Here is a 57671-nt window from a genome sequence, read left to right as displayed (position 1 = left end):
GAAGCACCTTTTTATACGTTAGGACCTTTAACAACAGATATTGCTCCAGGATACGACCATATTACATCAGGAATTGGGGCTGCAATGATCGGTTGGTATGGGACAGCGATGTTATGTTACGTAACTCCAAAAGAACATTTAGGCTTACCCAATAAAGAAGATGTACGTATTGGAGTAATAACCTACAAATTAGCTGCTCATGCTGCTGATTTGGCAAAAGGACATCCGGGAGCACAACATAGGGATGACGCATTGAGTAAAGCTCGATTTGAATTCCGTTGGGAAGATCAATTCAATTTAGCGTTGGACCCTGAAAGAGCAAGAGAATATCATGATGAAACATTACCGGCAGAAGGAGCAAAAATTGCACATTTCTGTAGTATGTGTGGTCCAAAATTTTGTTCGATGAAAATATCACAAGAAGTTCGTGACTATGCTGCTCAAAAAGAAATTGATGATCAAAAAGCTCTAGAAGAAGGAATGCAGGAGAAAGCAGAGGAGTTTAAAGAAAAGGGAAGCGAAGTATATCTATAAGTATAAGTTGTCGGGCATTGAGTTTCTGTAATTATAATACTCAATGCTTGATATCCAATTACCTGACACCAAAAAGATGATTATAGTATTAACATCAGAAAAACCAATTCCTAACGAAGCCAATCAGATTAATCAATTATTTAAAGCTGGTTTAGAAATATTACATCTTCGTAAACCGACTTTTACGATCGATGGATATCGATCTTTGTTAGATTTAATAGAGGTTAAATATCATAATAGAATAATGACGCATCAGTTTCCTGAGCTTACTCAAGAATATAAACTAAGAGGGATTCATTTACAAGAACAAGCACGTATTGATCTAGAAGATGCATTAGAAGTTACTGTTAAGATTTATAATAATAAAGGGTTTTCTGTTACAAGTTCTTTCCATTCAAAAGAGGATATTGAATCGTGTAAAGCAGATTTCGAATATGTGTTGTTAAGTCCGGTTTTTGGATCAATTTCTAAAGCAGGTTATCAAGGGAAAGGTTTTGATGTAAATGACTTGAATCATACCATTATCGGAATGGGAGGAATAAATGAAACTACCTTACAAAAAACCTATGATTTAGGATTTAAAGGAGTTGGTGTTTTAGGTGGTATTTGGAATACTGAAGATCCAATAAATAGTTTTTCTAAAATACAGGAAGCAAATAATATAGTGTTAATAAACAGGATTTAGATTCTATATGCAAAATCGCCCCAACGTACTCACGATAGCAGGTTTTGATCCATCCTCTGGAGCGGGATTAACGGCGGATATTAAAACTTTTGAAGCTTTAAAGTGTTATGGAATAGCGGTTTGTACGGCAAATACTATTCAGAATGACAAAGATTTTGAGGTATGTCATTGGATCGAAGAACAAATTATAAAGGATCAGATAGAAGTTTTATTGAAAAGATTTAAGGTTGATTATGTAAAAATCGGGATTATCCAAAATTGGAAAGTACTTCTTGTTATTATTGACTTTCTTTTAGAAAAGAATAGTAATATGAAAATTGTGTTAGATCCAGTTTTAAAATCCAGTTCTGCTTATGATTTTCATGAGCTTTCAATTGTAACCCCTGAATTCGAAGAGATATTAGATAAAATATATTTTTTGACTCCAAATTATAGTGAAATTAAGGCTTTTTATCCTGATAAAACTATTGAAGAAACGATACAACATATTTCTAATAAAACGAATGTATTACTGAAAGGAGGTCATCGAGAAGAAATGCTTGGAAAAGATGAATTGTTTATCAAACAAGGAGCGCGCTTTGTGTTAAACCCTAAAAACAAAAACATGACTGAAAAACACGGAAGTGGTTGTGTGTTATCATCGGCTATCACAGCGTATTTGTCTCAAGGTTTTTCGTTATTAAAATCCTGTTTTAGAGGAAAACGGTATACCGAAAAAGTATTGAGTTCTAATAGTAGCTTATTAGGCTTTCATAGAATATAGTAGTTAAGTAGTTAGAAAAATATAGAAGTTAATTAGAATGAATAAATCAACATCATTTGAAAATCTAATAGTTTGGCAAAAGGCTCACGAGTTTGTTTTAGAAACATATAAACTCACAAATGTTTTTCCTAAGTCTGAAACTTATGGTTTGACTAATCAATTCAGAAGGGCTTCTGTTTCAATTCCTGCAAATATTGCTGAAGGCTATAAGAAGAAGGGGAAAAAGGATAAGTTGAGGTTTTTTAATATCGCCCAAGGTTCTCTAGAAGAGTGTCGTTATTATCTAATTCTAACTAGAGATCTCCACTATAAAAATGAAATTTCTAAGGAAATGAATCTTTTAATTGGAGTAAGTAAATTATTGAACTCATATTGTAAAACTATTCTTAACTCCATCACTCCTTAATTCTTATGACTGGATTACAATACATATCACAAGGAACATCTCCACAAGAACATTTACAACATATTGGTGAAGCATGTAAGGCTGGTGTTCGATGGGTACAATTACGTATTAAAGATATGGATCTTGCTACGGTATTAAATACGGCTTTAAAATGTAGGGAAATCTGTGATCAATATGGAGCTATTATGATTGTTAATGATAGTGTAAGTATTGCAAAAGCTTCTCAAGCTGATGGTGTGCATTTGGGATTAGAAGATATGAATCCCCAAGAGGCAAGAACTATTTTAGGAGATAATTTTATTATAGGGGGTACAGCTAATACATTACAAGATTGTATAAAACATAAGGAAGATGGAGTGGATTATATAGGGCTGGGGCCTTTTAGACATACCAATACCAAAAAAAAGTTAAGTCCGATACTTGGATTAGAAGGATATCAAAAAATTATTTCAGAATTGAATGATGATAATATCCCAATAGTTGCAATTGGAGGTGTTGAGCAGAATGATATAAGTCAAATTTTGGCTACTGGTGTAAACGGGATTGCTGTCTCAGGAATGCTTACAAAACAAGTTGATTTAGAAGAAAGAATAAAAAACATAAAAAAGCTAATGGCTATAACCGATAGCTAAACATACAATGGATATATTAAAAATTGCAGACAAAGAGTTTTCATCTAGGTTGTTTACCGGTACAGGGAAATTTAGTTCATCTACTCAGATGAGAGAAGCATTAGTTGCATCTGAGAGTGAGTTAATAACAGTTGCGCTAAAACGTGTTGATATTACTAGCAACGATGATGATATGCTAACTCATCTGGATCATCCAAGAATTAATTTATTACCAAATACCTCTGGAGTTAGAGATGCTAAAGAAGCGGTTTTTGCTGCTCAATTGGCTAGAGAAGCTCTAGAAACTAATTGGATTAAATTAGAGATTCATCCGGATCCAAAGTATTTATTGCCTGATGCTATCGAGACTTTAAAAGCGGCAGAAGATCTCGTAAGACTTGGGTTTGTTGTGATGCCATATATACACGCAGACCCCGTTTTATGTAAACGATTAGAAGAAGTAGGTACGCAATGTGTAATGCCCCTAGGGGCACCAATAGGAAGTAATAAAGGATTAAAGACATTGGATTTTTTAGAAATAATTATAGATCAGAGTACCGTTCCGGTAATAGTGGACGCCGGCATAGGTAGTCCATCTCATGCAGCTCATGCAATGGAAATCGGTGCTGATGCAGTTTTAGTAAATACCGCTATTGCTGTTTCAGAAGACCCAATAATGATGGCTAGAGCTTTTAAAATGTCGGTTAAAGCTGGTAGGTTAGCATATACTGCTAAATTAGCTCCTATCAAAAAATATGCGGAAGCTAGTAGTCCTTTAACAAGTTTTTTGAATGACTAGTTTTAAACACATATTTGACCAATATGATTGGGATAATATATTGTCTGATATTCTAGGTAAAACATATCATGATGTACAAAGAGCATTGAACACTTCTAAAAGAGATATAGAAGATTTTAAGGCTTTAATTTCTCCAGCGGCTAAACCATATTTGGAGAAAATGGCACAATTGAGTTATCAGGTTACAAAGAAACGGTTCGGAAATACGATACAGATGTATGCACCCATGTATCTAAGTAACGAATGTCAAAATATTTGTACGTATTGTGGGTTTAGTATGACTAATAAAATTCCACGCAGAACTTTAACCAATGAAGAAATACTTAAAGAGGTAGCTTTTTTGAAATCCAAAGGCTATGACCACATTCTTTTAGTTACTGGAGAAGCCAATAAAACTGTTGGAGTAGATTATTTTAATAATGCGATAAAATTAATACACTCTAAATTTGCTAATGTTACCATAGAGGTGCAGCCCTTAGATCAAGAAGATTATGAGTTGTTGATTGATAGTGGATTATATGCGGTTTTAGTATATCAAGAAACGTATCATAAGGGTGAATATAAAAAGCACCATCCAAAAGGAAAGAAATCGAATTTTGATTATCGATTAGAAACTCCAGATAGATTAGGGCAAGCCGGTATACATAAAATAGGTCTGGGTGCTTTATTTGGTTTAGAAGATTGGAGAGCGGATAGTTTTTTTACCGCATTACATTTACAATATTTACAGAAGACCTATTGGAGAACGAAATATTCTATATCATTTCCCAGGTTGAGACCTCATAGTGGCGGATTAGAACCCAAAGTTGAAATGACAGATGCTGATTTAGTACAGTTAATCTGTGCATTCCGTTTATTGGATGAGGATGTAGAGTTATCTATGTCCACTAGAGAAAGTGAAGTTTTTCGAGAAAATATTGTGAATCTAGGGATTACTTCTATTAGCGCAGAATCTAAGACTAATCCAGGAGGTTATGCTGTTGAATCTCAATCACTAGAACAGTTTGAAATTTCTGATAAACGTTCTACAGAAGAAGTAGTAAGGATTTTAAAGTCTAAAGGTTTGGAAGTAGTTTGGAAAGATTGGGCTCATAATTGGAAATATAAAATATAATATCTTTATAACCTAGTTCTATAGTATGCTAAGCAAAGAAGAAAAAATACAGTATAATCGGCATCTAATTCTTAATAAAATAGGAGAAGAAGGTCAGTACAAGCTAAAATTTGCTAAGGTGTTGGTAGTTGGAGCGGGTGGTTTGGGATGTCCTGTTTTACAGTATCTTACCGCTGCCGGAGTTGGTATTATTGGGATTATAGATAATGATATTGTTGATCAAACAAATCTTCAAAGACAAGTTTTATATACGGTAGATGATATCGGAAAATCAAAGGCCAAGGTAGCTTCAGAAAAATTATCCAGATTAAATCCATTTGTGGTTTTTAAAGCATATGAAGAGAAGTTAGATAAGGATAATGCATTAGAACTTTTTTCTGAATATGATATTATCGTAGACGGAAGTGATAATTTTCCGACTCGGTATTTAGTAAACGACGCGTGTGTGATCACTGATAAACCATTAGTATTTGGCTCTATATTTAAATTTCAAGGGCAAGTCTCTGTGTTAAATTATAAAGACGGACCTACCTATCGTTGTTTGTTTCCTAATCCTCCGGCACCTAACGCCGTACCTAATTGTTCTGATATAGGAGTTCTAGGTGTTTTGCCCGGAATAATAGGGAGTCTACAGGCTAATGAAGTTATTAAAATAATTACTAAAATCGGTGAAGTGTTAAGAGGAAAACTACTCTATTTTGATGCGCTAACCTTACAGCAGCAAGTACTAAGTTTTGAAAAAAATGAAAATATTAAAATCCATCAATTAGAAGATAACTACGATTTTTTTTGTGGCATTCAGTCAAATACTATTGAGGAAATTTCAGCTTCAGAATTAAAACAAAATCTTGAGGATTATCAAATTCTAGATGTTAGATCTTTGGAAGAAATAGATCGTTTTAACATTGGTGGAATTCAAATACCGTTAGATAAACTACAGCAAAGGGTTTCAGAGTTAAATGATCAAAAACCAATAGTGGTTTGCTGTCAATCTGGTGTTAGAAGTAAAAACGCAATTGAAACTATATTAAGGCAAAGAGATGATCTGCATCTGATCAATCTGAAAGATGGCTTATCAACATTCTAATTAGAAATCACCAAAGTATTTCCTTCTCTTACGATACGGTACCTTAAAAGAGGGTATCCGCCTTCTCCTTCTAACTGTTGCCCGCTAACAATCTCATAAGCATTATCATTACCACAATTGGATTCTGCTCGTATACCTGTTACGCTAAGTGCAGAGCAACTACTAGGGGTTATATTGGGATCGCTTAATTCAAAAGCAGAATATAATGTATTGTCTACATTATAGATAATCACACCTTTTATACCGACACCTTCAATTCGGATAACCTCAGAATTTCCAGGAAATTTAAGACTATTAAATTCTGGTAAATCTAAATTTACCGTATGACTAAAACTTATAGATGGGAGATTGGGGTTGTTTGAGCGCGCGTCATCACTACTGCAAGAAAATATACATAGAGAAAGGCAAACTAATACAATTATTTTTTTCATCTTTTTATAATTATTAATAAGAAAGATATTCTTTCCTTTCCGAAGCTTATTTTTAAAACGACCAAATTAGGTAAAAATGTGATTCGGTATTATTTTTTATTATATTTGTTTATAGTTAAAGTCCCATATCCATGGGATTTTTTGTATTTATATAAACGATGAAGTTATGAGCAAAGTATCTTATTACACTGCAGAAGGGCTAAAAAAATTAAGAGACGAATTAAATAACCTGAAGGATATAGAAAGACCAAAGGCTTCACAAGCAATTGCAGAAGCCCGTGATAAAGGGGATTTAAGTGAAAATGCTGAATATGATGCAGCAAAAGAAGCCCAAGGTTTATTAGAAATGAGAATTTCTAAATTAGAAGAAACCTTATCAAGCGCTCGTCTTATAGACGAGTCTCAGTTGGACACATCAAAAGTCTTAATACATTCTACAGTAAAGATCAAAAATCAGACTAACGGTGCTGAGATGACCTATAAATTAGTTGCGCAGAGCGAAGCTGATCTTAAAACCGGCAAAATTTCAGTAGATTCGCCAATAGGAAAAGGACTTCTAGGAAAAAGTGTAGGTGAAACTGCAGAAATTCAGGTTCCTAATGGAATTATGAAGTTTGATGTTATAGAAATTACGCGTCAGTAAATAAAACTATCAGTTACGAAAACCTTTCTTAAAAAATAAGAAAGGTTTTTTTATGACCTCTATTTTGTTAGAAATATCCTATATTTCGTATTGATAAACCAACTAAAATTTTAACGAATGTCTACCCTGTTCACTAAAATTATTAATGGCGAAATACCTTCTTATAAGGTCGCTGAAAATGAGAGGTTTTATGCTTTTTTAGATATTAATCCTAATGCAAAAGGGCATACCTTATGCATCCCTAAAAAGGAGGAAGATAAAATATTTGACCTTGATGAGGATACTTATATAGAGCTGATGCGTTTTTCGCGCGAAGTGGCTATAGCTTTAGAGAAATCTGTATCCTGTAAGCGTGTTGGAGTGGCTGTAGTAGGTCTCGAGGTACCTCACGTGCACGTACACCTTATACCTCTTAACAACATGAGGGAAATGACATTTCAGCATAAAGTATCTATGTCAAAAGATGAGTTTGAGGCATTAGCAGCCACTATTCAATCAAATTTATAAAATGAATACGGTATCAGATTTTAAACTATCACTGCAGCTTAGGATAGATTGGAGTGAAATGGATACATATCAACATGTGAATAATGTAAATTTCATGAAATATATGCAAAGTGCCCGTGTTCAATTTTGGGAAGTCTCGGGATTGGCAAAATCCTATGAAAAAACTAAAAAAGGCCCGATGTTGGTATCCACCAAATGTGATTTTAAGCATCCTCTTTTTTTTCCTGGAAATGTATTTGTTAAGACAAAAGTGGAGTTTATTAAAAATTCAAGCTTTGGATTGTATCACGAATTGTACAATGATATCGGTAAGTTATGTGCAATAGGACACGACGTTGCGGTTTGCTTTGATTTTAATAAGGATCAAACCTTTCAAATTTCTGATGATTTACGAGCAATAATGGGTCAATATGCTTAAAATGTTAATGATTGCCGTATAAGTTCTGGTTGATACAGAAGTATACATAACGCTCCAACTGCCAATAGTATAAAAGCAATCAAAATATAAGACAAGTTGGTAAATCGAATACCGGATTTCTTAGGATCTATCGTTTTTTTGTGATAACTATAAACCCTTTCTATATCATCGGTCCATCGACCAGGAAAAATAGTAGTCTCACATTTTTGGCAATCCATACTTTCCAGAATCTCTCGTTTTGTTTTGATAAAAAGTTTGGAGAACTGTCTTTTTTGTTTGAATGAAAGCAATAAACTCTCGGTAGCGTAACATTCAGGGCAATTGTTATTCAGTACAGCTTCTTTTAAAACAATATACTCGGTTTTCACGTTGTTAAATTTATAGCATATAACGTATGGAAAAGAATTATGTTATATCAGACGATTCTGATTTGCTTAACGTGATCTGAAAAGTAGTACCCTTTCCTATATCTGACCTCAGTACTTTTATTTTACCAGAATGATATTCCTCTATGATTCTTTTGGCTAGAGAAAGTCCCAGACCCCAACCCCTTGTTTTAGAAGTGTAGCCAGGTTCAAAAATCTTAGTAAACTTACTTTTTGGAATACCTTTCCCAGTATCAGTTATCCTTACATAAACGCGTTTTGAATCCTGTGACATAGTAATATGTAGATTACCTTTACCCCTCATGGCGTCGATGGCGTTTTTTACAAGATTTTCTATAGTCCAGCTATATAGTTGCGAATTTAAGTGAACAGGAATGGATTCTTCCGGCAAACTAAGCGAAAAATTAATAAGTTTTGAACTTCTGGATTGTAAATATGTATAAGCTTCTCTTGTCTCTTTTACAATATCAACTTCTTCTAAATTTGGAATAGATCCGATTTTAGAAAAACGTTCGGTAATCATTTTTAATCTGGAAATATCTTTTTCTATTTCAACGATATATTCGGGATTTACATTTTCTGTTTTCAGAATTTCGTTCCACCCAACCAATGATGATAAGGGCGTTCCAATTTGATGTGCAGTTTCTTTAGCCATACCTGCCCATAATTTATTTTGTTCACTAGCTTTAGAGGTTGTGAAAAAGAAATAGATCACTCCGATCAGCAAAAAGATTATTAATGCGATGGCTATAGGATAGTATTTCAACTTTTGCAGGATAGATGAATTTCCATAATACACATATTGTACAGTTCCCTGAAGATCCAGAACAATGGGTTCGTTCTCAGATTTCATTTGTTCAAGATAATCTGATAATTCATCTTCTGTAAGATCTTCAGGTAAATTTAAGGTCGACAAAGCGTCAATGTTGCCCTCTGCGTCCTTGATAAAATCTTTATTGGAGTTGGTAATAATAGTTGGAATTGTATTGTTCGATGTATTTATCAGAGTGGATAATTCAAGGTATTCATCTAGATTTATATCTGTAGATCCATCCAGACCAGAGCTGCTTAATGCCTTGAATGATTGAGCCCAAACCTGCACTTTTATAGTCTCATCTTTTTTCAATCTTTGTAAAAAAAGAGAAGTGTTCCAAAGTACCAGACCGGTAATCACAAGAACTGCAAAGATTATAAAATAACTTGCCAGATTACGCTCATCAGAAAAATTCATAAAAAAGATATGTTACCAAATCTTAAATATAAACGTTTTTAAACTATTTTATTGTTTTTAAAAAGCTAAGTGAAACGATTTGTTCTGCTAACGAAGCGACAAACTTTAAGTATCTTTGTGCAATATCATTATTTATGTTAAGAATAGACCCTTTAGAAGTTTCCATAGGAAAACTACACGGATTGATGCTGGGTGCCATCGGACCAAGACCCATAGCATTTGCAAGCACCATCGATGAAAAAGGCAATCCAAACCTTTCTCCTTTTAGTTTTTTTAATGTGTTTAGTGCGAATCCACCAATTCTTATTTTTTCTCCTGCGCGTAGAGTTAGAGATAATACTACCAAACATACCTTAGAAAATACATTAGTAACCAAAGAAGTCGTAATTAATGTTGTGAACTACGATATAGTGCAACAGATGTCTCTGTCCAGTACAGAATATCCAAAGGATGTTAATGAGTTTGAGAAAGCCGGTCTTACAATGGTTGCTTCAGAAAAAGTAAAAGCTTTTAGGGTTGGTGAATCACCAGTACAATTTGAATGTAAGGTAAATCAGATAATTCCTATGGGAGAAGAAGGAGGTGCAGGAAACCTTGTTATTTGTGAGGTATTGTTGATGCATATAAGAGATGAGATCCTAAATCAAGATGGCAGTATTGATCAGTTTAAAATTGATCAGGTGGCTCGTATGGGGGGCAATTGGTATTCGAGAGCAAATATGGGAATGTTCGAAGTGCCAAAACCGCTTAGCACTATGGGTATTGGATTAGATGCTCTACCGGCTGAAATAAGAAACAGCATCATATTTACAGGTAATGATTTGGGGAAGTTGGCCAATGTAGAAGGAATTCCTGAAAATCGTGAGGCTAAAGATTTTGTTAATAACAATAGTGATATTAAGGATAAAATTCAGGGTGCTAACCTAATAGAAATTCATAAATTTGCAAAGCAGTATTTGGATAAGGATGATATGGATACTGCCTGGAATATTTTAGCAGCAATACAATAATTAAAAAGATGGAAGTACAAGGTAAAGTAAAGATGGTCGGAGAGACACAAACTTTTGGAAACAATGGTTTTAGAAAACGTGAGATAGTGGTGACTACTGAAGAGCAGTATCCGCAACACATTATGGTAGAGTTTGTTCAAGACAAATGTGACTTATTAAATAACTTTCAGGTAGGGCAAGATGTAAAAATTAGTATCAATTTACGTGGTCGTGAATGGGTAAATCCACAGGGAGAGACTAAATATTTTAATTCTATACAGGGATGGAGAATAGAAAATTTACAAGCATCAGCTCCTTCTGCTGCAGCGCCAATGCCTCCTGCAGATGCGTTTGAACCTGCAACCAATTTAAACGAAGAAGATCACGACGATTTACCATTTTAAGTAAATCAATATATAAGAAATATACACTGAGCTTGTCGAAGTGTAAAGCAAAAAGTCCGATACGTTAGTATCGGACTTTTCATATTGTGGTTTTAGGTTACCTTTTAATAAAACTCAAAAAAGCAATGATGAACAAAATTTATCTTAAAAGGCTTAACAAATATTGTGATTTTTTTGGTCAATTCAAACAACTAATTGATATTTAACGTTGTAGAAATCTTAGAGAATTTAAATTTGTATATACTTAATAATTCAGTAAACTTTCCGCCCGTTATTTTGGCAGATGAAGATGGGCTATTAGCTATTGGAGGAGATCTCTCTACAGACAGACTTTTAAAGGCTTATAATAGCGGAATATTCCCTTGGTATAACGAAGATCAACCCATATTGTGGTTTAGTCCAGATCCAAGAATGGTACTTTTTCCTGATGATGTTAAAATAAGCAAAAGTATGCAACAGGTGCTTCGTAAAAATCATTTTAGCGTGACTTTTAATAAAGATTTTGAGCAGATTATTGATAATTGTGCTACTATATATCGTCCTGATCAATTAGGAACTTGGATCACGCAAGATATGAAACGGGCTTACATAAAACTTCATAAAATGGGATATGTTATCTCTGCAGAGGTTTGGCAAAATAAAGAGCTGGTTGGTGGCTTGTATGGTATATGGTTAGCAGATAAAAAAGTGTTTTGTGGAGAAAGTATGTTTACAAAGGTTAGCAATGCTTCTAAGTATGGATTTATCAAACTTATTGAACTTTTAAAACAAAAAGATGTAAAACTAATAGATTGCCAGGTCTATACGGATCATTTAGCAAGTTTAGGTGCGAAAGAAATTCCCAGAGATGCTTTTATGGAATTTTTGAAGTAGATTTATAGTACTTAAATTTTAGCACCTATGATTATTCACAATCAGGAGACCGAAAACTCTATTTTAAATCAATTTATCAGCGAAATTAGAGATACTACTATCCAAAAGGATTCCATGCGTTTTAGAAAAAATATTGAACGAATAGGAGAGGTTTTGGGTTACGAACTAAGTAAAACCTTAGAGTATACATTAAAAAATGTTCAGACTCCTTTAGGCACAAAAGAACTTTCTTTACCAGAGCAAAATCTGGTACTGTGTTCTGTTTTGCGTGCGGGCTTACCGTTACATCAAGGCCTGCTTAATTATTTTGATACTGCCGAAAATGCTTTTATTTCTGCATACAGGGATCATCACGAAGATTCTGATGATTTTGAGGTTGTTGTCAATTATCTAGCATCCCCATCAATAGAAAATAAAATACTGATATTAGCCGATCCGATGCTTGCTACGGGTAAAACGCTGGAAAACACTATGCAGGCGATGAAAAATCACGGAGTGCCAAAACAGATTCATATTGTATCGGTTATTGGCTCTAAACAAGGAGTGGGGTATATCAAGGATGTGTTTCCTGAAAACACACAGCTATGGATTGCTGCTATTGATCCAGAGCTAAGTAGCAGAGGTTACATCATTCCAGGCTTAGGAGATTCTGGGGATTTGTCTTTTGGGATGAAAATATAAATCAACGGCTATCTTTCATAGTTTTGAGATAAATTCTTAAGTACCTTAATTGCCTTTTTACTGTCCTGAATACTAACAAAAATGTGATCGTGATAATAACCTGCAATCACATTACAACTTATTTTATGTGCTGCCAATTCTGTAGAAAATATAGCAGTCAATCCAACGGCGTCTAATGAAGAATGAATTTTTAATGTTATCCAAGAGGCAATATATTCATATTTCAGGTTTAGGTTTTCGGCTTTTTTACGCTCTAGAACAAGTGTGATCCCTTCTTTTTCTTTAAACTCACAAATGATGTCATTCCTTGAGATTGTCTCAATTGTTTTTACAGTTGTAAAGACATATTCTCCAGCTTGTAACTCTGGAGTCATTTTCTGTATGAGCGTAGTTAAATTTGTTTCTCCGGCCATAATTATACTTCATTATATCTGAAACAATCGACTGTGTGATCATTAACCATGCCTATAGCTTGCATAAAGGCATAGATAACTGTTGGTCCGACAAACTTAAAACCACGTTTTTTTAAATCTTTACTTAGCTGATCCGAAATTTCTGTAGTTGCCGGACAATCCTTAAAATTTTTCCAATGATTTGTAATAGGAGTACCGTCAACGAAACCCCATACATATGTATCAAAACTTCCAAATTCTTCTTGGATTTTTATAAAATTCTGAGCATTGACAATCGCAGCATTCACCTTTAACTTATTACGAATGATACCTGCATTCTGAAGTAATTCATCTTTTTTTGCATCATTATATTGCGCTATCGTTTTATAATCAAAATTATCAAAAGCAAATCTGAAGTTTTCTCGTTTTCTAAGAATGGTAATCCAACTTAATCCCACCTGAAAAGTTTCTAATATGAGAAATTCAAACAAAAGGCGCTCATCGTGCAGCGGTACTCCCCATTCGTTATCGTGGTAAGATTCATATAAAGGATCTCCTATACACCAGCCACATCTGTGTTTTACCATAAAAATTGGTTTTTAAAGGATAAAGATATTAGATTAGCTATAAATGTAGGGTGTAAGTTTTAGATATTTGTATCGTCTTATACGGTACTAAGGTGTCAATATTATGCAAACAACAACGATGACAATACAAGAGTTAATAGAGGAGGGAATACAGAATTCTTATTCCTATCAAGAATATAAAGAAAAAGTAAGTGAATTATTATCTAAGGGAAAATCCACCGGAAATGAGCAATCCGAAGCACTTACTAATTATAGCATGTTGAATGATCGAAGAATGAGACGTTTGGATAAGACTCTTAAAATTAATGGAACTATTGCAGATGCTTTTACTAATACCAAAACGAATATCACATGGTTAGTTTTGACCGAAGGTTGGTGTGGTGATGCTGCCCAATCATTACCGGTAATTAATAAGCTTTCTGAAATGAATGAAGGAATTGATCTAAGAATTATATCCAGAGATGAACACGATGAATTAATGAATAATTTTCTGACCAATGGAGGTAAGTCAATCCCAAAACTAATTGCATATAACAAAGAAACTCAGAAAGTAGTGAATACCTGGGGGCCAAGACCATCTTTTGCAACTAAAATGGTAAACGACTATAAAAAAGTTAACGGCAGTTTAGATGCGCAGTTTAAACAGGATTTACAAGTTTGGTATAATAAAGATAAAGGAAACAATGTAGCCGAGGACTTAGTTAAGTTGCTATAAGTTTAACCTCCATAGTTAAAATAATAAGTAATAAAACCTTTTTGTTCTTTCAAATCCGAAGATGAAAATAACGCATCCCTTGCATATTCTAATGCATTATCAAAAAGGCATTCATTTCTGGTGGTAGATCTTTTTTTGTCAACTTTAGCATCAGTAACATAACCATTTTGGTTTACTTCGATTTTAACAACTACTCTCCCGCTTCCGTTACAGGTATAAATCGGATTAGGGATATCTTTCTTTTCTCGTCCTTTTAAAGTAAAAGTTACAGAGCTATTTCGGTTATTAACCTCTTCAGGAATCGGTTTTTCTTCTTCTTTAGACTCAGGAACTTCTTCGTCTGTGATGTCCTCTTCTATGGCTTCTTGACCTTCTGCGAGTTGGTCGCTACTAGAGGCTTCCTCTGTTGCTTCATTGGTTTCTGTTAAAGATTTGATTCTTTGCTCAAAATCTTCAGAATCCTCAAAATCTTCGTTATAAGCGTCGTGAGTTCTTTTAGAAGCAATTAATTCTCTATCTTCTTCTTGAACTGGAGGCTCGATTTCTTCTTCTTTAGTCAATTCTTCCATCAACTCTTCAGGAATTTCCATCAGTATTTCTGACTGCTCCTTTTTCTTATTTACCATATTGATATTATAGAGTGTCATCACAAAAATACCCATCAACATAGATGTGATAATCAAAGCTTTATGTTTTTCTATAAACTCCATAGGTATCTATAACTTCTTTTCTTCTATAATATTTTATGCGGTTTCAATTTCAGTTCGAAGCCTATTTTCAAATGTTTCTGGGTCAATAGCATCGGCAACAGAAAACTCTCCGATTTTAGTTCTTCTTAGAGCACTTAGGTGAGCACCACTTTGCAGTGCTTTCCCAAAATCGTGTGCTAGTGATCTAATATAAGTTCCTTTTCCGCAAACAACCTTAAAATCAACTTCTGGTAATTCGATTCTGGTAATTTCAAATTTCTCAATAATGATTTTTCTTGATGCAATTTTCACTTCCTCTCCTTCTCTGGCATATTCATATAATCTTTTTCCGTCTTTTTTCAGCGCTGAAAAAACCGGAGGATATTGTTCAATTTCTCCAATAAATTGTTGTGTTGTTAATCGAATGTTTTCTTCAGTAACGTGGTCGATAACGAAGGTTTTATCCACTTCTGTTTCCAGGTCATAAGAAGGTGTAGTAGCTCCTAAAGTAATGGTTCCTGTATATTCTTTGGTTTGGCCCATAAACTCTTGTATACGTTTGGTAAACTTACCCGTGCAAATAATAAGTAATCCCGAAGCTAATGGATCTAATGTTCCGGCGTGACCTACTTTTATTTTTTTGATCCCAAAGTTTTTACGAATTAACCAGCGTAGTTTGTTGACCACCTGAAAGGATGTCCATTGAAGCGGTTTATCGATCAAAAGAATTTGACCGTCTTTATAATCTTGTTCGGTTAGCATTATTGGGGACTATTTAATAAAACCAAAGATGATGGCCGTAACGCCAACAATAATACAATATAAGGCAAAATATGATAACTTACTCTTTTTTACGAGAGAAATCATCCACGTACAGGCAAAAAGACCAGAAATAAATGCGGCAATAAAGCCTAGAAGTAAAGGGGTACTACTTTCTGTAGTAAAGTTAAGATCTCCACTTAAAAGGTCTTTGCCAATTTTCCCAAAAATTAAAGGAATTACCATAAGAAATGAAAAACGAGCAGCTTTGGTCTTGTCATTACCAAGTAATACAGATGTGGAGATTGTAGCACCACTTCGGGAAATACCCGGTAACATTGCTATCGCTTGAGCAACTCCAATTATAAAAGCATTTGAGGTGGTAACTATTTTAGCAGTGTCCTTTGCTTTATCCGCCAACCATAGAAGAATCGCTGTGATGATAAGCATACAACCAACAAACAGTATGTTTCCACCAAAAAGTTGTTCTAGTTGTTCTTCAAAAAATAAACCGATTAGAACCGCGGGAATCATAGAAACAATAATTCTTAGAGAAAACATGGTTTCATCATTTTTTTTGAATTGAAACAGCCCTTTGATAATCTGAAAGACATCTTTCCTAAAAACTACAATGGTACTTAAGGCCGTCGCAAAATGCAAAACCACAGTAAAAAGTAAGGATTCTTCAGGAACACTTTGATCACCCAGAATAGCTTTTCCTAATTCTAAATGGCCACTTGAAGAAACAGGTAAAAACTCTGTAAGTCCCTGAACTATACCTAAAATAATTGCATCAATAATTTCCACGCAGAAAGATTTCTAAAATTAGATGCAAATATATAATAACTACCGGAAGAGGAATTATTTAATTATTGGTTTTCTTCTTATCAGGATTTAATAAAATGGCATATACTTCGATACCAAAACCAATCAAGACTATGGTTGGCGCCAATCTGATCCTTCTAAAATTGTATATCTCAGGATTAAATACATTAGGATCATCACTTCCTCCGCCTGCCATCAAAATAAACCCTAACGCAATGACAGCGATACCAATAGCCATTACTACATAGTTCTTTTTTCCAAAAACGAAATCTGGTTTGTGTGGTATATTATTGTTGGATTGTTTGCTCATGAATGTCGTTATTAAGTTCATTAAAAATCACTCGATCTTCGATCATTAATTTTGAGATATGTCCCATAATCTTATCGCGTGTAAATATAGTCCATCTATGAATAGGATACAAAGTAACCTTTTTATTTAGGATTTCTTTTTGTAAATCTTCTAATGTAAGCCCTTGTTCTAAACCACGATTTATATAATAGTAATGAGCGTCATTTTTTAAAGTGATGACAATATCCAAACCGCTTCCTTCTTCTATTTTTGTGACGATGCCGGTAATTTCTATTACATCTTCTGGTTGCACGTTTCGTACGGGTCTAAAAGTCTGAATCATCACCCACATAAAAATAACAAATAGCACAAAAGATATAGAAAAGAATATTTTACCTGTTTTTTGCGTACTCATAAAATACTATTAATAATATAGTTCATCAGTTCTCAGATTCAGAAAACGCTGTGTGGCAAAAAAGGTGCTAATCCAGGTAATTAAAACTCCAATCCCGAAAACTCCGGCAAATAATCCTACCAACAGCAGTTCGTCGCTAAGTAATGCCAATTCTGGGAAAGCTTTATCCAAATAGTATAAAACCACTCCAACTCCAATGAGTGCTACTATAGCGCCGATCATTCCTAAACGAACGCTTTTCCAAATAAAAGGTCTACGAATAAATCTTTTGGTGGCACCTACCATTTGCATAGTTTTAATAATAAAACGTTTAGAATATACAGATAATCGGATAGAACTATTGATAAGAAGGACAGCGATAAAAGTAAAAATACCGCTAATCAATAAAACCCAAAAACTTATTTTTTTGATATTATCATTTAATAAAGAAATCAATGGCTTGTCATACGTTACTTCATCCACAAAATCTTTTTTAGTAATAGATGCGGTGATTTCATCTATCTTTACCTGATCCACAAAATCGGCTTTTAGATATACATCAATCGAGTTCTGAAGCGGATTGTAACCCAGAAAATCCATAAAATTTTCGCCTATATCTTTGCTATGTTCTTCTGCAGCTTCATCTTTAGAGATATAAGTGGTGGATTTGGTGTATTCTGCCAGAGCCAAACTTTTTTCCATTTGTTTGATTTCAACTTCTTTAGCAGTATCTTTTAGATAAATAGTGAGTGCAATTTTTTCTTTGAAATGATCTGCAACCTTTTTCGTGTTTAACACTAAAAGTCCTAATAAGCCTAGTAAAAAAAGTACCAGAGAAATACTAATAACCACAGAGAAGTAAGAGGAAATTAGTCTGCGTTTCTGATATTTTTCAAAAGAGGAGCTCATAGATGTCTGTTTTGCAGGTAAAAATAATAAAGTTAATGAGACTTTTAATTCTAAAACGGATCACATTTTAGAATTAATTGCGCTTTATTATAGAACCTGTTTATTATGATGTTTTAATTAACTTTGATACATACAAATAACGGTTAATAAGACATAAAATTTTTGAAGTCACAATAAAGATTATGTTTCTAAGAGCACAGCGATCTATCAATCTAACAATTTAAAAAGAATATGCATACAGTAATTATAGGTGTTGGAGGTGTAGGAGGGTATTTCGGAGGAAAGATTACTCAATCAGGTCAAAAAGTATCCATGATTGCCAGAGGAAAACATCTAGAAGCGATACTTCAGAATGGGTTGCAGGTTAAAAGTATTGAAGGTGATTTTGTTACACAACCTTTTTTAGTTACCGATGATATCCAAAAAGTTGAAAAAGCAGATCTGGTTTTAATTTGTACCAAATCCTGGCAGGTAAAAGAAGCCGCAGCCCTTATCAAACCAATCCTAAAAGCAGATACCATTGTAATTCCGTTACAAAATGGTGCGGATAATGCCGAAAGAGTAATGTCTGTAATAGATAAAAAACATGTGCTGGGTGGATTGTGTAAAATTTATAGTAAAATAGAATCTCCAGGAATCATTTCGCATTTTGGTCATCCACCAGAGGTTATTTTTGGAGAACTGGATAGAAGCGAATCAGACCGTCTTCAGAACGTCAAAAAAGTTTTTGATAAGGCAGGATTCAAGAACAGGATTTCTGAGGATATCCAGATAGATATCTGGAGCAAATTTATGTTCATCGCCACTGTTAGCGGTTTAGGAGCCTTAACCAGAGCAACAATCGGAGAAATGTATGAACATCCTGAACTGAATAAGATGCTTAGAGCAACAGCTACTGAGATTTATAAAATAGCTATAGCCAAAGGAATTGAAATGCCTTCGACTATTGTAGATGGAATTATGACTTTTATTGGCAATCAACCTTTTGATGCCACCGCTTCTACACAAAGAGATATTATGGAAGGTAGACCTTCAGAACTGGATAATTTTAATGGCTTCATTGTAAAAGAAGGTAAAAAACTGAACATCGAAACCCCAACAAACGTTTTTATTTACAGCTGTTTACAACCAATGGAAGCAAAAGCCAGATTATAATCTTAGAAATTATGGAAGTTTTTTATTCTTTTACACAGAATATATATTCAAAAGCTTCGAGATTCAGGAGCTTAGGTACGAGGCGACGCGAAGTTTTGAGTATGGTTTTATGAGATTTATCGAGTAAAAATTCCTTGTAAAAGGTGTCTTTTTCTTTGTTTCGTTTCTTTTGGATAAGTAAAAGAAATGAAAGATATAATGTTGAAGGTTTAAATTTGAAAATCAAATTAGAAAGAACTTAAAAGTGATCTGTCGTTTAACTCGCATAAAATCGTAAATTTGCGGTCTTAATTTCAGATCATGAGTTACGATTTTAATACGATTGAAGCCAGGTGGCAAGCCTTTTGGGCAGAGAATGGAACGTTTAAAGCTGAAAACAACAGTGAGAAACCAAAATACTATGTGTTGGACATGTTTCCTTATCCTTCTGGAGCAGGATTACACGTTGGGCATCCACTAGGATATATTGCCAGTGATATTTATGCAAGATATAAGCGTCATAAAGGTTTTAATGTATTGCATCCGCAAGGATATGACTCATTTGGTTTACCGGCAGAGCAGTATGCGATCCAAACGGGGCAACACCCAGCAATCACTACCAAAGAAAATATTGCTAGATATCGTGAGCAATTAGATAAGATTGGATTTTCTTTTGATTGGAGTCGCGAGGTAAAAACCAGTGATCCCACATTTTATAAATGGACACAGTGGATCTTTACAGAACTTTTCAATTCCTGGTATGATAATGATGCCGATAAAGCAAGACCAATTAGTGAACTAGAGCAATTATTTTCTGAAGAAGGAAATGCAAAAGTAAATGCTGTTTGTGATGAAGATATAACCGAATTTACTGCTGCTGACTGGAATGTTTTTTCACCAAAAGAAAAACAACAAGTATTACTGAAATACAGATTAACCTATTTAGCAGAAACCGAAGTAAACTGGTGTCCGCAATTAGGAACGGTATTAGCTAATGACGAAATCGTAAACGGCGTTTCTGAACGTGGTGGATATCCCGTGATTCGCAAAAAAATGACGCAGTGGAGTATGCGAATTTCTGCGTATGCTCAACGTTTAATAGATGGATTAAATACTATTGATTGGCCACAACCCTTGAAAGATTCTCAAACCAATTGGATTGGTCGTTCTGAAGGAGCAAGTGTTACTTTTAAGGTGAAGGATCATGACGAGGTGATCGATGTGTTTACGACTAGACCTGATACCATTTTTGGAGTAAGTTTTATGACATTAGCTCCAGAACATGAATTAGTAGCTAAAATTACTACTCCAGAACAAAAAGCTGAAATAAATGCTTATATAGAAGCGACTGCAAAACGTAGTGAACGTGATCGTATGGCTGACGTAAAAACCATTAGTGGTGTGTTTACAGGAGCCTACGCAGAGCATCCGTTTACCAAAGAGCCGGTTCCAATCTGGATCGGAGATTACGTATTGGCGGGTTATGGCACAGGAGCTGTGATGGCGGTGCCTTGCGGAGATCAGCGAGATTATGATTTTGCAAAACATTTTGGGATCGATATTCCCAATATTTTTGAAGGAGTAGATATTTCTGAAGAGGCCTTTGCGGATAAAGATAATACGATCATTGCCAATTCTGACTTTCTGAATGGTTTGAAATATAAAAAAGCAGTAAAAACTGCCATTTATGAGCTAGAGAAATTAGGTCAGGGAAAAGGTAAAATCAATTATAGATTACGTGACGCAGTATTTAGCCGTCAGCGTTATTGGGGGGAACCGTTTCCTGTATACTATGTAGACGGAATGCCACAAATGATTGACTTAAAGCATTTGCCGATAGAATTACCAGAAGTAGAAAAATATTTGCCTACCGAAACTGGTGAACCACCATTAGGTCGTGCAGATGTTTGGGCTTGGGATGCCGAAAAGAATGAAGTAGTGTCTAATGATCTAATAAATCATACAACGGTATTTCCTTTGGAGTTAAATACGATGCCGGGCTGGGCAGGAAGTTCTTACTATTTCAATAGATATATGGATCCTCATAACGAAGATGAGGTATTCTCGCAAGAAGCGGTGAATTACTGGAAAGAAGTGGATTTATATATAGGAGGAAGCGAACACGCAACCGGTCATTTATTATATGCGCGATTCTGGCAAAAGTTTTTATATGACAGAGGATTTGTTCCTGTGGATGAATTTGCCAAAAAACTGATCAACCAGGGAATGATCTTGGGTACCAGTGCCATTGTTTACAGAGTTAGTGGTACAAATAAATACGTTTCCAAAGGATTGAAAGATCAATACGAGGTTGAAGAGCTTCGTGTGGATGTAAATATGATCAACGCATCTGATGAATTACTTCCTGAAGATTTGAAAAATTGGCAACCGCAATTTAAGGATGCAGAATTTGAATTGGAAGATGGTAAGTATATTGTAGGAAGAGAAGTAGAGAAAATGTCTAAGCGATGGTTTAATGTCGTAAATCCAGATGGTATTTGCGAACAATATGGCGCAGACAGTTTACGACTATACGAAATGTTTTTAGGGCCATTAGAGCAAGCAAAACCTTGGAACACAGCAGGAATCACAGGTGTACATGGTTTTCTAAAGAAGTTATGGAAACTATATCATAATGGCGATGTTTTCAGTGTAACAGATGCTGAACCAACGAAAGACAATCTAAAAACACTTCATAAAACCATAAAAAAAGTAGAAGAAGATATAGAGAATTTCTCTTTTAATACTTCGGTAAGTACCTTTATGATTGCAGTAAATGAATTGACTGCTCAGAAGTGTAATGCCAGCGCCATTTTAGAACCATTATTAGTGCTGGTTTCTCCATATGCTCCGCACATCGCAGAAGAGTTGTGGAATAAGTTAGGACATAATGAATCAATTGCAACTGCGCCTTTTCCAAGATTTGATGAAAAACATCTGATAGAGAGCACAAAGCAATACCCTATTTCATTTAATGGGAAGATGCGTTTTACCATGGAGCTTCCTTTAGATATGAGTAAAGAGGATATCGAGGCTGCCGTAATGGCTCATGAAAAAACACAACAACAATTAGATGGTAGAACGCCGAAAAAAGTGATCGTTGTGCCAGGAAAGATTGTCAATGTGGTTGGATAGTCCTGAATATAGAGGAAAGATCAAAGATAAAAGATGAAGTTATTTGTTAATTCATCTTTTATCTTTGATCTATTTTCTTCTCTCTCCAAAATAATAAATTATGATTGACTCTATAGAAATTCTTGGGTTAATAGCAGCGGTTTTAACGACAGCTGCTTTCCTACCACAGGTATATAAGACTTGGAGAACAAAATCGACCCAAAGTTTATCTCTTTCTATGCTTCTAATTTTTGAGAGTGGGGTAATATGTTGGCTCTTTTACGGTTTTTTGATTGATAGTTTGCCTATAATTTTAGCAAATGCTGTTACAGCGATTTCCGGTTTTTTATTGCTTTATTTTAAATTTCGCTATAAAAATTGAATTAAATTGATAACATTTTCTTTTTTTAACAACTTTCAGTGAGTTTTCATAAATTATGGATAAGATATTTTTTAAATATATTTTATTGTTTTATTTCAAGAAAACATCTATTTTCGACCAAAAAATAAGAATATGATAATTGGTGTTCCTAAGGAAATCAAGAATAACGAGAATCGAGTAGGTGTTACACCTGCAGGAACGATGGCACTCGTTAGTCATGGTCACACTGTTTTCATTCAGCAGAATGCTGGTCTTCAGAGTGGTTTTAGTGATGATGAATATATCGGTGCAGGAGCAAAGATCCTCCCTACTATCGAAGAGGTATATGCTACCGCTGAAATGATTATTAAGGTAAAGGAGCCTATAGAGCCAGAATATAAATTGATTAAGAAAGATCAATTATTATTTACTTATTTTCATTTCGCATCCAGTGAGCCATTAACTAAAGCAATGATAGAGAGCGGAGCGGTTTGTATTTCTTATGAAACCGTAGAAGATCCTGATCGTAGCTTGCCATTATTAACACCAATGAGTGAAGTGGCTGGACGTATGTCTATTCAGCAAGGAGCTAAATATCTGGAGAAACCATTGAAAGGAAGAGGTATTCTTCTGGGCGGTGTTCCTGGAGTGGCTCCGGCAAAAGTGTTAATACTCGGTGGAGGTGTAGTAGGAACGCAAGCTGCAAAAATGGCTGCAGGAATGGGAGCAGATGTTACAATTCTTGATATTAGCATGAAACGATTACGTTATTTAGATGATGTAATGCCTGCTAACGTAAACACAGAATTTTCAAACGAATATACCATTCGTGAACATATAAAAACTTCTGATTTGATCATCGGGGGGGTATTGATTCCGGGGGCAAAAGCACCAAAGCTTATTACCCGTGACATGCTTAAGGATATGAGACCTGGAACCGTTTTGGTAGACGTAGCTGTGGATCAGGGAGGATGTTTTGAAACAACAAAACCAACAACACATCAGGAACCAACTTACATTATTGACGATGTTGTCCACTACTCTGTGGCAAATATGCCAGGAGCGGTACCGTATACGTCCACTTTGGCATTAACGAATGTTACTTTGTCATATGCAGTGCAATTGGCAAATAAAGGCTGGAAAGCCGCTTGCGCAGACAACGAACCACTCAAAAAAGGATTGAACGTAATTAATGGAGATGTGGTGTATCCTGCTATTTCAGAAGCATTTAACCTTCCTTTGGAAGATGTAAATAACTATTTAAGTTAAACTCGACTTATTGGCTAACTCAAGTTTATTTAACTGAAAACCTCGTCTTTATGGCGAGGTTTTTGCTTTTATTATTGTAAATTTAAATTCAAAAGTTTACAATTATGATGGGATATTATGTCTTAGCGGGAATTATCTTTTTAGTAAGCTCTTACGTAAGCAGTAAGCTAAAAAGCAAATTCAAACATTATTCTAAAGTGCGCTTGCAAAATGGAATGAGTGGGGCAGAGATTGCCACAAAAATGTTGTTGGATAATGGAATACGCGACGTAAAAGTAATTTCTACACCAGGAATGCTAACAGATCACTACAATCCAAGAAATAAAACCGTTAACCTTAGTGAAGGGGTATACAATCAAAGAAATGCTGCTGCCGCAGCGGTAGCTGCTCACGAGGTTGGTCACGCCGTGCAACACGCTACAGCGTATAACTGGTTAACCTTGAGGTCCAAGATTGTTCCGGCAGTTGGGATTGCCAGTAAGTTGTCTAATTTTGTCATTATGGCTGGGTTGGTTTTGTCAGTTTCTGGTTCTCTGATCGGTAATACCATTTTTCTGGTAGGGATTATTCTATTCGCAGTTACTACATTATTCGCTTTTATTACGCTTCCTGTAGAATATGATGCAAGTAATAGAGCACTTGCCTGGTTAGAAAATAATCGCATGTTAACAGTAGAAGAGCATGATGGGGCTAAAGATGCGTTAAAATGGGCTGCAAGAACATACGTTGTGGCAGCTTTGGGTTCACTAGCTACGCTATTGTACTTTATTTCTATATTTTTAGGAAGAAGAGATTAAAGAAGAAAGATAATTTACAAGTATGCCTGCAAGATTTCAAAATCTTGTAGGCATTCTATATTAGTTGCCATTCTATTATGCCAGTAAATTCAAATGGCATGTGATAATTTTTATATTTTAATTTGTCGATTGATTTGTTGGTCTAAAGAAATAAAAGTTTCTGTTCTCGAAACACCTTCAATAGCTTGAATTTCTTTATTCAACACATTCATTAGATGTTCATTGTCTTTGCAAAGAATTTTGATAAAAATAGACCAGTTTCCAGTAGTGTAATGACATTCTATAACTTCAGGAATGTCTTTTAGTTGCTTTACTGCTTTTGGGTTACTAACTGCTTTGTCTAGATAGACTCCCACAAACGCCATAGTTTTATATCCTAAAATTTTTGGATCAATAATAAACTTAGAACCGGTTATCAAACCAGAAGCTTCTAACTTTCTTAGTCTTTGATGGATTGCTGCACCCGAAATTCCAATTTTTCTTGCAATTTCCAAAATAGGTCTTCGAGCATCTTCCATAAGATTCCGAAGAATCTCTTTATCAATACCGTCTATTTTTAAACTACCATATTGTCCTTTCATTACACAGATGTGTTACAATTAATAATCAAAAATATAGAATAGGTTTATAAACTGAAACTTTTTATTCGTTTATCCTGTAGCACCGTCAGGGTTGTAGCCTAAGTATTCACGTTCTTTTTCTTTAAATACAATGCCATATTCTTCCAATTCATTTAGGATAGGTGTGTATATTTCTTCTTTGATTGGAATCTGAACTCCTGTAGATGTAATTTCTTTATTAAGAATTCTTAGTGTAGCCATAGCAACTGGTAGTCCAACAGTCTTAGCCATGGCAGTGTATTTTTGATCTTCACCAATACTCACCATGGTAGCATCGATTTGTTTACGCTCTCCATTAATTTCATATCCGAATTTATGGTACATCACTATCATATCTTTATCTCCTTCGTCTAATGTCCATTTATCCATAAGTATCTTCTGTAATGCTTGAGCAGGTGTCGCGTTTGGAATTCCAATTTTCTTATCCGTATTGAAAATATCAAGCTCCAGAAGTTTGTCCCATATAATATCGTCTTGATCAATTTTTAGATAGTGACGAAGTTTTAATTCAACAGAATCAGTAGGAGAATAGGCCAGAAATGAGTTTGTAAAATCACGATAACTCATATCTTCAGAATTGGTTAGTGTGTAGTCATCTGCGGTCATTCCTAACTGTACGAAAATATTCCAGGCTTTAGAAAAACCAACCCTTCTGATAGTTCCACGATATAGCGTTAAAATATCATCTAAACCGTAGATACTTTGATATTTTAGAGAATTTCTATTAGCATACGCTTCAAAACGCCCATATTCTTCAACTTCTAGAAATTCAGTTCTTCTAAACAATTTGTGATATGGGATATATTTATAGGTTCCTTCTTGCAAAAATTCTGCGGCACTACCCTGTCCTGCAACCACAACATTTCTTGGATTCCAGGTGAATTTATAGTTCCAGAGATTGGTGTCGCTTTCTGGAGCTACCAAACCTCCAGTAAAAGATTCAAATAAGATTACTTTTCCTCCTTGATTGCGTATCCTGTCTATGACTTGCATAGCACTCATATGATCTATGCCCGGATCTACTCCAATCTCATTCATGAATACTAGTCCTTTTTTCTTTACTTCCTCATCAAGCTCTTGCATTTCTCTACTTATATAAGAAGCCGTTACCATGGATTTTTCCAATCGAAGACAATCTTTGGCGACTTCTATGTGAAATCTTGCAGGAAGCATAGATACTACTATGTCTGCATTTTTGATTGCATCTTCTCTAGAGTTTTTATCAAAAACATCTAATTTAATTGCTAAGCTATTTGGGTGATTTGACGCCAAAGATTTTGCACTGTCAAGCGAAATATCTCCAATAGTAATGTATAAATTTTCAGATTTTGATTTTTCTTGAAAATATTTAATTAAAACTGCAGTCGATTTTCCTGCACCGATGACGAGTATCTTTCGCATACCTAATGATTATTTTGATAACTTTGATGCGAATGTAGTAAATAGATCAAAAAGTAAGTTCGCAATTTTAACGTATTCATTACATATTACAGGAAAATGTGTTTAAAATTTATTTTTTGTTTATAATAATAGTCAATTATTGCCAAAACACGAATGAATAAAACAATTTTGATTACAGGTGCCGTGGCTGCTTTATTTGCAGTATTATTTGGTGCATTCGGAGCTCACGGATTAGAGAAGTTGGTAGACTCAAATAATATTAGCTCTTTTAACACAGGTGTACGGTATCAAATGTATCACGCAATCGTTTGCATACTTTTAGGAAATGTGACAATATTAGATGAGGTTGCTAAAAAAAGAATTTTTTACTTTTTTTTGAGTGGAATCATCTTTTTTTCGGGTTCAATTTACCTTTTGGTGATTGATGAGGTTTTAGGGATTTCTTTGTCGAGTATAGGTTTTATTACACCTTTGGGAGGTTTTTTGTTAATTTTAGGATGGATCTTCTTTATTATATCACTAATTAAGATTAAGTGATATTTATAGCCGCTAGTGTAATTTTTATTTATAATTTTGTCAGACATAACAAACACAACATATTTTTATGGAACCACTGTATCCAATTACGAAAACGATTTCGTTAAAGCATTACGGTATTGAAAATGCAACAATACGCTACCAGTTATCTCCTGAAGACCTTCAGGAAGAAACGGTGCAAAAAGGACAAGGTAAAATCACAAAATCAGGAACATTAGCAGTAGATACCGGTGAGTTCACTGGTCGTTCTCCAATGGATCGTTTTATTGTGAAAGATGATATAACCTCTGACAAAGTTTGGTGGGGTAATATCAATATTCCTTTTGAGCCTAAAGCTTTTGATGCATTGTATGATAAGGTAACTGCATATCTTTCAAATAAGGAAATCTTCGTGAGGGATAGTTATGCGTGTGCGGATCCGGATTATAAATTGAACATACGAGTGATCAATGAGTATCCTTGGTCTAATATGTTTGCTTATAACATGTTTTTAAGACCTACTGAAGAGGAGTTGAAGGATTTTGATCCCGAATGGACAGTTATTAACGCTCCAGGTTTTATGGCGGATGCGGCTGTGGATGGAACACGGCAGCATAATTTTGCAATATTAAATTTTACAAAAAAAATAGCACTAATAGGTGGAACTGGTTATACTGGTGAAATTAAAAAAGGGATTTTCTCAGCACTGAATTTTATATTACCCGTATATAAGAATACTTTACCAATGCATTGCTCTGCCAATGTTGGAGAAAAAGGAGATACGGCTATCTTTTTTGGACTATCAGGTACCGGGAAAACTACATTATCTACGGATCCTGATCGTAAATTAATAGGTGATGATGAACACGGTTGGACTAAGGAGAATAGTATTTTTAATTTTGAAGGAGGGTGTTATGCCAAAGTTATTAACCTTTCAGAAGAAAGCGAACCTGAAATTTATGGCGCAATTAAAAAAGGAGCTATTCTTGAGAACGTAATCATAGACGAAAATGGAGAGGTGGATTATGCTGATACGTCGATTACTCAAAATACTCGGGTAAGTTATCCAATTTACCATATTGAAAACATTAAAGAACCTTCTATTGGTAAAAACCCTAAGAATATTTTCTTTTTAACAGCGGATGCTTTTGGTGTGATTCCTCCCATTTCTAAGTTAACTCCTAGTCAGGCAGCGTATCACTTTATTTCGGGATATACCGCAAAAGTAGCTGGGACAGAAGCAGGTGTTGTAGAGCCCACTCCTTCATTTTCAGCTTGTTTTGGGGCACCATTTATGCCATTGCACCCTGCAAAGTATGCAGAAATGTTAATTCAAAAAATGAAAGATACTGGTGTTAATGTATGGTTGGTTAATACCGGATGGACCGGTGGACCTTACGGCGTTGGAACTAGAATCAAATTAAAATATACACGTGCTATGATCCAGGCAGTGCTTAATGGTGATTTAGGATTATATTCTTACGATAACTATCATATTCACTCAGTATTTGGAGTAGCACAACCAAGAGAATGTCCTGGTGTGCCAACAACTGTATTGAGTCCTAGAGCTACTTGGAATGACGACGAAGCTTATTACAAAACAGCGTTTAAATTGACAAATGCTTTTAGAGAGAATTTCAAGAAATTTGAATCGTATGCGAATGAAGAAATCCGAAGAGGAGGACCGCAGCGATATGCGTTTTAAAATAGAAAAGAATTATTATAAAATTAAAAACCCTGAAATTCAAAAATTTCAGGGTTTTTAATTTTTTATTGATTGAATTTAATAAAGAAAAGTGAATGACTTATTTCTTATTAGCCTCTTTAATATATTTTTGAAGTGCCATCGTCATTGAAGGCGTCTCAGGAGTCGGTGCTTGTATATTTACGACCAAATCGTGTTCTTCTGCAGCTTTTACTGTAGAATTTCCGAAAACAGCAATGCGAGTATTATTTTGTTTAAAGTCCGGGAAGTTTTCAAATAATGACTTAATCCCTGAAGGACTAAAAAATACAAGAATGTCATAAAAAACATCTCGCAAATTAGAAAGATCACTTACAACCGTTTTGTAAAAAACGGCTTGTTTCCATTCTACCTTTAATTCGTTTAACGTATCCGGTATTTCTGGCTTTAATTGATCCGATGAAGGTAATAAAAACTTTTCGGTTTTGTATTTCTTTATCAATGGAGTAAGCTCTTGGAATGTACGTTTTCCAACGTAAATCTTTCTCTTTCTGTAGACTACATATTTCTGTAAATAATAAGCAACAGCTTCACTCTGACAAAAATATTTAAGCGAATCAGGAACTTTAAAACGCATTTCCTCAGCAATCCTAAAAAAATGATCCACAGAATTTCTACTGGTAAGAATAATCGCTGTGTACTGAGATAAATCTACCTTTTGTTGCCTCACTTCTTTAGCATCTACGCCCTCTACGTGAATAAACGGTATAAAGTCAATTTTTACCTTTTCCTTCTCCTCGAGCTCGAAATAAGGTGAATTTTCTACTTTAGGCTCTGGCTGTGAGACCAAAATCGTTTTCACTTTCATATATAGTCTTTATTTGTAAATGGCTACCTAAATTATCTGATTAACTTGTACAGTATAAAATAGGGTGCGATTTCAAGTGCGCAAAGATACAAAATAAAATAAAACGAATGGTTTAAAATGACCTTTTCATTCTTTTTATAGACAGAAAAAAGTACGATGAGGTTTAGGATCAATAACGATAGTACTAGGATAATAACAACAATTTTTGAAGGTTTTGCAGTATAAATGAATAATAAGTTGAGAGGCAACAATATTACCCCCAAAAAATTGCGATATGATATTTTGTAAAATAAGTAGTCTTCAATTAAAGTTTCTATAGAAAAAATTGTAGAAATTATTTTTTCTACCAAAACTTTACCAATTAGAACGAAGAAATAAAGAGATGCTATCTTAAAATAAAGGACGATATCAATGTGATGAATTTGCCATTCTAATACATCAATACATAAATGTATAAATAAGGATACAGAAAGAATCTGTACCAAAATTAGGATACCGTTAAATAAACTAGAAAGTTTATTTCCTTTTTGATTAAGGACGACATATTTATTCGTATTGAAGAGCATTACAAATTCAGAAAAGCGAACAGAGTTTAGAAGTTTCGCTACTGCTAAAAGAGTAAAACACACTAGTAGTACAATAGTGATCCAGTCTGTTGATATGATTTCTCTTGTAATAATTTCCATAATAAGAACGGGTTAAAATTACACCATACTTACTACATAGGAAAATAAAATATAGTAAATAAGAATGCAACATTGATTTTAGTATAAAGTCATATAGCTAAAACATTGATAAGAGTAAAAAACTGAAAATAATCTAGTAATTATTTAGTTATATTTGCCTGAAAACATTTTACATGGTAGATGCCGTAGTTATCATACCTACCTATAATGAAATTGATAATGTAGAACGTATTATTAAAAATGTGTTCTCTCTTCAGCGTGATTTTGATATTTTGATTGTAGACGACAATTCTCCGGATGGCACTGCTTCAAAAGTCAAAGAATTACAATCAGAATATGAAGAAAGACTTTTTCTGCTGGAACGTAAAGGAAAATTAGGATTGGGTACTGCTTATATTGCTGGATTTAAGTGGGCTTTGGCTGGGTCCTATGAGTACGTTTTTGAAATGGATGCTGATTTTTCGCATAATCCAAATGACCTTATAAGACTCTATAATGCCTGTGCTAAAGGAACCTCTCAGGTAGCAATTGGTTCTAGATATGTTACCGGAGTAAACGTGGTAAACTGGCCTATGAGCAGAGTATTGTTGTCGTGGCTGGCATCAAAATATGTGCGATTTATAACAGGTATGGATATACACGATACAACTGCTGGTTTTATCTGCTACAAAAGAGAAGTTTTAGAAAAAATTAATCTGGATAAAATCAAATTCGTTGGATATGCATTTCAGATTGAAATGAAATTCAAAGCATATCTTTTAAAATTTAAAATAAAAGAGGTACCTGTAGTATTTACCGATAGAACACGGGGTACTTCAAAAATGAGTAAAGGAATTATTTCTGAAGCCGTCTTTGGAGTTTTAAGAATGAAATTTAAGAGTTTGTTTAATAGATACGAGATATAATCATGAATAATGTATTGATTAAGAATGCTAATATTGTTAATGAAGGAAAGATTTTTAATGGCGATGTATATATAGAAAATGGCTTTTTTAAAGAAATAGCTCCTCAGATTAGCGCCAAATCACCTAATGTACAAGTGTTTGATGCTGAAGGGAAATATCTTTTGCCGGGCGTTATTGATGATCAGGTACATTTTAGAGAACCGGGACTAACACACAAAGCTACGATAGAAACCGAATCAAGAGCAGCTATTGCTGGTGGGATTACCTCTTTTATTGAAATGCCTAATACAAATCCCCAAACTACTACCATAGAAAAGCTGGAACAGAAGTTTGAAATAGCAGCCAATACGAGTTATGCTAACTATTCTTTTATGTTTGGCGGGACTAATGATAATCTCGAGGAGATATTAAAAGTAGATCCAAAAAAAGTTGCAGGGCTTAAACTGTTTTTGGGATCTTCTACTGGGAATATGCTGGTAGATGATCCTGGAGTATTAGAAAAGATTTTCTCATCTACTGATTTAGTAATTTCTGTGCACTGCGAAGACGAAGAAACTATTAGAAATAATACAGCAAGATATAAAGAACAATACGGAGATGATATACCCATTGAGCTACATCCCATCATAAGAAGTGAGGAGGCGTGTTATTTGTCTTCCTCTAGTGCTGTTGCTCTTGCCAAAAAAACGGGGGCTAGATTGCACGTTTTTCACTTGTCTACAGCCAAAGAACTGGAATTGTTTACCAATGATATTCCATTAAAAGATAAAAAAATTACCGCAGAAGTGTGTATACATCATCTTTGGTTTTCTGATGAGGACTACAAAGAAAAAGGAACCTTGATCAAATGGAATCCTGCAGTAAAAACGTCAAAGGATAGAGACGCATTGTTTGAAGCGTTGCTGAATGATAAATTAGATGTAATCGCTACAGATCATGCACCTCATACGAAAGAAGAAAAGGATAACGTCTATACCAAAGCGCCTTCTGGAGGACCACTTGTACAACACGCATTGCCTGCTATGTTGGAATTTTACCATAAAGACAAGATTTCACTCGAGAAAATTGTAGAAAAGATGTGCCATAACCCTGCCATCTTATTTCAAGTAGAAAAAAGAGGTTTTATAAAGGAAGGATACTGTGCTGATGCTGTATTGGTAGATCTTAATGCACCCTGGACAGTAAATACCGAGAATATAGCTTATAAATGTGGTTGGTCTCCGTTTGAAGGAACAACCTTTACATCTAGAATCACCCATACTTTTGTGAACGGAAGTTTGGTATATAAGAATTTTAAGTTCTATGATGTGAAGAATGCGCAACGATTAACCTTTGACCGATGAAAACAAGATTCACTTACAGCATTCTCTTTTTAGTACTTCTCGTTTACTCTTGCCAAAGTTTAGAGAAACCACCTAAACCAGAGAATCTTATTTCAGAAGATAAAATGGTCGAGATACTTACCGATATTGCTTTCATAAAAGCGGCAAAAGGTAGTTATAAAAAAGTTTTTGATATAGAGAAAATTAATCCGGAGGAATACATTCTAAAAAAACACGGAATTGATAGTATAGTATTTGCAGAAAATAACAGCTGGTATACAAGTCAGTTAGATGAATATGAAGAGATTTTTACTAAGGTGAAAAGCAATATAGAGGGATCTAAAATCAAATATGAAAAACTGAAAAAAGAAGAAGATTCTATAAAGAAAATACAGGACTCTATTAAAAGATCCAAAGAAGGCCTTCAAGATTCAAAAATATTACCTTCAGATTTGGATAAAATTAAACTGACCGATGAAGAACTGATCGAACAAGAAATTGAAACAGCAATCAAAAAAAGAAGTAATAAAACTAACGCTCCTTCAAGAAAAAAGAAGCAGTAATTTTGATCGCTTTTTGAATTGGAGTGAAGCTATAAGTGAGCTCTTTCTTTATTTTTTCATTTTCATAAAAGGTATTAGAAAAAGCACTTTTTATAGAAGATTTAAAAATAACTCTTTTAGTCCTGAAAAACAGGTAACCAAGCTGTTGCAGATAGTACGCAGTTTTCATTAAAAATAGAGTAAGCTTTTTCTTCGGAGCAGGTTTGCCAAGTGCTTGCGCAATGAGGGTAATTGCATTTTTATAACTTAGGTTTTCACCTATCAATATATATCGTTCATTTTTAATTTCACTATTCATCAAACGATGCATGATTTTAATAACATCGTCTATAGCAACGTATCCTGTTGTTCCCGTTGCATAGTAATTCAAACCTTGATGAATCCTTTTAAAAAGATATCCACTTCCTGAATTATAAAAACCAGGACCGATGATAATACCTGGATTGACAATTACGGCATCTAGTCCTTCTTGAGTACCTCGCCAGACTTCCATCTCTGCTCCATATTTTGTAATAGCATATACAGAATCTGAGATTTCAGGATTCCATTCTGCCGTTTCATTTATAGGATCTTGCGATGATTTTTCGCTTAAGGTAGCAATAGAACTTACATAACATAATTTATTTACATTATTAATAAGGCATAGGTTTACAATATTGGCAGTTCCTTCGATGTTGGTTTTACGAAGTTTTTTGTAATGTGAAGGATTAAAAGAGATCATCGCAGCGCAGTGGTATACCCGAGTAACATCTTTAAATGCAGAGGATAAAGCAGGAATATCATTAAGATCAGCCTGAATCCAATCAATAGCATCAAAGGCAAGTTGATCTTCGGGTTTACAGCATTTGACAAACACGCTCTTGGCATATTCTTTTTTAGCGTCGGTTCTATACAATGCCCGTATTGGATATTTTTCTGCTACTAGCTTGATTAATAAGTGTGTACCTACTAAGCCAGTTGCTCCGGTAACTAATATCATAGTTTTTATTCTATAATACTAATGTACACAATTAGCAATAAAAACTTCTTTTTCTTTAGGATATGTTTTTGATATTGTTGGAGTTTGTTTTTTACGAAACATACTTATGTTTTGGAAAGCGATTTTCTTTTTCTATACCAAAATATAACAAGAAATGATAGCATTAATCCTACGAATCCAATTACCCAATATAAAGTATAATCTGTACTAAACTGAACCGGGGCAACATCACCCAATAGATAAAATCCACCCCAATAAAACGGATGTGTACGGTTCATGCTTGCGTTATGTAAGTATTGTAATTTAGCCTGTTGTAATGCTTCGGCTTTATTCATGCCATCTTTTATGTTAGTATAAAAGTTCTTCATTAACTCTGGGGTGGTCTGATCCGATACTTCCCAACTGCTCAATAGTAAACTTTTGGTACCTGCGTATTGAAACGCTGTTCCCAAACTCATAATACCTTCTCCTTTAGCAATTTTACCTGTTCCGGTGTTACAGGCACTGAGCACAGTGAGTTCTGCCGGTATATTCAATGAAAATAACTCGTGGCTATACAGCAGATTATCTTCAATAGAGTCATTGTTTCTGGTAAAATATAGCCTAGAGTTCTCAGGTCGTTCATTATCTACTTCACCGTGTAGTGCTAAATGTAAAATACTATACTGTCCGGCATTCTTTTTAAAATTAATTTCCACAGCTTCTGATCCGTAAAAATAGTTTCCATTAATTATATTAGCAATGGCTTTGATTTCTTTACGGGTACCAGGTAGGTCGTTCTCATACTCAGTAAGGGCTGAGAGGCTTATGGATTTTGAATTTTGAAAAGCTGAATTGCCCGAAAACGAAAAGGCTAAACATTCTTTTTGCACTTCTGAAAAGTCAAAAATACGTTTTTGGTTTTTTGAAAAAAGTAAATTTGCCGAATTGGCATATGAAATAGCATAATCATTCAATAAATACGATAATTCTTTTGGGTTATTAGAAACATCTTTCTGACTTAATAATAAATCAAAATTGAGGTACCATAATCTTCCATCAGGTACAATGATGAGTTCTTTGCCGACAAATTGATTTTTTGTCGGTGCAATTAGATCCTGATACAACTGATTGGCAACTGCCTTATAATTCTGAGTATTCTTATCTTTTATGGATTGTCTAAACTCTGTAATTTTTTGATCGAGACTAGGTATGTGCATTTCTTTTATTGCAATCTCTTTCTTAGTTATGGTAATGGCATAAATCTTGTCATCAGAGATGAAAAACTCCAATAGTGTAGTATTGTCCTTAAGCATTTTTTGAATCTTGCTAACTAGAACAACTGTTTTCTTATACCTTAATTCATAATATTTAGGATAATCTTTTTCTAATATGAATGCTATCGAATCTTCTATATTTTTTAGATATGCCAACTTTCTTTCGTATTCAGTTATTCTTTCATGATTTATTTCAGTATTAGATCTTTCTTCGATGATTCTGGATTGATAAAAAGACCTATTAATTCTTTGAATTCTTTCTAGTTCTAATAATTCTTTGGATAATCCTGCAAAGTCTTTTGTTTTGGACTCGTTTATTAAATCTTTAAGCATATTGGCTTTGCTTTTTTCAACGTAATAAATTATTTTCTCCAATGCAGATTTTTTAGCAAATTTCTTGTGATACAATAGCTGGGCTTTTATCGCATCAGAATACATCTCTCTTGTTTTTGAAGCGAAAATTAATTTTTGCTGATAATCCTGATAAGATTTTCGAATATAATCAATCAGAATATCTGCTTGCTCATATATTTTTAAGCTTTTGTGTAAGTCTTCATCATTTTTAAATTGGAGATAGCTTACGTATAAGGTTTTAGCCTTTTCGTGAAGGACTTTTAAAAGTAATTTAGAATCATAGTATTGACTGGGATCAAATTCTTCTAATTCCTTATCAGGATATTTTGTTTTTTTATTTGCTATTACAGCCTTATCAAAATAAGAAATTGCAATTTCAAATTCTTTTTTTTCATTATATACTGTTCCGATACTATAGTAGAAATCTGAAGTTAGTAAATGCGTTTTGCCATACCTGTTTTTAAATATGTCAAGACCTTTTTCATAATATTGTAAGGCGTTGTCATATTTCTTTCTTTTTGTGTAAATATTTGCTATTCGTAAATTTAAATTTACGATTTTTGGGTGATCTGCAGCCAACACTTCTTTATATCCCAAAAGTGCCTTTTCATAAAATTGTAATGAAGTGTCATACTCTTTTTTTTCATAATGTAAATCTGCAATATCAAAATTTAGACTTGCTACTTTAATGTTTTTTTCTCGATATGCTTGAAGGTATATTTTTAGACTCTTTTTATAATTGAGTAACGCTTTTTCGTACTGTTTTTCATTAGTATACAAAGCTCCGATATTCTTGTAGCTTTTAGCGTTTTCAATATAATCTTCACCAAATAATTCTGATCCAATATTGATGCTTTTATGATAATATTCAATAGCCTTCTCATCCTCTCCGTTTTTGGTAAAAACATTTCCCATGTTGTCATATATAAATGCAATCATGTCCTTTTTTTTGCAGTACTGAAAAATTATTAAAGACTTTTCGTAGTTATCCAAAGCCAAATCGTATCTAAGTAAATTTTGATAGGTTAGTCCTATGTTTAAAAAACCATAGCCAGCATAAAAATGATATAATCCATACCGCTTAATCGCTAACTTTAAAAACGTATTGAAATAATCAAGAGCTACTTCGTGCTCTCCTAGATTTTTGTAAATAAGTCCTATTCGATCGTAGTAAATTATAACTTTTTCATGATTTTCGCCGTGTAATTTAGACTCGATATTTAGGGCTTTTTTAAAGTAAGTAACAGAACTCTGCAAGTTACCTTCTGATAATAAGGATTCAGCCTTTTTTAAATACTCATTGGCCTTGATAGTATCTTGTGGTGATTGAGCACAAATACTGTGATATGAAATAATGAATATAAAAAAACAAAAAATCTTAATATCAAAAAGATATTGTAGTAGTTTCATAGGTTGCCAATGAATTTAACCTGTTATTGGTTCTGACTTTTTCGTCATCTTTATAATAATCACATAGTAATATCTATATATTTATAACAAAGAACGTAAAAATGTTACTTTTACCGCATAAAATAAATATCATAATAAAAGGTAACAGATCACTGTTTTATGACATTAACCCATGAGCAGCATTGAGGAGAGAAAAATTTTAGAAGGAATTGCAGCTGGAGATTCTGAGGTAATTAAAACTTTTTACAAAAAAAATTATAATTATATAAAAGGTTTTATTCTCCAAAATTCTGGTGAGGATACAGATGCAGAAGATATTTTTCAGGATGCTTTGATAGTAATTTATGAAAAATTGAAGTCAGGCTCTTTGGATATGAACAACAATGTTTCTATCCGGACATATTTGTATGCAGTATGTAAGAATTTATGGAGAAGTCGGTTAAGAAAGAAGAAGAAATTGATTGTAGATAGCGAAATAATTGATGGAGATGAAGAGTTTGAAATGTCTATCGCCCAAGAGATAGAGGATAAAGAACGTGAGCATTTGTATCGCAAACACTTTCTTGCCTTAAGTAATGCTTGTAAAGATTTGTTAGAACTTGTTTTTAAAGGTAATAGCATGAGAGAAATAGCGACGATTACTGGATATTCTGAAGGATACACGCGTAAAAAGAAATTTGAATGCAAAAAAGCACTCATAGAGAGGATAGAAAAGGACCCTGCTTATCAGGAGTTAAAAATGATCTCTGAAAAAGAATAATTGGTATGGAAAGAACTCAGGAATTATTTGAAAAAATAGAAGGATATTTAACCGAGAGATTGTCAGAAAAAGAGCTAACTGCTTTTGAAAATGAAATGCCTTCTGACCCTGAACTCACACTCGAAGTTGAAAAACATCGTAAGTTGCACGAAATATTAAGCGATTCTGACACGCTTCATTTTAAAGAAAAGTTACAAAAAATCAATAACGAGGTTAGGCAGGAAGAATCTTCGAGTAGGTCAAGCTCCTACTTTTCGTATTTTAAAATAGCTGCTTTTTTCGTGGTTCTTATTGGACTTGGAACTTTGCTTTGGAATAATTTCAATACCTCTGATAATTATTCAAATCTATATATTTCCTATTATGAACCATATCCGGTGGAAGATATTACTAGAGGAGGCGAGGTAAATGAAATGGAACTTATCAAGAAAAACTATGCTAATGGGAATTACCAAAAAGTAGTTACTGCCCTAAAAAATACCAACTCTACTGCATTATCAGATTTGTTAAGATTATATCTCGGAAACAGTTATCTCCATCTTGATAAAGAAAAAGAAGCACTACAGCAGTTCGAGGCCATAACAGATACCAGTAATTATTTTGAAGATGCCAGCTGGTATCAAGCCCTTACATATCTTAAGTTAGGAGAAATTAAAAAATCGTGGGAGCTTCTTAAAAGCATCATTCGATATGATGGAATCTACAAAGAAAAAGCCACTCAATTGATAGAGAAGTTTAAAGAATTGTAACTGGCCAAGTTCAATAAAACGATTTCTTGGTGAATCGTAGCGCTATATAATCCATATTTTTATCTTTGCCGCGTCTAATTGAATTATACTAAAATGGCTGTAAACTTTATAGAAGAACTACGCTGGAGAGGAATGTTACATGATGCTATGCCAGGCACAGAAGAATATCTAATGGAAGAGATGCGGGCTGCATACGTTGGCTTTGATCCTACAGCAGATTCTTTACATATTGGAAATTTAGTGCCTATTATGTTACTAGCACATTACCAGCGGGCCGGACACAAGCCTTTTGCTCTAGTAGGTGGTGCTACAGGAATGATTGGAGATCCATCGGGCAAATCGGCAGAGCGTAATCTTTTGGATGAAAAAACACTAAGACATAATCAGGAATCGATAAAAGCTCAATTAGCCCAGTTTTTGGATTTTGAAAATAAAGCTGAAAATGCAGCAGTTTTAGTAAATAATTATGATTGGATGAAAGAATTTTCATTCCTTGATTTTATAAGAGATGTGGGTAAGCATATTACCGTAAACTATATGATGGCAAAGGACTCTGTGAAGAATAGAATTTCTTCCGAGTCTTCTGATGGGATGTCTTTTACAGAATTTACCTATCAATTGGTGCAAGGATATGACTTTTTGCACTTATATAGAGAGCATAATTGTACATTACAGATGGGGGGTAGTGATCAATGGGGCAATATTACGACAGGAACAGAGCTAATTAGACGTATTGGAGGTGGAAAAGGATACGCACTAACCTGCCCATTAATCACAAAATCTGATGGATCTAAATTTGGTAAATCTGAAGGAGGAAATGTTTGGTTGGATGCTAAAAGAACCTCTCCTTATAAATTCTACCAATACTGGTTAAATACAAGTGATGAGGATGCAGAAAAGTATATTAAAATTTTCACATTTCTGACCAAAGAAGAAATAGAAAGTTTGATTACTGCTCACACCGAAGCTCCTCATCAAAGAATCCTTCAGAAAAAATTAGCAGATGAAATAACTATCCTTGTGCATTCTGAGGAAGATCTGGAGAATGCAATTAAAGCTTCTAATATATTATTCGGGAAATCAACTTCTGAAGATTTAAAAGGTTTGGATGAAGCGACATTTTTAGATGTTTTTGAAGGTGTACCTCAAGCAGAAATTTCTAAAGACTTAATAGTAGATGGTTTAGATATTATAGGAGCTCTAGCAGAACATACGGGATTTTTAAAGTCAAATGGAGAGGCACGTAGAGCACTGAAAGAGAATTCGATATCTGTGAATAAAGAAAAAGTAAAAGAAGGATACGCTATTAGTGCAGATGATTTGATTAATAATATGTTTATTTTACTACAAAGAGGAAGAAGAAATTATTTTGTAATCAGAGCGGTTTAGAATAAGAACAGTTATACTAGACTTTTTAAAATTTAATTAAATAAAAAACAAAGCCTGCAAGAATCTCTTCTTAGCAGGCTTTGTCAACTAACCAATCAATTATTGAAAAAAACTTAGCGTTCTATATGTTTATCGATGTACTCGATTATTTTTTCGTTTTTATTTTTTGCCAATTTACATCGGCTTTATTTTTTAATGCTGTAGCTCCTTCTTCATTCCATTTAGTCAGCGTATTGATTCCCCAAGAGTTATAGAATAAATATAATTTACCGTCTCTTATTTCAAATGTTTCAGGATCAATATCAACTTTTTCTGCTTTAGCTCCAATCGCATAAGCACAGTAACCACCATATTGAGGTACAAACTTTTCTGGATTGCTTTTAAACCTTTCCAGATTTGCCTGACTTGCAAATTTGTATTTTGCATTGTCGTGAGTTACAGTAAATTTACTTTCTCCTTTTACAGCTTTATTATTAAAATATTCAGTTACATCATAACCTTCAGCCACAAATCCTTTTTTAACATTATAATCTATTTGTTGTGCGCTTAAGACCAATGACATTCCTAAAAACAGTATGACAAAGAATTTTTTCATTTTATGTTGTTGTTTTGTTGTTACGTCTATTCAGTCGTGAAAAAATCAGAACATTACAACTTTAACATAATTATAAGTTTTAAGAGATATAGGAACAGCATTTGATTTTCATATACTCTAAACTTACTTACACTTATAAATACGTTTTAGAAAAGTAAACGTTGCAAAAAAATAATTTATAGTAACATCAGATTACATCCTCTTATATCACTATGGTCAAACCTGCCTAGTATTTCAAAACTACCATTAGCATAAGTTTTACCAAGATCCTGGGTTGCAATAAATGAGCAGGAATTTATATTAGCCAGATCTATAATATTAATACCTCCGGTTTGGCCCGTGCTCATAGATGTTAGAGCATCCTCTGGGTCACGAGTGCTAACTTTCATCCACGGTGGGCAATGAAAAATCCCATTACCTTTAGAGTATGCCTGCGATAGCAATTCTGTCATACCATATTCACTATGAATTTTAGAAACACCAAAACCTTTTTTAAGAATCTGATGTAATTCTTCTCGGATCATTTCTTTTCTTTTTCCTTTCATTCCTCCGGTTTCCATGATGATGGTATTGTCATCCAGCTCTATTTGATGGTTTTCGACCAGATTCAATAGTGCGAAAGAAACACCTATAAGAAGTACTTTTTCGCCTTGTTTTGAAAGTTTTTTAAGAATAGTGACTAGTTTTTCTGTATCGTCTAAATAAAATCCACTTTTTGGTTTTTGACTCTTTTTTATAAGTGCATCGACCATATATACCAGAGAAGATCCGTTTCGTTCCAGATACGATGGTAACAGGGCCAGAATTGTATACTCTTTTATATCTCCGTAAAAAAAATGAAATCCTTTTTGGAAACTAGTTTGATAAATTTTTGAATCCGTTACATAATGTTTGCTGGTGATACTACCTGTGGTTCCACTACTAGTAAAAATTTCTTGAATATTAGAAGTGGAACTGAGAATTTTTTCTTTTTTAAAAAATTCTATGGGTAAAAACGGGATTTCCTTTATAGTTTTTACTGAGCTTTGAGCGATGCCCAAAAGATTGCAAAATCGTTGGTAAACATTACCATTGATATATTGATGACGAAAAATTCTCAATGCAGCTTTTTCAAAATCCTGATCATTTTGAATTGTAAAAATAGTTTCAGCCGGCATAGAAGTTGAAAAAGGTATTTTGTTTAAAACAAAGGTAAAAAAAAACACCCCGTTATAGCAGGGTGTTTTGTATATAAAACAAATCTTTGTTACTATTTTCTAATTAATTTTTTCGTAAAAACCTTTTCTCCTACTTTGATTCTAAGTACGTAAACTCCTGGTGGTAGTGCAGATATATCAAGCTGTTCTTGAGTAGTTATTACTTTAAATAATACTGTTTTACCCAGAACACTAAATACCCTGCAAGTCATAGACTTACCTGATTTAGAGGTTATGTTAAGAACATTACCAGAAACAGGATTAGGAAAAACCTGGATTTCTTCTTCTTGATCAATAGTGCTAAAAGTAGTTTGTGCCTGTGCTCCAGTCGAAAAGGAGAGGCTTATAATACCGATAAATATGAGTAGTAAGTAGATTTTTTTCATAAAAACATTATTTTGGGACCATAAAAGTACAATATTTTATTAAAAATTGAGTTACGAACTCTTTTTTTTAATGTTAATTCTCTACGTATTATCGATTTGATAAAAAAATTATGGATCTAGCCTTCTTAAATTAAGGTTTGTAATTTGTTTTGCGTATTTCCTAAAAAAACAAGATATTTGTCTCATTATGAAGTTATAAGAATTATGAACATCGCTTGGGAAATATCATTTTCGATATTGTGTAATTAAGAAAAATCTTCTTAAGAGCTTCCTTTTATTCCTTTTTTCTAATCATAATTCTTTCACTTATGACATCTAATAAGCTTACACTTTCTAAACTATTTTTTTATTTTAAGATAGCTATAACTGGCAAGGAACAAGAATTTACATCCGGTAGCATTCGCAAAGCAGTATTTATGCTTGCAGTTCCTATGATCCTTGAAATGATGATGGAGTCTATTTTTGCGTTAGTAGATGCATATTGGGTTTCTAGCCTGGGGCCAAATGCCATAGCCACAGTAGGATTAACAGAATCAGTCATTACTTTGATATATGCCGTAGCGATTGGTCTCAGTATGGGGGTTACTGCAATAGTAGCGCGTAGAGTTGGAGAGGAGGATATGATAGGAGCTTCTCAAGCGGCAGTCCAGTCCATATTATTAGGGATTTCAGTTTCCATAATTATTAGTATCATCGGAATACTGTTTCCAAAGGAAATTTTAACTCTTATGGGAGCCGAACCTGATTTAATAGCAGAGGGATATGGATATACACAAGTGCTTTTGGGAGGAAACATAACGATTATGCTGTTGTTTTTAATCAATGCCGTTTTTAGAGGTGCAGGAGATGCTTCTGTTGCAATGAAAGTGTTAATCGTTTCTAATGTTCTGAATATAATTCTTGATCCTCTTTTTATTTTCGGTTTTGGACCTATTCCTGGTTTTGGGGTTCAGGGAGCTGCAATTGCTACAACGATAGGAAGAGGTAGTGCAGTGTTATTTCAATTGACCATCCTTTTCTTTGGATGGAGCAAGATCAAAGTAACTTTGAAAGATATTGTTTTGCGATCCAAAGTAATGTTAAATCTAATTAGGGTATCTCTTGGTGGTATTGGTCAGTTCGTTATAGGAACTTCCAGTTGGGTGTTTTTAATGAGAATTATGGCAGAATTTGGTAGTGAAGTGCTGGCAGGATACACGATTGCAATCCGAGTATTGATGTTTACCTTAATGCCTTCCTGGGGGATGAGTAATGCAGCGGCAACACTTGTTGGTCAAAATCTGGGAGCTGGCGAACCGGATCGTGCAGAACAATCTGTATGGAAGACCGGAAAATACAATGCGTATTTTATGCTTTTTGTATCTGTATTTTACCTGGTGTTTGCAGAGGTAATAATCAAAATCTTTAGCTCAGAGCCAGAAGTTGTTACGTATGGAGCTTTAAGTCTGAGAGTCATAGCGGCTGGTTATGTATTCTATGCATATGGCATGGTGATTATTCAATCTTTTAACGGAGCAGGAGATACTAAAACTCCTACCATTATCAACTTTTTCTGTTTTTGGGTGTTCCAGTTACCGTTTGCATATCTGGCAGCAATTGTTTTTGATTGGGGTGCTATGGGAGTATTTTTAGCAATTACTTTTGCCGAAATTTTAATTGCAGTTATAGCCATTGTGTGGTTTAGAAAAGGGAATTGGAAGTCTGTGAAGGTTTGATCATATAAAAAAGCACCTTGATGGTGAACAAGGTGCTTTTCTGTTTATTGTTGGCTGAATTTTTAAGACGTATTAGTTGCGTGTCCAACCAGAATTCCATGAGTTGTAATCTGCACCAGTTCCATTACCTACACCAGAGATTACATCACTTTCGTCAAAAGTAGCTCCAGTATCATTTTTAAGGTTTAGTGTGATATCATCAAAAGTAATATCAGTAATAGAAGTTTCATCATTTAAAACACCGTTTCCAGTTTCGGTGTCATCAAGGTCAAAACCTTCTGCAAAACCTTCCAAAAGAACATTGGTAAATATAGCTCTTGTTCCTGCACGTAATCGGATCGCTTCATTCTCATTAGAAGAACCAAGTCCATTGATAGTAAGGTTTGTAACTGTAGGTGCGGACCAAAATACAGGATTAGAGTTGTTTCCTATATCGGTGTTAAAACCATCACCTTCTATTCCTTTATCATGAGATTGTCTGTGCTCGATGTATACATTTGTTAATGTTCCTGTAAATCCTTCAGTCCAGTCTACAGAGTCATCCTGAGCACCAACAACAGATATAAATGAAGCGTTCACAGTTCCTCCAAAAAACTCTACTCCGTCATCTGCTCCTTCAAAAGCCTGAATAAACTCGATAGTAGTTCCATTTCCTACTGCATAAAATGAAAATCCATTGTTTTCCGAAGCTGCGTCTGCCGCTCCTCCAGAATATTCGATACGAACATATCTAAGGATACCAGAGTTATCATCTGCTATACTACCACCATAGGGTAATCCTCCGATTTCAGAAGTAGAAGTAGCATCACCTCCAACAACAGAATTTATAGGTGCTCTACCTAAAATAATGAGACCTCCCCAATCACCAGGATTAGGAGTAGAAGTAGCAGAGGTAAATACAATAGGATTAGAGGAAGTTCCTTCAGCATTGATAGTTCCACCTTGTAGTACAGCTATGTATACATCAGATCCAGTAGCAGCTCTTACTACTACCCCTGGCTCTACAGTAAGGGTAATACCTTCAGGTACGATAAGAGCGCTGTTAAGAGAATACTCTGTACCTAATTCTAGTGTAAGGTCTTCTGTTAAAGTTCCACCTATCACTTCGCCAGTAGGATCTATAGGAGAACCGTTACCGTCGATATTAATCGTAATGTCTGCTGTGTCATCACTTGCACAGGATGCAAAAAGCAATGCAAAGACAAGGGTTTTTAAAAGAAATATATTTGCTTTCATGGGTTTTTATTTTGATTAATTTTGTTTTTTAAAATGAGTTAAAATGTATATTTAAATTGTAATCCAATATTTACTCCTCTCTTATAACTCGAAAGAGCAAACTCTTCTATTGGATTGATTTCATTATTTGTATTTCTAGTGAATGGAATGCCAAAAGTGGTAAGCACGTCTTCTGATATCGTAGCATTTTCACGTACTCTTTCGATCGTAGGATTCAATAAGTTTTTAACACTAAGGTTGATTTCAAAATTCTCTCGTACTTTATTCTTCCAAACGAAGTCTAGAGTTGGCACTCCTTTTTCTACGATATTTCCTAATTGCCCAGCTCCAAGTGCATCTATTCGATCAGAAAAGTAAGAGAATACAAGGTTTGCTACTGGTTTGTAATCTCCAAAAGTTGGGGTGTAGCTTACATCTGCATTGATCAAAAATGGTGATGCACCTTGTAATTGATCAGAGTCTCTATTAAAATTGGTGTTGAAAGTTCCGGAAACTGTTTTTAAATCCTGTTTTGTAGAGGTATAGGTAATATTTACACCAGCAGAAAGAAGATTTTCTTCTTCAGCGTTTTGTAATAATGCTTTTCGTGCTTCTAATTCGATACCAAATACTTCCGCTTTGTCTCCTGTTCTAAAGAAACGTTGTGTTCCTGTTGCATCATTTGCAGATACTAAGTTTACAGGATCGTTAATCTGCTTTGCGAAAGCAGCAATAGAAAATATCTGACCTTGATCAAAGAACCATTCGTATTTTAAATCTAAATTAATGATTGAGGAGAATGCAGGGTCATTTAATAAGTCTGGATTACCTCCAATACGATCGGTTACGTTTTCATAAACAAAAGGAGCTACTTCTTTAAACTCTGGGTTAGAAACCGTTCTACTAACAGAAAAACGCAAGTTTTGATCTTCGTTTAATGCATATTTTACATTTAAACTAGGTAATAAAAAAGTTTCTGTTGCTTCATTACGCCCAGGGTTGTTGAACGCAAGGTTGATCACATTATATTCAATACTTTGATTGAAAGATTCTACACGTAGTCCGGGAACAAATGTCCACTTCTCTCCATATTTATAGATTGCATTCGCATATAAGGCGTGAATATCTAGGTTGCCGGTATAAGTATTTTCTGGAAGCCCAGGAAGGTTTGTATTTCCTAATCCATTCGAAGGATCTAGTGGGTTTATCACTACGGTATTATAGGTAACACCTAAATTATCAATATTAAAAATTGAATTGAAATCATTAACATTAGTAACTTCTGTTCTTGGTTCAATAATACTTAATCCAAAACGTTGGTTATCGAAATCACGTTGTTTTATACGTCCATTATATCCAAAATTAAAGGATAGATTTTCTTTATGCTCGTAGGATACGTTTACACGACCATTCCATTCTTGATCTTCAATATTTTGGAAGTAACGTTGATTATCAAAATCTACATTACGAAAAAGAACTGGGTTCGTACTTGGGTCGTTGTCTAAGGCTAGATCAAACTGTTCTAATGCAAGACGTTTTCTATCCGGTTGGCGAGCCAGAACGCTGTTAAAACCAATCCCGTAATCTACTTTTATTTTATCACTAATATCACTAACTCCAGATAACTGATTAACAAAGATCATATCTTGTTCGAATTGTACATTTTGAGTAAAAAACCCAAAATCGTCAATGTCAGCAATGGTGTTTCGGTTAAAACCATTTCCATCAATACCAAAACGCCCTACTTCATCTCGAGCGTCATTAATGAACAAGGAAGTAAATTTTATCCTATGATCTGGATTAATACGATATACGATGTTTGTCATTGCTGTCGTGGTACGACTATATTCAAAGATTTCTGTATCTCTAAATATTTGATTTTCTGCTGCAGTTACGTTTGCGGCTTCACCTCTTAGATATTCATAGCTACTTCCAAAGGATGCGGTTCCAAAAATGCTTAGTTTTGATTCTTCACCAATGTCCCACGACTTACCTGTGGTAATTGATCCAGAAAGTCCTACAGGTCCTTCTGAAGAAATAGGGTCTACTCCGTGCGATAAAACAACAGCAAAAGGATCATTTCTGTATCTATTGTAAAAACCAAAAAATCCTGTCCCCTCGCTTTTTATGAATTTTTGTCCGATAGCAGCAGTATTTATACTATTTCCTAGATCCACATCGATATATGCTTTTCCAGCGTGCTCTTTGGCTATAATGTCTACATTACCCGCAGCAAAATCACCATAAAAATTAGCAGCATACGTTTTGCTAACGCCAATATTCTGAATAACATCAGAAGAGAATAGACCAAGATCTATATTTTTTTTATCAACATTATTTGCGGGTAATGACAACCCATTAAATGTGGTGTTTAGGTATCTATCTCCAAGACCTCTAACGTAAACATTACCACCGCCTTCTTGTTTCGAAATTCCAGAAATTTTGGTAACAGCCGAAGCTGCATTGCTTACTCCTTTATTTGAAAGTTCTTGAGCGCCAATACTTTGTTTCTGAACCACAGCACCTTTTTGATCTAAAAGTAGTGCTTGCACACTTTCTTTTTTTCTACTAGTTGTTTTAATAACAACTTCATCTAAGGCTGCTGCACTTGCGCCAATTGATACGTTAACTGTGGTGGTTTCATTCGCTTTTACAATAACTTCTTTGTCTAAGGTTTCATACCCAACAAAACTAAATTCTACTGTATAGGTTCCTGGTTCCAGGTTTTCTATACTGTATAAACCATCAAAATCTGTGGTGGTTCCTTTGCTGGTCCCTTTTATTAAGACGTTAGCAAAAGGTAAAGGTTGATTATTTGCTTCTTTATCAAGCAAAGTACCGGCTATTGAACCGGTTTCCTGCGCACCCACTATTCCAACAACGAATAATGCACAGAGAATTACAATTTTTCTCATAACGTGTTCTAAATTCGGTGCAAATAACGCTAGCTATTGTTACCTGTGCGTTACTGAAAAATTAAATAAGAGTCATTATAATGTTATGTAATTGTTATCTGAAACTGTCTAAACAGAGAAGTTAAATGAATAATCTATTTAATGAGTTTAGTTTAAAGTGTTGTAGGTTAAGTGTTTTGAGTTGTTCTTATGGATAGTTACCTAATTGTTAAGAAGGAAAGTAAGATATAGGTAAGATGTATGAATTTTAAATAATAGAATTTGTTTACGCCAGGATTTCAGTGAAAAAACATCATTTGTTATATGTTTATTACTTCATTGAAACAAAAAAGCGCTCTAAAATTTTAGAGCGCTTCATATAAAGTTATATGGCAAATTTAATTATCGTTATAATTTACAACAACATCACTCTTATTTGACCAAGTTGTAACAGACGCAATGGTATTCTTAGAATAATTTACTTCAGAAAGTTTTTCATTTTCCCAAAAAAACCATTTTCCTGTTTTTATTCCATTCTGATATTGTCCCAAGGCAATTTTTTTACCGGTTCTATCAAAAGATTTCCATTCACCGTGAAGCTTTCCTTCTTTATTGTAAAATCCCTGTTGACGAATTTCACCATTTTCATAAAAGTAAGTTCCTTTAATTATATCTCCTTGTTTTTCAAAAGTAGGTTTTGCGTTCTGAGCCATCATTACTCCTGAAAAAAGAATCGCTAATGTTAAGATTAAATTTTTCATAATATATGTTTTATTGGGGTGTACTTAATGTTTGCATTACAAATGTAACATTAATTTTACTTTTAAGCAACATTTAGGTAACATTAAATTAACATTGAGTATATAAAGTATTGAAAATAAGATTCTTGTAATGTTATCAAATTTAAAAACGGCTATAATTAGATTCTTTCAGTACATAACTTGACCTAATTTTACGAAGGTTTTCAATTGAACTATGTAGAGTATACGGCAACAATTATGAACGTCAATATTATGGTCAAAATCATACATTTGATCAGTAACTTTCTGAAAATACTATGCTTTTGCGATTGTGGAATAAGCTTTGAGGTCGTTTTGTAAATTCACTGTCTTTTTAAAAATTAAAATTCGAATGGAATTCCTTCGCTGATGATCTGTCGATTACTTAAACACTATCTCGTTTAGACTTAGTGTAAAAAAGATAACATTTCAATAACATACGACTAGAATTTTAGTAACATTTTTGTGGTTCATAAGATTGTGAGAAGAATATGAACGACATTTATATTTTGATGATTGTTGCCTTGGCTATTTTGGCCATTGCAGATCTAGTTGTTGGCGTGAGTAATGATGCTGTTAACTTCTTGAATTCGGCCATAGGTTCTAAGGCTATTTCCTTTAGAACCATTATGATTGTAGCTAGTATAGGAATTGCTGCTGGGGCCATTTTTTCGAGTGGTTTGATGGAAGTAGCCCGTAAGGGAATCTTTGTTCCCGGCGAATTCTACTTCGACGAAATTATGATCATTTTTATGGCGGTTATGATCACGGACATTTTACTACTGGATTTTTTCAATACTTTAGGGATGCCAACTTCCACCACCGTATCGATAGTATTTGAGTTGTTGGGAGCGGCTGTATGTGTTGCACTGATTAAAATTGCCGCTGATTCATCTCTTTCATTAGGAGATTTAGGTAATTACATAAACACTAAAAAAGCCGGTGAAATCATTGCTGGGATATTACTATCTGTAGTAGTTGCTTTTTCAATAGGAGCTTTAGTGCAGTATATAAGCAGACTCTTATTATCTTTTAATTTTGAGAAAAAGGCAAAATGGGTAGGTGCATTGTTTGGAGGAATTGCGCTCACCGCTATACTTTATTTTATTTTCATAAAAGGAATCAAAGGAACTAACTACGCGAAAGAAATTGTAGATGTTTTATCTAATGATACCGGACTGGGTTTTTTGGAATGGGCAAATTTACACTTTGAGAGTTCCTATGAGACAATAAAGGAATTAGCAGATGCGAAAAAAGATCTGTTTAAGATTGACGTAGAAGCAGGAACTATTTCTACCACATTGAGAGGTTTTTTAGAAACGAATGTTTTAGCGATCGTTGTATCGGGCTTTGGGCTATTGTCTTTACTTTCTTATGGATTCATGACCATTTTAAAAACTAATATTTATAAACTTATTATAGTAGTAGGAACTTTTGCGTTGGCCTTAGCTTTTGCAGGAAATGATTTGGTGAACTTTATTGGTGTTCCTATTGCGGCATATAAGTCATACTTGGATTGGAGTGCATCGGGAGTCCCTGCTAATGAGTTTTTAATGTCTTCTTTGAGTGGAAAAGCTGAGACTCCTACCTTAATACTGTTATTTGCAGGCCTTATTATGGTTTTAACACTTTGGTTTTCTTCAAAAGCTAGAAATGTAGTTAAAACTTCAATAGATTTATCACGTCAGGGAGATGGAGATGAAAAGTTTCGTCCAAATTTTCTGTCGAGAGGTGTAGTAAGAGGAACCGTTTTCGTTTCTGAGGTAATATCTTCTGTTACTCCAGAATCTTTTAAGAAGTTTTCTGAAAAACAGTTTGAAGAAATGCCAGCATCTGCTAGTACTAGAAAAGAAGATCTTCCGGCATTCGATATGGTTCGAGCTGCTGTTAATTTAATGGTTGCCGGTGTGTTAATTTCTATAGCAACATCTATGAAACTGCCTTTATCTACCACCTATGTAACGTTTATGGTGGCGATGGGTTCCTCATTAGCAGATAGAGCTTGGGGAACAGAGAGTGCTGTATATCGTGTTGCTGGTGTGTTAAATGTTATTGGAGGGTGGTTCTTTACCGCAATAAGTGCTTTTTTAGCAGCAGCATTAATAGCGTTCCTGATCAATTTCAATCAGCCTATTATGACAGGTGTTTTACTTCTTGTGGCAATCATTCTATTGGCGAGAAATACGATTAGATATCGTAATAAAACCAGAGCTGATAAGGCAGAAGATAGTCTTAAGAAATCCGAGAGCAGTTCAATTCAAGGAGTGATTGAGGAAAGTGCAGATAATATTAAGTCTTTCGTAAACAGGGGGAATAAAATTTATGGGAACACTATTGATAGTTTGGCAAAATATGATTTGACTGCACTTAAAAAAAGCCGAAAAGGAATTGCCAAATTAGAAACAGAAGTAGAGGAGCTGAGAGATAGTATTTTTTATTTTATAAAGAACCTGGATGAATCGAGCGTTGGAGCCAGTAGTTTTTATATTTCGATTTTAGGACACTTGGAAGATATTACTCAGTCTCTCGAATATATTTCTAAAAACAGCCACAAGCACGTTAATAATAACCATAAGAAATTACGATTTAACCAAATCAAAGATCTCAAAGAGATTGAAGATCAATTGCAGGAATTTTTTAGTAGTATTAAGGATATTTTTGACAAAAGAGAGTTCGGCAGTCTTAACAATATCATAGAAGAAAAGCAGGAATTGTTTATTTTGGTAAATGATAAAATTAAAAAGCAAGTAGAGCGGACAAGAACAGAAGAAAGTAGTCCTAAAAATACTACGCTTTATTTTGGATTATTAACAGAGACGAAAGATCTTATAACAGCCACTATGAATCTGTTGACTACATATCGAGATCATCAGGATTAGTACTTGGAGGATATTTTATAATATTAACTTAAGGTTATGCTTATAAAATCTTTATGTTAGTTTATCGTTTCAAAGTTGAATGTTTATCAAAACTTCATTTTAACCTAGTATATTTACGAATAGTGATGTAATTATTAAAAAATGAACAAAAAAGATATTACCATTTTATTAGTAGACGATGAGCCGGATATTTTAGAAATTGTTGGTTACAACCTTACGGCAGAAGGGTACAATGTTTTAACCGCAGAAAACGGCATTGAGGCACTTAAAATTGCTAAGAAGAAAAAACCAAATTTGATTATTTTGGATGTAATGATGCCAGAGATGGATGGTATTGAAGCGTGTGAACAAATCCGTAAGATACCTGATTTGCAAAATACAATAATTACCTTTCTTACGGCTCGGGGAGAAGATTATTCTCAAGTTGCTGGATTTGATGCAGGAGCAGATGATTATATAACCAAGCCTATTCGTCCAAAAGTATTAGTTAGTAAAGTAAAAGCGTTACTTCGTAGGTTAAAAGAAGATGACTCTTCTAGTAATGTGGTAAAAATAGGAAACCTTGTAATTAATAGGGACGAGTACAAAATTCTAAAGGATAAAAAGGAGATTATATTGCCCCGGAAAGAATTTGAATTATTATCTTTATTAGCCTCTAAACCAGGAAAAGTTTTTAAAAGAGAAGATATTCTGGATAAAGTATGGGGTAATGAGGTTATTGTCGGTGGTCGTACCATCGATGTGCATATCAGAAAATTAAGAGAGAAAATAGGAGAAAAAAGCTTTAAAACTATTAAAGGAGTAGGCTATAAGTTTGTTATATAATGGCAGAAAATTTTAGGAGATCGTATAGGTTTGCTTACTTATCATCTTCATACATAACGTTAGTATTAACGCTCTTAGTGAGCGTTTTTTTATATGTTCAAAATCAATTCAATGTACTATTCGTACTATGTTTTGTTATTTTGTGCTATGCTACATCTTTTATCATTATACAATACAGAGTTCAAAAATTTATTTATCGTAGAGTGAGAAAAATCTATGATGATATCGAAATGCTGGATGTAGATACCTTGGGCGAAAGCCCAGTGACAACTGACATGAAAACATTGATCAAAGAAGTTGAGAAATTCGCTAAGAAACGAAAAACCGAAATAGAAACTTTAAAAATCAGAGAAGATTATCGTAAAGAGTTTATGGGTAACGTTTCGCACGAGCTAAAGACGCCATTATTTACGGTACAAGGGTATATATTAACGCTCCTAGATGGAGCTATGAAAGATCCTGCAATTCTAGAGAAATATCTTAATCGAGCCAGTAAGGGAGTAGAGCGACTAATATATATAGTGAAGGATCTGGATATGATTACCAAACTGGAAGTGGGTGATCTAAACCTTAATTATACAAATTTTGATATTATCGAATTAGTACAAAGTGTTTTTGATCTGTTTGAAATGAAAGCATCAAAGAAGAATATTGCGCTAACTTTTGACATGAATTACCAACAGCCCATTATGGTTCACGCAGATAAAGAACGAATTCAGCAAGTGTTATCAAATCTTGTTGTTAATTCGATTAAGTACGGAAAGGAAGACGGAACAACCGAGGTTAGTGTCGAGAATCTTATTCGAAATAAAGTCATTGTAAGAGTTACTGATAATGGAGAAGGAATTGCACAAGAACACATTCCTAGATTATTCGAGCGGTTTTACAGGGTTGATAAAAGTGGCTCTCGGAAAGAAGGAGGTTCAGGACTTGGATTGGCTATTGTGAAACATATCATTGAAGCACATCACGAACGTATCTACGTAGAAAGCGATTATAGAATTGGGAGTGAATTTTCATTTACTTTGGAAAAAGTGAAAAAGTTCCCCGTAGTCGATGTCGGTGCTAAAACAGCTTAATCCTTTGTAAGCGTTTAGATCGTATAATTTTTTTAATGTAAATTCTTGTTGTGTACAACTCGGAACCAACTTGTTGACCTTAAGGCGCTCTGCCAGATATTCTTGTTCAAATTGTCCGGGAGTCGGTATAAAAAATGCTTTTTTCTTTAATTTAGCCAAATCCATCACGGTAGTATACCCTGATCTAGAGATGATCATATGACTACTATTAATGGTGTTTTGTAGTGCTTGGCCAGTTAGATAATTATGAATGGTAATGTTTTTTTTGATAAATGTTTTCTGTTTTTCTTCAATAATACCTCTTACAAAAACTATTTTTTTATCACTACGCTCAAATTCTTGAAAGAGTTTTTTCTCTAACATAGTACGCTGAGGTTCAGGGCCCGATAACAATACCAAAATATCATATGTTTTTGGTAAGTTCTGATAACTAAACCTGCTTATTGGACCAAGATAAGTAACAGGAATATTACTGCGTTTAGGATGCCCAAGCTCACCACTTAAATTAGGGTCGTCAGCCATATCGGGAACCCAACAGACATCAAATTTTTTAATGTACTTGTTCTGAAATTTAGTGCTGATAGAGGTAGTTTTTCCACTTAGTACCGTAAGCTGATGAGTAATAAATACAGAAGGAACGGTCTCATGTCTTATTCCTAATCGATTGTCTGATATGATTCCATAAAAATTATCAGACTCAATAATGCGATTAATTGCCTTTTTTTCTGCGGCAATTGTGTGCGCTAATTTGGGACCATTCAAAAGCATTTTTAAGTTAAAAATCTTTCTTTTTTTTGCGTATTCAAGATTATAAGATGGAAGTGCTTCCGTTTTTAGGGTAGGAAATTCTTTTTTCAATAAAGCGAGCGCTGCTCCGTCCGATGCAATTACAGGCTCAAACCCCTCAAGAATTAAAGCATTTATTATCGGAATGCAACGCGTTGCGTAACCTAGTCCCAAATTTAGTGGTGCTACAAGTACTTTTTTATTCAAAATCGGTCGTTTTGTATTTTAATGATTTAAAAAGCTTATTGTCTTTATTTTAAAATTAATAGTATTCGTCTAAGTATATATTTCCTTAATTTTACCAAAAAATCATGTTTAGGTTAGTGAAACTGTGATTTCAAAAGTGAAACGCATTGAACATATTGGTTGAACCTGCCTTTGCCGTCAGGCAGGCTAATCCCGTTGTAGAACGGGATCTATTAAGAGGGTGTGATTATGTTCAAAAAGAAGCGTATTGGATGGGTCTACTAAACTAATACTGATATAGAAAGAGATTCGTATAGTTGTTATGTGTTGGAACTGAAGATTGTAATTTTCTTTTACAAATAAAGAATTCTAAACAAAGATGTAACATATACGGAGTAAGAGAGTCAAATAAATACAGAGTTAGATAATTAACGTGGGAAGCAAGAATAAATTAAAACGTTTTAACGAGAATAAAACTTTTCAAAATGTAATCGAACCATCAAGAGAAGAGGTATTAAGTAATGCTTTAGGTTTCAAAGGAAAATGGAGAGAAAAATTCTTCAAAAATCAGAATCCTATTGTATTAGAGTTAGGATGTGGCAAAGGAGAATACACGGTCGGATTGGCAGAAAGATATCCTGATAAGAATTTTATCGGAATTGATATAAAAGGAGCTCGTTTCTGGCGTGGAGCTAAAACAGCTATCGAGAAACAAATGAATAATGTAGCTTTTATTAGAACTCAGATAGAGTTAGTGGATCACGTCTTTGATACTAATGAAATCGATGAAATATGGATTACATTTCCGGATCCACAGATCAAATATAAGCGAACTAAACACAGGATGACCAACCATGAGTTCTTACAGCGTTATAAAAAAATTCTGAATTCAGACGGTATTATGCATCTTAAAACAGATAGTGAGTTTATGCATGGATATACATTAGGGCTGTTACACGGAGAAGGTCACGAAGTACTGTATGCAAATCATAATGTATATCATCAAGAAGGTTCTCCAGAAGAGGTAACAGCTATTCAAACTTTTTATGAAAAACAATATCTAGAAAAGAATAAACCTATAACTTACATCCAGTTTAAAATTACCTAATTGCGGCATCGATTTGGAAACTACTAAACTTTTTCTTATTACCTTTTTTGCAGCCTTAGTTGGTGTTATTCCTCCTGGTTTAATTAATATGACGGTAGCAAAAACCTGCTTAGAAAGAGGTAAGAAAAATGGAATTTTAGTGGCAATTGGAGCTTCTGTAGTTGTTTTTATTCAGGCACTATTAGCTATTCTGTTAGCAAAATATATATTTTTTAATCCTTATGTAAAAAATATGCTGCTTAGAACGGGAGCAGTAATATTTTTCCTAATGGCTATTTACTTTTTTGTAAAAGCTAAGCAAAGAAGGACTAAAATAAAAGTGTATAAACACGCTGGATCTCGTAGTTTATTTAAAGGAGTTATGATGTCTACCATCAATGTATTACCAATACCTTATTTCTGTACTATAGCTGCTGCTATGAGTGTAAGTGGTAGAATAGAATATGACGCATTGAGAATTGTTTTGTTTGGAGGTGCTGCGGGAACCGGGACTTTTGTGACCTTATATTTCTACGTTTTATCTTTTCTTAAGATCGAAAAAAAGACAGCATCCATTACCAAATATTCTAACTACTTCATGGGGATATTGATGCTAATTTTAGTAATGCTGACTTTAGCTAGAATAATTTATACTTGGGATGAAGGATAAGAATACAAATGAAAATTTCTTTGATCGTGTGTATGAAGTAGCACGGCTAATTCCGTACGGTAGAATTACTTCGTATGGAGCAATTGCAAAATATCTAGGAGCAGCAAGGAGCGCTCGAATGGTTGGTTGGGCTATGAATGCTTCTGGTAAACTAGAAGATGTTCCTGCTCATCGTGTAGTAAATAGAAAAGGAATTCTAACCGGAAAGCATCATTTTGAAGGCACAAATTTAATGCAGCAACTACTAGAAAATGAAGGGGTTAAAGTAATTGATAATCAAATCCAGCATTTCGAGAAACTTTTCTGGGATCCAATGAAGGAGTTATGATTTTATAATATTTCCTAATTTTTGAAAAATTTACAAATATTTACACATTAGCAATACCGATACCACTATAAATCATTTCAATTTATTGGTTTTATAATCTTAACTATTCAACCTATCTTTGCATTTAGAATCATTCTAGATTGATTGGTTTTTAGAAAAAGAAATAATACGCATGAAGTTAGAAAAATCAGATATATTAAAAGCGTTAGAGACGATCACCGTTGCCGGCGAAGGTAAAAATATGGTAGAGAGTGGTGCTGTGAAAAATATAATCACGTTTGGAGATGAAGTGATTGTTGATTTAGAGTTGTCTACGCCTGCATTACACATCAAAAAAAGAGCAGAAGTTGATGTAATGAAAGCTATTCACGAGAAAGTATATGAAAAGGCTAAAATCAAAGTGAATATCAAAGTAGAAGCTCCTGCCGCTAAACAACCGGCAAATAATGTAATTAAAGGAAAACCAATTCCCGGAATCAAAAACATTATTGCTGTTGCTTCTGGTAAAGGAGGAGTAGGTAAGTCTACAGTTACTTCAAATTTGGCGGTAACTCTGGCAAAGATGGGCTTTAGCGTTGGATTATTAGATGCTGATATTTATGGTCCCTCTGCACCTATTATGTTTGATGTAGAAAGAGAACGACCATTATCTGTTAAAGTAGGTGACAAATCTAAAATGAAGCCTATAGAGAGTTACGGAGTAAAGATATTATCTATTGGATTTTTTACACAACCTAATCAAGCAGTAGTTTGGAGAGGCCCTATGGCTGCCAAAGCACTAAATCAGATGATT

Annotated in this window: 61 protein-coding genes (2 of these 61 cut by a window edge); 37 read left to right on the top strand and 24 right to left on the bottom strand. The window is 34.2% G+C overall.

Going from position 1 to position 57671, the window contains the following annotated elements; all coding sequences use genetic code 11:
- The 8 genes from thiC to moeB all read left to right on the top strand — a co-directional run.
- Positions 1-534, top strand: partial view of a phosphomethylpyrimidine synthase ThiC gene (thiC, locus tag ACE94K_RS02340; RefSeq protein WP_378179408.1) — the 3' end only. 1326 nt of this gene lie to the left of the window's left edge; 534 of the gene's 1860 nt are visible here — the last part of the coding sequence; its start codon lies beyond the left edge, outside the window; it ends in the stop codon at positions 532-534.
- A 76-nt stretch (positions 535-610) separates the two neighbouring features.
- Complete coding sequence (locus ACE94K_RS02335) at positions 611-1219, top strand: thiamine phosphate synthase (RefSeq protein ID WP_378179406.1); 609 nt, start codon at positions 611-613, stop codon at positions 1217-1219.
- Between the two features lie 7 nt (positions 1220-1226).
- The gene (locus ACE94K_RS02330) at positions 1227-1982 is read left to right on the top strand and encodes a hydroxymethylpyrimidine/phosphomethylpyrimidine kinase (RefSeq protein WP_378179403.1); all 756 of its coding nucleotides are present in this window, start codon (positions 1227-1229) and stop codon (positions 1980-1982) included.
- Between the two features lie 37 nt (positions 1983-2019).
- Entirely contained in the window at positions 2020-2388 is a 369-nt protein-coding gene (locus tag ACE94K_RS02325; RefSeq protein WP_378179400.1) for a four helix bundle protein, read from the top strand.
- 5 nt (positions 2389-2393) lie between these two features.
- On the top strand, positions 2394-3020 hold the full coding sequence (locus tag ACE94K_RS02320) for a thiamine phosphate synthase (RefSeq protein WP_378179397.1): 627 nt from the start codon (positions 2394-2396) through the stop codon (positions 3018-3020).
- Positions 3021-3027: 7 nt separating this feature from the next.
- Complete coding sequence (locus tag ACE94K_RS02315) at positions 3028-3798, top strand: thiazole synthase (protein ID WP_378179394.1); 771 nt, start codon at positions 3028-3030, stop codon at positions 3796-3798.
- Positions 3791-4912: a 2-iminoacetate synthase ThiH gene (gene thiH / locus ACE94K_RS02310; RefSeq protein WP_378179391.1), complete on the top strand. Its 1122-nt coding sequence runs from the start codon at positions 3791-3793 to the stop codon at positions 4910-4912. The genes ACE94K_RS02315 and thiH overlap by 8 nt, the downstream gene beginning before the upstream one ends.
- A gap of 25 nt (positions 4913-4937) precedes the next feature.
- Positions 4938-5999 (top strand): molybdopterin-synthase adenylyltransferase MoeB, encoded by a 1062-nt coding sequence (moeB, locus tag ACE94K_RS02305; protein ID WP_378179388.1) that lies wholly within the window; start codon positions 4938-4940, stop codon positions 5997-5999.
- Here moeB and ACE94K_RS02300 read toward each other — a convergent pair.
- A complete protein-coding gene (locus ACE94K_RS02300) occupies positions 5996-6430 on the bottom strand; it encodes a hypothetical protein (RefSeq protein ID WP_378179385.1) in 435 nt (144 codons plus the stop codon). The two genes, moeB and ACE94K_RS02300, sit on opposite strands and share 4 nt — an antisense overlap.
- 166 nt (positions 6431-6596) lie before the next feature.
- Here ACE94K_RS02300 and greA point away from each other — a divergent pair, with 166 nt between their 5' ends.
- From greA to ACE94K_RS02285, 3 genes are all read left to right on the top strand, one after another.
- Positions 6597-7073, top strand: a complete 477-nt coding sequence (gene greA / locus ACE94K_RS02295) for a transcription elongation factor GreA (RefSeq protein ID WP_378179382.1) — start codon at positions 6597-6599, stop codon at positions 7071-7073.
- A gap of 117 nt (positions 7074-7190) precedes the next feature.
- Complete coding sequence (locus ACE94K_RS02290) at positions 7191-7580, top strand: HIT family protein (protein WP_378179379.1); 390 nt, start codon at positions 7191-7193, stop codon at positions 7578-7580.
- Between the two features lies 1 nt (position 7581).
- Positions 7582-7998 carry an acyl-CoA thioesterase gene (locus ACE94K_RS02285; RefSeq protein ID WP_378179376.1) on the top strand — a complete coding sequence of 139 codons (417 nt, stop codon included), beginning with the start codon at positions 7582-7584 and terminating at the stop codon, positions 7996-7998.
- On the opposite strand, the gene ACE94K_RS02280 is transcribed toward ACE94K_RS02285, so the two are convergent.
- Both ACE94K_RS02280 and ACE94K_RS02275 read right to left on the bottom strand, forming a co-directional pair.
- Positions 7995-8366: a hypothetical protein gene (locus ACE94K_RS02280; protein WP_378179373.1), complete on the bottom strand. Its 372-nt coding sequence runs from the start codon at positions 8364-8366 to the stop codon at positions 7995-7997. The two genes, ACE94K_RS02285 and ACE94K_RS02280, sit on opposite strands and share 4 nt — an antisense overlap.
- A gap of 37 nt (positions 8367-8403) precedes the next feature.
- Positions 8404-9615 (bottom strand): sensor histidine kinase, encoded by a 1212-nt coding sequence (locus ACE94K_RS02275; RefSeq protein WP_378179371.1) that lies wholly within the window; start codon positions 9613-9615, stop codon positions 8404-8406.
- 134 nt (positions 9616-9749) lie between these two features.
- On the opposite strand from ACE94K_RS02275, the gene ACE94K_RS02270 reads away from it, so the two are divergent.
- The 4 genes from ACE94K_RS02270 to upp all read left to right on the top strand — a co-directional run bounded on the left by ACE94K_RS02270 (position 9750) and on the right by upp (position 12562).
- Complete coding sequence (locus ACE94K_RS02270) at positions 9750-10625, top strand: flavin reductase family protein (protein WP_378179369.1); 876 nt, start codon at positions 9750-9752, stop codon at positions 10623-10625.
- A gap of 8 nt (positions 10626-10633) precedes the next feature.
- Complete coding sequence (locus tag ACE94K_RS02265; RefSeq protein ID WP_378179368.1) at positions 10634-11008, top strand: DUF3127 domain-containing protein; 375 nt, start codon at positions 10634-10636, stop codon at positions 11006-11008.
- 234 nt (positions 11009-11242) lie between these two features.
- Positions 11243-11881: a leucyl/phenylalanyl-tRNA--protein transferase gene (aat, locus tag ACE94K_RS02260; RefSeq protein ID WP_378184196.1), complete on the top strand. Its 639-nt coding sequence runs from the start codon at positions 11243-11245 to the stop codon at positions 11879-11881.
- Positions 11882-11908: 27 nt separating this feature from the next.
- On the top strand, positions 11909-12562 hold the full coding sequence (gene upp / locus ACE94K_RS02255) for a uracil phosphoribosyltransferase (protein ID WP_378179365.1): 654 nt from the start codon (positions 11909-11911) through the stop codon (positions 12560-12562).
- An 8-nt stretch (positions 12563-12570) separates the two neighbouring features.
- On the opposite strand, the gene ACE94K_RS02250 is transcribed toward upp, so the two are convergent.
- Together ACE94K_RS02250 and ACE94K_RS02245 are read right to left on the bottom strand one after the other, a co-directional pair.
- Positions 12571-12975 carry an ACT domain-containing protein gene (locus tag ACE94K_RS02250; RefSeq protein WP_378179363.1) on the bottom strand — a complete coding sequence of 135 codons (405 nt, stop codon included), beginning with the start codon at positions 12973-12975 and terminating at the stop codon, positions 12571-12573.
- A 2-nt stretch (positions 12976-12977) separates the two neighbouring features.
- Positions 12978-13541, bottom strand: a complete 564-nt coding sequence (locus ACE94K_RS02245) for a DNA-3-methyladenine glycosylase I (RefSeq protein ID WP_378179360.1) — start codon at positions 13539-13541, stop codon at positions 12978-12980.
- Between the two features lie 103 nt (positions 13542-13644).
- Between ACE94K_RS02245 and ACE94K_RS02240 the strand changes: the two genes are divergently transcribed.
- On the top strand, positions 13645-14256 hold the full coding sequence (locus tag ACE94K_RS02240) for a thioredoxin family protein (protein ID WP_378179357.1): 612 nt from the start codon (positions 13645-13647) through the stop codon (positions 14254-14256).
- 2 nt (positions 14257-14258) lie between these two features.
- Here ACE94K_RS02240 and ACE94K_RS02235 read toward each other — a convergent pair whose 3' ends face one another.
- From ACE94K_RS02235 to ACE94K_RS02210, 6 genes are read right to left on the bottom strand one after another with little or no spacing between them, the layout of a single operon-like run.
- Entirely contained in the window at positions 14259-14966 is a 708-nt protein-coding gene (locus ACE94K_RS02235) for a hypothetical protein (protein ID WP_378179354.1), read from the bottom strand.
- A 33-nt stretch (positions 14967-14999) separates the two neighbouring features.
- Positions 15000-15707: a tRNA pseudouridine(55) synthase TruB gene (gene truB / locus ACE94K_RS02230; RefSeq protein WP_378179351.1), complete on the bottom strand. Its 708-nt coding sequence runs from the start codon at positions 15705-15707 to the stop codon at positions 15000-15002.
- 9 nt (positions 15708-15716) lie between these two features.
- The gene (locus ACE94K_RS02225; protein ID WP_378179348.1) at positions 15717-16511 is read right to left on the bottom strand and encodes an undecaprenyl-diphosphate phosphatase; all 795 of its coding nucleotides are present in this window, start codon (positions 16509-16511) and stop codon (positions 15717-15719) included.
- Positions 16512-16569: 58 nt separating this feature from the next.
- Entirely contained in the window at positions 16570-16839 is a 270-nt protein-coding gene (locus tag ACE94K_RS02220; protein WP_378179345.1) for a DUF3098 domain-containing protein, read from the bottom strand.
- Positions 16817-17233 carry a hypothetical protein gene (locus ACE94K_RS02215; RefSeq protein ID WP_378179342.1) on the bottom strand — a complete coding sequence of 139 codons (417 nt, stop codon included), beginning with the start codon at positions 17231-17233 and terminating at the stop codon, positions 16817-16819. Before ACE94K_RS02215 ends, ACE94K_RS02220 begins: the two co-directional genes overlap by 23 nt.
- 9 nt (positions 17234-17242) lie before the next feature.
- Complete coding sequence (locus ACE94K_RS02210; protein WP_378179340.1) at positions 17243-18121, bottom strand: cell division protein FtsX; 879 nt, start codon at positions 18119-18121, stop codon at positions 17243-17245.
- Between the two features lie 231 nt (positions 18122-18352).
- On the opposite strand from ACE94K_RS02210, the gene ACE94K_RS02205 reads away from it, so the two are divergent.
- The 5 genes from ACE94K_RS02205 to ACE94K_RS02185 all read left to right on the top strand — a co-directional run bounded on the left by ACE94K_RS02205 (position 18353) and on the right by ACE94K_RS02185 (position 24796).
- Positions 18353-19276, top strand: a complete 924-nt coding sequence (locus tag ACE94K_RS02205; RefSeq protein ID WP_378179337.1) for a ketopantoate reductase family protein — start codon at positions 18353-18355, stop codon at positions 19274-19276.
- 300 nt (positions 19277-19576) lie between these two features.
- Positions 19577-22390, top strand: a complete 2814-nt coding sequence (gene leuS / locus ACE94K_RS02200) for a leucine--tRNA ligase (RefSeq protein WP_378179334.1) — start codon at positions 19577-19579, stop codon at positions 22388-22390.
- Between the two features lie 100 nt (positions 22391-22490).
- Positions 22491-22751 carry a SemiSWEET family sugar transporter gene (locus ACE94K_RS02195; protein WP_378179331.1) on the top strand — a complete coding sequence of 87 codons (261 nt, stop codon included), beginning with the start codon at positions 22491-22493 and terminating at the stop codon, positions 22749-22751.
- Between the two features lie 132 nt (positions 22752-22883).
- The gene (ald, locus tag ACE94K_RS02190; RefSeq protein ID WP_378179328.1) at positions 22884-23999 is read left to right on the top strand and encodes an alanine dehydrogenase; all 1116 of its coding nucleotides are present in this window, start codon (positions 22884-22886) and stop codon (positions 23997-23999) included.
- Between the two features lie 104 nt (positions 24000-24103).
- Positions 24104-24796, top strand: coding sequence for a zinc metallopeptidase (locus tag ACE94K_RS02185; protein ID WP_378179325.1), 693 nt, complete (start codon positions 24104-24106; stop codon positions 24794-24796).
- A gap of 110 nt (positions 24797-24906) precedes the next feature.
- Here ACE94K_RS02185 and ACE94K_RS02180 read toward each other — a convergent pair whose 3' ends face one another.
- Together ACE94K_RS02180 and ACE94K_RS02175 are read right to left on the bottom strand one after the other, a co-directional pair.
- The gene (locus ACE94K_RS02180; protein WP_378179322.1) at positions 24907-25377 is read right to left on the bottom strand and encodes an Lrp/AsnC ligand binding domain-containing protein; all 471 of its coding nucleotides are present in this window, start codon (positions 25375-25377) and stop codon (positions 24907-24909) included.
- Positions 25378-25446: 69 nt separating this feature from the next.
- Positions 25447-26817, bottom strand: a complete 1371-nt coding sequence (locus ACE94K_RS02175; RefSeq protein WP_378179319.1) for a saccharopine dehydrogenase family protein — start codon at positions 26815-26817, stop codon at positions 25447-25449.
- Between the two features lie 153 nt (positions 26818-26970).
- On the opposite strand from ACE94K_RS02175, the gene ACE94K_RS02170 reads away from it, so the two are divergent.
- Entirely contained in the window at positions 26971-27354 is a 384-nt protein-coding gene (locus ACE94K_RS02170; RefSeq protein ID WP_378179316.1) for a DUF423 domain-containing protein, read from the top strand.
- A 67-nt stretch (positions 27355-27421) separates the two neighbouring features.
- The gene (pckA, locus tag ACE94K_RS02165) at positions 27422-29038 is read left to right on the top strand and encodes a phosphoenolpyruvate carboxykinase (ATP) (RefSeq protein WP_378179313.1); all 1617 of its coding nucleotides are present in this window, start codon (positions 27422-27424) and stop codon (positions 29036-29038) included.
- A 100-nt stretch (positions 29039-29138) separates the two neighbouring features.
- Here the strand turns inward: pckA and ACE94K_RS02160 are convergent, their stop codons facing one another.
- A complete protein-coding gene (locus tag ACE94K_RS02160; protein ID WP_378179310.1) occupies positions 29139-29885 on the bottom strand; it encodes a uroporphyrinogen-III synthase in 747 nt (248 codons plus the stop codon).
- A 32-nt stretch (positions 29886-29917) separates the two neighbouring features.
- Positions 29918-30571, bottom strand: coding sequence for a DUF4271 domain-containing protein (locus tag ACE94K_RS02155; protein ID WP_378179308.1), 654 nt, complete (start codon positions 30569-30571; stop codon positions 29918-29920).
- A gap of 173 nt (positions 30572-30744) precedes the next feature.
- Between ACE94K_RS02155 and ACE94K_RS02150 the strand changes: the two genes are divergently transcribed.
- From ACE94K_RS02150 to ACE94K_RS02140, 3 genes are read left to right on the top strand one after another with little or no spacing between them, the layout of a single operon-like run.
- Positions 30745-31476 carry a polyprenol monophosphomannose synthase gene (locus ACE94K_RS02150; protein WP_378179305.1) on the top strand — a complete coding sequence of 244 codons (732 nt, stop codon included), beginning with the start codon at positions 30745-30747 and terminating at the stop codon, positions 31474-31476.
- Between the two features lie 2 nt (positions 31477-31478).
- Positions 31479-32819 (top strand): dihydroorotase, encoded by a 1341-nt coding sequence (locus ACE94K_RS02145; protein ID WP_378179303.1) that lies wholly within the window; start codon positions 31479-31481, stop codon positions 32817-32819.
- Positions 32816-33361 (top strand): DUF4296 domain-containing protein, encoded by a 546-nt coding sequence (locus tag ACE94K_RS02140; protein ID WP_378179300.1) that lies wholly within the window; start codon positions 32816-32818, stop codon positions 33359-33361. Before ACE94K_RS02145 ends, ACE94K_RS02140 begins: the two co-directional genes overlap by 4 nt.
- Here ACE94K_RS02140 and ACE94K_RS02135 read toward each other — a convergent pair.
- Both ACE94K_RS02135 and ACE94K_RS02130 read right to left on the bottom strand, forming a co-directional pair.
- Positions 33330-34340 carry an NAD-dependent epimerase/dehydratase family protein gene (locus ACE94K_RS02135; RefSeq protein WP_378179297.1) on the bottom strand — a complete coding sequence of 337 codons (1011 nt, stop codon included), beginning with the start codon at positions 34338-34340 and terminating at the stop codon, positions 33330-33332. The two genes, ACE94K_RS02140 and ACE94K_RS02135, sit on opposite strands and share 32 nt — an antisense overlap.
- A gap of 104 nt (positions 34341-34444) precedes the next feature.
- Positions 34445-37360: a CHAT domain-containing protein gene (locus ACE94K_RS02130; protein WP_378179294.1), complete on the bottom strand. Its 2916-nt coding sequence runs from the start codon at positions 37358-37360 to the stop codon at positions 34445-34447.
- Between the two features lie 172 nt (positions 37361-37532).
- Between ACE94K_RS02130 and ACE94K_RS02125 the strand changes: the two genes are divergently transcribed.
- The 3 genes from ACE94K_RS02125 (at position 37533) to tyrS (ending at position 40258) form a co-directional block, all read left to right on the top strand.
- Positions 37533-38120: an RNA polymerase sigma factor gene (locus ACE94K_RS02125; RefSeq protein WP_378179291.1), complete on the top strand. Its 588-nt coding sequence runs from the start codon at positions 37533-37535 to the stop codon at positions 38118-38120.
- Between the two features lie 5 nt (positions 38121-38125).
- Entirely contained in the window at positions 38126-38869 is a 744-nt protein-coding gene (locus tag ACE94K_RS02120; RefSeq protein ID WP_378179288.1) for a tol-pal system YbgF family protein, read from the top strand.
- Between the two features lie 93 nt (positions 38870-38962).
- Positions 38963-40258, top strand: a complete 1296-nt coding sequence (gene tyrS, locus ACE94K_RS02115) for a tyrosine--tRNA ligase (RefSeq protein WP_378179285.1) — start codon at positions 38963-38965, stop codon at positions 40256-40258.
- Positions 40259-40403: 145 nt separating this feature from the next.
- Here the strand turns inward: tyrS and ACE94K_RS02110 are convergent, their stop codons facing one another.
- The 3 genes from ACE94K_RS02110 to ACE94K_RS02100 all read right to left on the bottom strand — a co-directional run bounded on the left by ACE94K_RS02110 (position 40404) and on the right by ACE94K_RS02100 (position 42435).
- Positions 40404-40853, bottom strand: a complete 450-nt coding sequence (locus ACE94K_RS02110; RefSeq protein WP_378179283.1) for a YHS domain-containing (seleno)protein — start codon at positions 40851-40853, stop codon at positions 40404-40406.
- 176 nt (positions 40854-41029) lie between these two features.
- Positions 41030-42010 carry an acyl transferase gene (locus ACE94K_RS02105; protein WP_378179280.1) on the bottom strand — a complete coding sequence of 327 codons (981 nt, stop codon included), beginning with the start codon at positions 42008-42010 and terminating at the stop codon, positions 41030-41032.
- A gap of 92 nt (positions 42011-42102) precedes the next feature.
- Positions 42103-42435, bottom strand: coding sequence for a T9SS type A sorting domain-containing protein (locus tag ACE94K_RS02100; protein WP_378179277.1), 333 nt, complete (start codon positions 42433-42435; stop codon positions 42103-42105).
- A gap of 308 nt (positions 42436-42743) precedes the next feature.
- On the opposite strand from ACE94K_RS02100, the gene ACE94K_RS02095 reads away from it, so the two are divergent.
- Positions 42744-44150, top strand: a complete 1407-nt coding sequence (locus ACE94K_RS02095; protein ID WP_378179273.1) for an MATE family efflux transporter — start codon at positions 42744-42746, stop codon at positions 44148-44150.
- 72 nt (positions 44151-44222) lie between these two features.
- Here ACE94K_RS02095 and ACE94K_RS02090 read toward each other — a convergent pair whose 3' ends face one another.
- The 3 genes from ACE94K_RS02090 to ACE94K_RS02080 all read right to left on the bottom strand — a co-directional run bounded on the left by ACE94K_RS02090 (position 44223) and on the right by ACE94K_RS02080 (position 49020).
- Entirely contained in the window at positions 44223-45386 is a 1164-nt protein-coding gene (locus ACE94K_RS02090; RefSeq protein ID WP_378179270.1) for a multidrug transporter, read from the bottom strand.
- 38 nt (positions 45387-45424) lie between these two features.
- Complete coding sequence (locus tag ACE94K_RS02085) at positions 45425-48280, bottom strand: TonB-dependent receptor domain-containing protein (RefSeq protein ID WP_378179267.1); 2856 nt, start codon at positions 48278-48280, stop codon at positions 45425-45427.
- Positions 48281-48657: 377 nt separating this feature from the next.
- Positions 48658-49020, bottom strand: a complete 363-nt coding sequence (locus tag ACE94K_RS02080) for a toxin-antitoxin system YwqK family antitoxin (RefSeq protein ID WP_378179264.1) — start codon at positions 49018-49020, stop codon at positions 48658-48660.
- Between the two features lie 509 nt (positions 49021-49529).
- Between ACE94K_RS02080 and ACE94K_RS02075 the strand changes: the two genes are divergently transcribed.
- The 3 genes from ACE94K_RS02075 to ACE94K_RS02065 all read left to right on the top strand — a co-directional run bounded on the left by ACE94K_RS02075 (position 49530) and on the right by ACE94K_RS02065 (position 53821).
- Entirely contained in the window at positions 49530-51917 is a 2388-nt protein-coding gene (locus ACE94K_RS02075; protein ID WP_378179262.1) for an inorganic phosphate transporter, read from the top strand.
- A 141-nt stretch (positions 51918-52058) separates the two neighbouring features.
- The gene (locus ACE94K_RS02070; RefSeq protein ID WP_378179259.1) at positions 52059-52742 is read left to right on the top strand and encodes a response regulator transcription factor; all 684 of its coding nucleotides are present in this window, start codon (positions 52059-52061) and stop codon (positions 52740-52742) included.
- A complete protein-coding gene (locus tag ACE94K_RS02065; protein ID WP_378179256.1) occupies positions 52742-53821 on the top strand; it encodes a sensor histidine kinase in 1080 nt (359 codons plus the stop codon). Before ACE94K_RS02070 ends, ACE94K_RS02065 begins: the two co-directional genes overlap by 1 nt.
- Here the strand turns inward: ACE94K_RS02065 and ACE94K_RS02060 are convergent.
- Positions 53759-54814 (bottom strand): glycosyltransferase, encoded by a 1056-nt coding sequence (locus ACE94K_RS02060; RefSeq protein ID WP_378179253.1) that lies wholly within the window; start codon positions 54812-54814, stop codon positions 53759-53761. The two genes, ACE94K_RS02065 and ACE94K_RS02060, sit on opposite strands and share 63 nt — an antisense overlap.
- Before the next feature lie 412 nt (positions 54815-55226).
- Here ACE94K_RS02060 and trmB point away from each other — a divergent pair, with 412 nt between their 5' ends.
- From trmB to ACE94K_RS02040, 4 genes are all read left to right on the top strand, one after another.
- The gene (gene trmB / locus ACE94K_RS02055) at positions 55227-55901 is read left to right on the top strand and encodes a tRNA (guanosine(46)-N7)-methyltransferase TrmB (RefSeq protein ID WP_378179250.1); all 675 of its coding nucleotides are present in this window, start codon (positions 55227-55229) and stop codon (positions 55899-55901) included.
- Positions 55902-55914: 13 nt separating this feature from the next.
- Entirely contained in the window at positions 55915-56550 is a 636-nt protein-coding gene (locus ACE94K_RS02050; protein WP_378179247.1) for a LysE family translocator, read from the top strand.
- A complete protein-coding gene (locus ACE94K_RS02045) occupies positions 56540-56878 on the top strand; it encodes an MGMT family protein (protein ID WP_378179244.1) in 339 nt (112 codons plus the stop codon). Before ACE94K_RS02050 ends, ACE94K_RS02045 begins: the two co-directional genes overlap by 11 nt.
- A gap of 172 nt (positions 56879-57050) precedes the next feature.
- A protein-coding gene (locus tag ACE94K_RS02040; RefSeq protein ID WP_378179242.1) for a P-loop NTPase crosses the window boundary here: on the top strand, positions 57051-57671 show its 5' portion. 522 nt of this gene lie beyond the right edge of the window; the window shows 621 of its 1143 coding nt (coding positions 1-621); it begins with the start codon at positions 57051-57053; the stop codon falls past the right edge of the window.

It is taken from the genome of Aquimarina besae, assembly GCF_042434905.1.
Taxonomy (GTDB): Bacteria; Bacteroidota; Bacteroidia; order Flavobacteriales; family Flavobacteriaceae; genus Aquimarina.
Note: the sequence above shows the minus strand (reverse complement) of the source record. Positions and strands in the feature narration are given on the sequence as shown.

Coding starts and splice junctions, on each gene's coding strand:
- ACE94K_RS02335 (WP_378179406.1), top strand. CDS start 611: ATGATTATAGTATTAACATCAGAAAAACCAATTCCTAACGAAGCCAAT.
- ACE94K_RS02330 (WP_378179403.1), top strand. CDS start 1,227: ATGCAAAATCGCCCCAACGTACTCACGATAGCAGGTTTTGATCCATCC.
- ACE94K_RS02325 (WP_378179400.1), top strand. CDS start 2,020: ATGAATAAATCAACATCATTTGAAAATCTAATAGTTTGGCAAAAGGCT.
- ACE94K_RS02320 (WP_378179397.1), top strand. CDS start 2,394: ATGACTGGATTACAATACATATCACAAGGAACATCTCCACAAGAACAT.
- ACE94K_RS02315 (WP_378179394.1), top strand. CDS start 3,028: ATGGATATATTAAAAATTGCAGACAAAGAGTTTTCATCTAGGTTGTTT.
- thiH (WP_378179391.1), top strand. CDS start 3,791: ATGACTAGTTTTAAACACATATTTGACCAATATGATTGGGATAATATA.
- moeB (WP_378179388.1), top strand. CDS start 4,938: ATGCTAAGCAAAGAAGAAAAAATACAGTATAATCGGCATCTAATTCTT.
- ACE94K_RS02300 (WP_378179385.1), bottom strand. CDS start 6,430: ATGAAAAAAATAATTGTATTAGTTTGCCTTTCTCTATGTATATTTTCT.
- greA (WP_378179382.1), top strand. CDS start 6,597: ATGAGCAAAGTATCTTATTACACTGCAGAAGGGCTAAAAAAATTAAGA.
- ACE94K_RS02290 (WP_378179379.1), top strand. CDS start 7,191: ATGTCTACCCTGTTCACTAAAATTATTAATGGCGAAATACCTTCTTAT.
- ACE94K_RS02285 (WP_378179376.1), top strand. CDS start 7,582: ATGAATACGGTATCAGATTTTAAACTATCACTGCAGCTTAGGATAGAT.
- ACE94K_RS02275 (WP_378179371.1), bottom strand. CDS start 9,615: ATGAATTTTTCTGATGAGCGTAATCTGGCAAGTTATTTTATAATCTTT.
- ACE94K_RS02270 (WP_378179369.1), top strand. CDS start 9,750: ATGTTAAGAATAGACCCTTTAGAAGTTTCCATAGGAAAACTACACGGA.
- ACE94K_RS02265 (WP_378179368.1), top strand. CDS start 10,634: ATGGAAGTACAAGGTAAAGTAAAGATGGTCGGAGAGACACAAACTTTT.
- upp (WP_378179365.1), top strand. CDS start 11,909: ATGATTATTCACAATCAGGAGACCGAAAACTCTATTTTAAATCAATTT.
- ACE94K_RS02250 (WP_378179363.1), bottom strand. CDS start 12,975: ATGGCCGGAGAAACAAATTTAACTACGCTCATACAGAAAATGACTCCA.
- ACE94K_RS02245 (WP_378179360.1), bottom strand. CDS start 13,541: ATGGTAAAACACAGATGTGGCTGGTGTATAGGAGATCCTTTATATGAA.
- ACE94K_RS02240 (WP_378179357.1), top strand. CDS start 13,645: ATGCAAACAACAACGATGACAATACAAGAGTTAATAGAGGAGGGAATA.
- ACE94K_RS02235 (WP_378179354.1), bottom strand. CDS start 14,966: ATGGAGTTTATAGAAAAACATAAAGCTTTGATTATCACATCTATGTTG.
- truB (WP_378179351.1), bottom strand. CDS start 15,707: ATGCTAACCGAACAAGATTATAAAGACGGTCAAATTCTTTTGATCGAT.
- ACE94K_RS02220 (WP_378179345.1), bottom strand. CDS start 16,839: ATGAGCAAACAATCCAACAATAATATACCACACAAACCAGATTTCGTT.
- ACE94K_RS02215 (WP_378179342.1), bottom strand. CDS start 17,233: ATGAGTACGCAAAAAACAGGTAAAATATTCTTTTCTATATCTTTTGTG.
- ACE94K_RS02210 (WP_378179340.1), bottom strand. CDS start 18,121: ATGAGCTCCTCTTTTGAAAAATATCAGAAACGCAGACTAATTTCCTCT.
- ACE94K_RS02205 (WP_378179337.1), top strand. CDS start 18,353: ATGCATACAGTAATTATAGGTGTTGGAGGTGTAGGAGGGTATTTCGGA.
- leuS (WP_378179334.1), top strand. CDS start 19,577: ATGAGTTACGATTTTAATACGATTGAAGCCAGGTGGCAAGCCTTTTGG.
- ACE94K_RS02195 (WP_378179331.1), top strand. CDS start 22,491: ATGATTGACTCTATAGAAATTCTTGGGTTAATAGCAGCGGTTTTAACG.
- ald (WP_378179328.1), top strand. CDS start 22,884: ATGATAATTGGTGTTCCTAAGGAAATCAAGAATAACGAGAATCGAGTA.
- ACE94K_RS02185 (WP_378179325.1), top strand. CDS start 24,104: ATGATGGGATATTATGTCTTAGCGGGAATTATCTTTTTAGTAAGCTCT.
- ACE94K_RS02180 (WP_378179322.1), bottom strand. CDS start 25,377: ATGAAAGGACAATATGGTAGTTTAAAAATAGACGGTATTGATAAAGAG.
- ACE94K_RS02175 (WP_378179319.1), bottom strand. CDS start 26,817: ATGCGAAAGATACTCGTCATCGGTGCAGGAAAATCGACTGCAGTTTTA.
- ACE94K_RS02170 (WP_378179316.1), top strand. CDS start 26,971: ATGAATAAAACAATTTTGATTACAGGTGCCGTGGCTGCTTTATTTGCA.
- pckA (WP_378179313.1), top strand. CDS start 27,422: ATGGAACCACTGTATCCAATTACGAAAACGATTTCGTTAAAGCATTAC.
- ACE94K_RS02160 (WP_378179310.1), bottom strand. CDS start 29,885: ATGAAAGTGAAAACGATTTTGGTCTCACAGCCAGAGCCTAAAGTAGAA.
- ACE94K_RS02155 (WP_378179308.1), bottom strand. CDS start 30,571: ATGGAAATTATTACAAGAGAAATCATATCAACAGACTGGATCACTATT.
- ACE94K_RS02150 (WP_378179305.1), top strand. CDS start 30,745: ATGGTAGATGCCGTAGTTATCATACCTACCTATAATGAAATTGATAAT.
- ACE94K_RS02145 (WP_378179303.1), top strand. CDS start 31,479: ATGAATAATGTATTGATTAAGAATGCTAATATTGTTAATGAAGGAAAG.
- ACE94K_RS02140 (WP_378179300.1), top strand. CDS start 32,816: ATGAAAACAAGATTCACTTACAGCATTCTCTTTTTAGTACTTCTCGTT.
- ACE94K_RS02135 (WP_378179297.1), bottom strand. CDS start 34,340: ATGATATTAGTTACCGGAGCAACTGGCTTAGTAGGTACACACTTATTA.
- ACE94K_RS02130 (WP_378179294.1), bottom strand. CDS start 37,360: ATGAAACTACTACAATATCTTTTTGATATTAAGATTTTTTGTTTTTTT.
- ACE94K_RS02125 (WP_378179291.1), top strand. CDS start 37,533: ATGAGCAGCATTGAGGAGAGAAAAATTTTAGAAGGAATTGCAGCTGGA.
- ACE94K_RS02120 (WP_378179288.1), top strand. CDS start 38,126: ATGGAAAGAACTCAGGAATTATTTGAAAAAATAGAAGGATATTTAACC.
- tyrS (WP_378179285.1), top strand. CDS start 38,963: ATGGCTGTAAACTTTATAGAAGAACTACGCTGGAGAGGAATGTTACAT.
- ACE94K_RS02110 (WP_378179283.1), bottom strand. CDS start 40,853: ATGAAAAAATTCTTTGTCATACTGTTTTTAGGAATGTCATTGGTCTTA.
- ACE94K_RS02105 (WP_378179280.1), bottom strand. CDS start 42,010: ATGCCGGCTGAAACTATTTTTACAATTCAAAATGATCAGGATTTTGAA.
- ACE94K_RS02100 (WP_378179277.1), bottom strand. CDS start 42,435: ATGAAAAAAATCTACTTACTACTCATATTTATCGGTATTATAAGCCTC.
- ACE94K_RS02095 (WP_378179273.1), top strand. CDS start 42,744: ATGACATCTAATAAGCTTACACTTTCTAAACTATTTTTTTATTTTAAG.
- ACE94K_RS02090 (WP_378179270.1), bottom strand. CDS start 45,386: ATGAAAGCAAATATATTTCTTTTAAAAACCCTTGTCTTTGCATTGCTT.
- ACE94K_RS02085 (WP_378179267.1), bottom strand. CDS start 48,280: ATGAGAAAAATTGTAATTCTCTGTGCATTATTCGTTGTTGGAATAGTG.
- ACE94K_RS02080 (WP_378179264.1), bottom strand. CDS start 49,020: ATGAAAAATTTAATCTTAACATTAGCGATTCTTTTTTCAGGAGTAATG.
- ACE94K_RS02075 (WP_378179262.1), top strand. CDS start 49,530: ATGAACGACATTTATATTTTGATGATTGTTGCCTTGGCTATTTTGGCC.
- ACE94K_RS02070 (WP_378179259.1), top strand. CDS start 52,059: ATGAACAAAAAAGATATTACCATTTTATTAGTAGACGATGAGCCGGAT.
- ACE94K_RS02065 (WP_378179256.1), top strand. CDS start 52,742: ATGGCAGAAAATTTTAGGAGATCGTATAGGTTTGCTTACTTATCATCT.
- ACE94K_RS02045 (WP_378179244.1), top strand. CDS start 56,540: ATGAAGGATAAGAATACAAATGAAAATTTCTTTGATCGTGTGTATGAA.